Origin of the sequence: Pseudomonas sp. Xaverov 83 (genome assembly GCF_019352905.1) — a bacterium.
GTDB lineage: Bacteria > Pseudomonadota > Gammaproteobacteria > Pseudomonadales > Pseudomonadaceae > Aquipseudomonas > Aquipseudomonas yamanorum.
The window spans coordinates 79,819-123,671 of record NZ_JAAAFU010000092.1 but is presented as its reverse complement, the minus strand read 5'-3'; the positions used below and the strand labels follow the sequence as shown (position 1 = coordinate 123,671).

Genomic DNA, 43,853 nt, shown 5'->3' with positions numbered 1-43,853 from the left:
GGTCATCGTCAAGATTAAATTCCGAAACCCCTGATTGCTAACGCAATCAGGGGTTTTGTTTTGGGCGGTCAGAAACTTACCGACATGCTCGATATACAGCGGGCCCCCGACAAATTTGCACAGTTATTTCTGAACCAGAACACTAGAATAGGCACCTAACCTTTTTTAGAGTCCGAGCCCTATATGCCCGACCCGGTTGATACCCTCGAGGTGTCAGACTTACCGCTGGACGAACTCGTGGCATGCCATGAGTGCGACTTGTTGATGCGCAAGCCGGAGCTTGCCCGCGGTGAAAAGGCCCAATGCCCACGCTGCGGCTACGAGCTGTACGCTCACCGCCACAACGTCGTTGAACGAAGCCTGGCGTTAGTGATTGCCGCACTGCTGTTGTACGTCCCCGCGAACTTTTTACCCATCATGCAGCTCAATCTACTCGGGCAGTCCTCGCAGGACACCGTGTGGACCGGCGTGGTCGGTCTGTTCGACACCGGTATGCAAGGCGTCGCCGTGGTGGTGTTCCTCTGCAGCATGGGCATCCCACTGTTCAAGCTCCTGTGCCAACTGGCGGTATTGCTGAGCATTCGCTGGAACATCGGCCGCAGCTACGGCCTGCTGTTTTATCGCATCTACCACCACCTCAAGGACTGGGGGATGCTCGAGGTCTACCTGATGGGCGTGCTGGTGGCGATCGTAAAACTGGCCGACATGGCCACCATCACCGTTGGGCTTGGCCTGGCCTGCTTCGTAAGTCTGTTAATGGTCCAGATACTGCTGGAGGTGGTGATGTCACCTCACCAGATCTGGGAAGCACTGTCAGGAGAGGATGCTCATGCGGGCGATTGATGCGGGCATTCTGATCTGTACCGAATGCCATGAACTAAACAAACAAGACCCGGACACCGACGAGCAAACCTGCACCCGTTGTGGTGCGCTGGTCCACGCCCGTCGTCCGAACAGCCTGACGCGCACTTGGGCGCTGCTGATCACGGCTGCCATCTTGTACATCCCGGCCAATTTGTTGCCGATCATGACCGTAAGCTCCCTGGGCCAAGGCGATCCGAGCACCATCATGTCCGGCGTGATCCAACTGATGCAGCACGGCATGTTCCCGATCGCCGCTGTAGTGTTCATCGCCAGCATTCTGGTGCCAACCTTCAAGCTGGTGGGCATCGGCTTGTTACTGTTCTCGGTGCAACGTCACCAACCACTTTCCGCGCAACAACGCATTATCATGTACCGCTTTATCGAGTTCATTGGCCGCTGGTCCATGCTGGATATCTTCGTGATTGCCATCCTGGTGGCGGTCGTAAACTTTGGGCGACTTGCCAGTGTCGAGGCCAATCTCGGTGCCGTGGCGTTCGCCAGTGTGGTGATCTTGACGATGCTTGCCGCAGTAACTTTCGATCCCCGACTGATTTGGGATAACACGGAGTCGGACGACGACCATGAGTGATTTGCCTAAGGCTAAAACCCGCCCAGCTTCCAACTGGTCGGCCATTTGGGTGCTGCCCCTGATTGCCCTGATCATCGGCGGCTGGTTGGGATGGCGTGCGTACAACCAGCAAGGTATCGAGATTCAGGTTCGCTTTGAAAGCGGCGAAGGCATCCAGGCCAACAAGACCGAAGTGGTCTACAAAGGCATGTCCGTGGGTAAGGTGAAAACCCTGGCCCTGGATGACGAAGGTAACAATCGCGGGGTGATCGCCACCATCGAGATGAACAAGGACGTGGAGCAATACCTCAAGACCAACACCCGCTTCTGGCTGGTAAAGCCGAGTGTCAGCCTGGCCGGGATCACTGGGCTGGAAACCCTGGTCTCGGGTAACTACATCGCTGCCAGCCCGGGCGATGGCGAGCCGACGCGCAAGTTCAAGGCCCTGTCCGAAGAACCGCCCTTATCCGACGCCAAGCCGGGCCTGCACCTGACGATCAAAGCTGATCGCCTCGGCTCGCTGAACCGCGGCAGCCCGGTGTTCTATAAGCAGATCCAGGTCGGCCAGGTCAAAAGCTACCTGCTCTCCGAAGACCAGACCACCGTTGAAATCAAGGTCTACATCGAGCCGACCTACGCCAGCCTGGTGCGCAAACACACGCGTTTCTGGAACGCCAGCGGCATCAGCATCGACGCCAACCTCTCCGGTGTAAAAGTGCGCAGTGAATCCCTGGCCAGCATCGTTGCCGGCGGTATCGCCTTCGCCACGCCAGAGAACCGCAAGGACAGCCCGCCGACGGACCCGAGCCTGCCGTTCCGCCTGTATGAAGACTTCGATGCAGCAGCCGCAGGCATCAAGGTCAAAGTCAAACTCACCGACTTCGAAGGTCTCCAGGCGGGTCGCACGCCGGTGATGTACAAAGGCATCCAGGTCGGCAGCCTGAAAACCCTGAAGATCGACCCGGACCTTTCCAGTGCCAATGCCGAGCTGACCCTCGACCCACTGGCCGAAGACTACCTCGTTCAGGACACCCAATTCTGGGTGGTCAAACCGTCGATCTCCCTGGCCGGCATCACCGGGCTGGAAGCGTTGGTCAAAGGTAACTACATCGCCATCCGTCCCGGCGACAAGGGCAGCGCGCCACAACGGGAGTACGTCGCGCGGGCCAAGGCGCCGCCACTGGACCTGCGTTCCCCCGGTCTGCACATGGTGCTGTTCACCGACAACCTCGGCTCCCTGGATGTCGGCAGCCCGATCCTCTACAAACAGGTCAAGGTCGGTTCCGTACAGAGCTACCAGTTCTCCCGCAAGAACAAGCAACTGGTGATCGGCGTCCATATCGAGAAAGAATACGAAGGCCTGGTCAATGGCTCCACCCGATTCTGGAATGCCAGCGGCGTGACCCTGACCGGCGGACTTACCGGCGGCATCCAGGTGAAAAGTGAATCCCTGGCCAGCCTGATGGCGGGCGGTATCGCCTTCGAAACCCCGGAGCCGAATGTACCGCTGAAAAAGCGCATCCCGCGTTTCCGTCTGTTCCCGGACCGCGAAGCCGCCAACCAGCACGGTACGCTGGTGACCATCAAGGTCGACCGCGCCGACGGCCTGCGCCCGGGTACGCCGGTGCGCTTCAAGGGCCTGGACGTAGGCAAGATCGAAAGTGTCGACCTGAGTGCCGACATGCAATCGGTGTTGCTCAGCGCGCGCATCACCCAAGTGGCAGATCGCATCGCCCGGGCCGGCAGTCAGTTCTGGGTGGTCAAGCCTGAACTCGGGCTGATGAAAACGTCGAACCTGGAAACCCTGGTCACCGGTCAGTACATCGAAGTGCAGCCAGCGGTAAAAAACGCCGGCCCGCAAAAGAGCTTCGTTGCCCTCGACCAACCGCCTGAGGCCGTCCATCAGGACGCGGGCCTGAGCCTGGTGCTCAGTGCGGCGCGCCGCGGTTCGCTCAAAGAAGGTGTGCCGGTGACCTACCGCGAAGTCACGGTAGGCAAGGTCACAGGGTACGAGTTGGGTCAGACCGCCGACCGCGTGCTGATCCACATTCTGATCGAGCCAAAGTACGCGCCGCTGGTGCGCAGTGGCAGCCGGTTCTGGAACACCAGCGGCTTCGGTCTCGACTTCGGCCTGTTCAAGGGCGCGACGGTACGCACCGAATCCCTGGAAACCCTGGTCGCCGGCGGCATCGCCTTTGCCACGCCAGACGGCGAACGCATGGGTAATGCCGCTCGGCCCCAGCAAACCTTCCCGCTGTTCGACAAGTTCGAAGACGAATGGCTGACCTGGGCCCCTAAAATCCCACTCGGTAAATAGACCGAGGCGCGGCCTTCGCGAGCAAGCCCGCTCCCATATTTGACCCAGTTCCCCCTGAAGGAACCCGATTGAATGTGGGAGCGGGCTTGCTCGCGAAGAGGCCCTCAAGAACACCAAAAAAAGGCCGCGATCCAAAAGATCGCGGCCTTTTTGCATTTCAGCGCGGCTGATTAAACCTCATCCAACTCCGGCTCATCCGCCTGCACATTCACCGTCGCCTTCACCACATCGTGACGGCGGATGTACTTCCAGTCCGCTTCATCAATGTAGATCCCGTTCGGCCCGCTGCCGCCTTCCAGGTCAATCGCCACCTGGGCGGAAACCTGTGGCTTCACACTGGCCAAAATCGGTACGAAGCCCAGCTGCAAGCTGGTTTCCAGCAACGCCGCCTGGTTCTTCTCATCGATATCCGCGGCCTCATCGAGGTAGTACGGCAAGCGCACACGACCTGCCTGATCGCGGTCCATCAAGTGCAGCAACAAGTACATGTTGGTCAGCGCCTTGATGGTCATGGTGGTGCCGTTGGAGGCGGCGCCATCAATGTCGGTGTGAATGATCGGCTGGCCGTTGACCTTGGTGATCTCGAACGCCAATTCGAACAAGTCCTTGAGGCCCAACTGGTTATGGTTGGCCGCAACCAGGCGCGCCAGGTATTCCTTGGCTTCCTCGTTCTTGTTGTCCTGCTCGGCGCTCTGGCTCAGGTCGAAGACCGACAGGGTTTCACCCTCTTCATACTGACCGGCACTGTGGATGATCTGGTCGATATGCTTGAGGGCTTCCTTGTTCGGCGCGAGCACGATGCGGAAGCTCTGCAGGTTGGACACCTGACGCTTGTTGATCTCGCGGTTGAACAACGCCAACTGGTGCTCAAGGCTGTCGTAGTCGCTGCGGATATTGCGCAAGGTGCGTGCGATATCGGTGACCGCCGCACGCCGCGCCTTGCCCAGCGTCAGGGCTTCATCCGTACGGTGCGCGTAAGCGTTGATCAGCAAGTGCAGGCGGCGCTCCATATCGTCTTCACTGTCGAACTTGGCCACGCCCTTGAGGCGCACCTGTGCATACAGCGCGTCGATCTGGCCGTCAGCGCGCAGCAAACCTTGCCAACTGTCCTGATAGTCATTGAGCAGCGGCAGCAGGTTTTCCATGGAGTCGTCCACCGGGTCCATGAACGGCGTACCAAACGGCAAGTCCGCCGGCAGCAGCTGACGACGACGCAACGCGTCATCCAGCGTGCGCTGCTTGGCTTCCATATCACCAATCTGGCGGCCTACCAATTGCAGCTTGGCCGACAGTTGCTGGACGCGTTCGGTAAACGCATCGCTGGAACGCTTCAATTCGTCCTGGGCCGCCTCCATCTGCGCCAGGCTTTCCAGCTTCTCGCCTTCTTCTGCGCTCAGGGTTTGCGAGCGGCGGAAATCTTCCAGCGCCTTCTGTGCGTCCAATACCTGTTGGTACAAGGCTTCAGTCTGGGTCTTGCTTGCCGCGCGGTCAGCCGCCACGGCTTGCTGGGTTTTCAGTTGCTTGAGTTCTTTTTCCAGGCGTTCTTTCTGGTCGCGCAACGCAGCGCGGTCAGCCAAGGCCTGCAATGCCGGCGGCTCGATATGCGAGATATCGATGGCCAATCCCGGCACTTCAAAACGCTCACCCTTGAAGCCATCGAGGATCTGCTCCAGGGATTTCACCCACAGGCCGTCTTCATCCAGGGTGATGCCATGCTCACCCAGCGGCAAGCTGAACAGCGAACTGTTGAACAAGCGCATCAGACGCTCGACATCCTGCTGCGAGAATTCTTCCCGCAGCTTGGCGTAGCTGTTGTTGTCGGCGTGATCGAGTTGTTGCTTCACCGACTTCAGGCGTTTTTCCAGGTCCCGCAGACGCTCGTCCAGATCCTCGGCACTGAACTGACGCGACTGCGCCAAGGCCCCGGCCAATTCATCGTGAGCATCCTTGGCGGCCAGCAGTTGTTGCTCCAGCACCTTGACGTCATCCACCAGGGCGAAGCGATGCTTGAGCACCGACAGCTCACCGAGCCAGCGCTGAATGCCGCTGATTTCCCGCTCCAGGCGCATCAACTCCTGAGTGCCGCCGCGCTGGTCGTTCTGCAGTGCGTCTTGCTCGTTGCGGTAATGCTCGGCCTGAATCGTCAGCTCTTCCTTGCGCGCACTGGCGTAGTCCGACCAAGTGCCCAACAACGAATCCAGCAGCGGCGACAGGCGATGCAGTTTGCCCCGCAGGATTTCCCGCTGTTTCACGCCATTGGACAGCGCTTCCACCAGCGGCCCGGCGGCTACCAATGAGTTGTAGTCCTGCTCCATGCGTCGTACATCACGGAAGGCTTCTTCACACGCCGCGATGTAATCGACACTGCCGGAACGCAGGCTGTGTTCGAAGGCATCGAGGAACAGCTGTTTCAACTTGGCCGCGGTAATTTCCCGCATGTGCAGCAAGTTGATAAACAACGCACGGAAGGTCTTCAGGCTCTGCTCGCTGGTGGAGCGCAGCGGAATCAGGGTCAGGTCCAGCGGGATCGACGTGTGGCCGCCCACCAGCAAACGTCGCAGTTCATCCGGCTTGAGTTCATAGGCTTTCAGGCCTTCACGCTCAAGGTTGGTAAACAGCTCTTTCTGGCGCAGGCAGGTGTCGTTCTTCTGGTAGTGCGCCAGGTCCAGCTTGCCGGCGTAGGCAAAGAACTGGTGACCGAAACCACCGCCCGGGCCGCGACCAACCACGCCGATCACGTGCGGGCCGTGGGGCAGGGCCACTTCCACCAGGATGTAGCTGGTGTCGGTAGCAAAGTAGAAACGCCGGGATTGCTCCAGGGTGTACTTGCCGAAACTCATGTCCGACATGCGCGCCAGAATCGGGAACTGCAACGCGTTGATCGAAGCCGATTTGCCGAGGTTGTTTGCGCCGTACACCGACAGCGGTTCTTCCAGCGGGAACAAACCCAGGCTGTAACCGGCAGTGTTCAAAAGGGCGAAGCGGCGAATGCCGTAGCGTTCCTTGCTCATGCATCGGTCTCCTGTTCTTCGGCAATGGCACGGGCCAGGGCGTCTTCTTCGCTTTCGTCCGCGAAGTCACTCAAGTCCAGCGGGTCATCGGTCTTCAGCAGTTTTTCATCGCTGTCTTCGTCGATGATCACCGGGGCAGGCAGCGGCAATACGCTGTGGATACTCGCGGCGAGGTCACGGTCTTGCTGCACCGAGAGACACACATCGAGGAAGCGGTGCATCGGCGGCAGGAAGCGGTAGATACCGTTCTCTTCACCGGCAAAACCCAACTGGGTCATGCGGCGCATGATTTTTTCTTCCAGCTCCTCAACGGTTGTCACTTCGGCCTGGATAAACAGGTCGCGGTACTTTTCCAGCAACGACGGCAGCTCATCACGGCCCAGGCTGCCACCGTCAAGCACAGCGATCGGGTCGCGGCCCTGGTCGGCCAGGTGTTCGACGATGATGAAGGTGAACAACGCCAGACGCTGGGCGGTCTTGTTGACCTGCGCGGCAGCCACGGCCGAGTCCGGCACGAAGTAGTAGAAACCCCGGGTGTCGCACACCAGCTCAAAGCCCAGGGCCTTGAACAGCGTGCGGTACTGGTCCTGGAAGTTCGACAGTTGGGCGTACAGCTCCGGGTCGCGGCGGCTGACGTGGTAACCCTTGAACAGCTCGCGAAAGATCGGCGCCAGCTGGGACAGTTCGGATAGATCAAGATGCATGAGGGGTGCTCGCAGAATTCCCGGCCGTATCAATACTGGCTGGAAGCAGGGCGAATGAGCGCAGGCTGACCTGGTGCTCGTGAGTGTGGTAATCCCGTCGTTCCAGACGTTCGCGCTTGAAGCGTTTCTCCCGCGACAGGCGTGAGAACCAGTACAGCAACTCGTCGGTTGCGCCGTCCGGTTCCTGCTCCAGCAGCCAAGTCATCAGGTCCGGCATCGGCAGCGCGTCTTCGCAGCGCTCGAGCATCTCCTTGACCGTGCGCGGCGCGCGAGGGGCTTCGCCCTTGTGGGATTTGTGCGCCTTGGGGAAACGCGCCGGCTTCGGTTCGAAGTTGGCCAGGGCGTACACATAGGCTTCGACTTGGCTGGCACTGCCGAGAAAGGTGCTTTGCGGCCGGGTGAACATCGGCATCGCCGCTTGCGGCACCGCGTCCAGGCCCTTGCGGCGAATCGCCGACAAGGCCAGCGCCGCGCCACGGGTCACGGCGTTGTGCCGGCGAGCTTCTTCACGCAACGGCAGCAGCAGTTCCCGGGCGTGACGCAAGGTCAACTGGGCGCTGGTCTGCATTTCGAGGATGCGCGCATGGGTGCGCAGCAGCATGTCGTCGTCCACCAGGTGGCCGAGGCGCTGCTGTTCGGTGAGCATGCGCAACAGCACGTTCTCGACCTTGCGCACGCCTTGTTCGAAGGCGCCGTCGGCGTTCACCAACTGAATCATCGGTTCGACGTATTCGTCCCAGGTCGCCAGTACTTCGGCGTAACGCTGGCGCAACGGGATCTGCCGGTCGCTGGTCTTGGCGCGGTCGGCTACGGCCGCGAGGGCCTGTTCGTCGTTGGCGAGTTTTTTCAGCACGTCCCGCACGCGCATGTCCAGCAGGCGCAGTTGGCGCGCCAGGTCATGGCCGTCACGGATGTCGAAGGCGTCCTGGATATAACCCGCCAGGCGCTCAAGGTGGCGCAGGTAGGCTTCGATCTCCAGGCACAGGCCTAGCCGGTGCTCCTTGCGAAGATACGCCAGGAAGTCGTGGATCTGTGCGTTGAGCTCGAAACGGTTCGGGCTCTTGGCGACAGGCACCAGGATATCCAGGCGAATCCACACGTCCAGCAGGCTGGTGATGTCCTGTGGCGTGCTGTCCAGTTGTTGGGCAGCCAGTTGGGCGCGCAGTTCGCTGAGGCTCAGGGTGCCTTGGTCGAAGTGTTCGCACAGTGGCTCAAGCAGGGCCCAGTGTTCGGCGAGGGCGCGCAAGACGCGCTTGGGTTCGATCATCGGAATGGCCGGCTGGTTAGCGATTAAAAGCAGCGATTGTACTGCATCGGGGGTGGGATTTATCCACAGCCGGTCGTGAGGCGCTCACCGGAACGATCAACTGCGGGCGATCTTCGTCGAAGGGCGGTAGAATCCCCGTTCTTTAGTTATCCACAAGTGGCCGACCTTTGCTTATCGAGTCCCGACGTCGCGCTTACTTGACCGCCATGCAGGTGGTCAACTGGCTGCCGCGCACTGAATTACCGTTCGCCGCCCCCTCGCGGCCCGAGCTGCTGGAGGCCCCGGAGCCGTTCGAGGCTTTCGGGCCTTCGGGTGAGGAGGCGGCTGCGCCGGTGCCGCTGGTCAAGCCTGTGGCTGAAACCCCGGTGGTTCGGCCAAAGGTCGAAGTCCCCCGGCCGTCGCCGGTGGCCAAGCCGGTCGTCGCCGAAGAGGCGCCTGCCGTGGTCAAGGCTCCAGTCGTGCCGCCGCCGCGCTTTGCCCTGCAACTGCTGCGGGCCGGGCGATGCCTGTTGCTGGTGGAGTTGCCGACAGGCGAGCGCTTCCAGACCCGCGACCCGGCCTATCTGCTGCTCAAGGACATGTTGCGCGCCGCCGGTCTGCCCGACAGTCCGCAAATCGTCGGCGAGCCGGTGCGCTGGCCGCTGCTGGCCCGGGGCACCATGGACCAGGGCCCGGAAGCCGCGCGAGATTTTGTGCAAGGTTTTGTCTCGGCACGGCTGGAGGACGAACCCTGCGTATGCCTGTGGCTGATCGGCCTGCCCGCCGTGCGTTTTGCCGGCGAAGCCAACGCCGAGGCCTGGTACCGCGAACTGCAGGTCGAAGGCCTGGGCTCTGTCTGGGCCCTGCCGGGCCTGGAACTATTAATGGAAGAGCCACAGCGTAAGGCTGATGTCTGGCAAGCCATGCGCCGGCTGATGGCGCGCTGGAAAAGTACCGATGAGTGAAGCTTTATCTTTCCGCCCGATGACCGAGGCGGACCTCGACGCTGTACTGAAGATCGAATACGCAGCGTTCAGCCACCCCTGGACCCGCGGGATTTTTCTCGATGGGCTGGGCAAGTACCAGATCTGGCTGATGTTCGAAGGTGAGCAGCAGGTGGGCCACGGGGTCGTGCAGATCATCCTCGATGAAGCGCATTTGCTGAACATCACCGTCAAGCCGGAAAACCAGGGCCGTGGCCTGGGTTTAAGCCTGCTGGAGCACCTGATGTCCCGGGCCTACGAGGCCAAGGCGCGGGAATGTTTCCTGGAAGTGCGCGACAGCAACACCGGCGCGTTCCGGCTGTATGAACGTTACGGTTTCAACGAGATCGGCCGCCGGCGGGACTATTACCCCGCTGTTGGTGGTCGCGAAGATGCGGTCGTGATGGCCTGCACCCTGGTCGACTAAACGCAGGGCCCAATGTGGGAGCGGGCTTGCTCGCGAATACGGTGGTCCAGTCGCCAGATGTATTGACTGAAACACCGCCTTCGCGAGCAAGCCCGCTCCCACATTCAGTTCGGCAGCGTGTCAGCGGTTGCCGTCTACTGGATCGATATCGGCCAGTTCGGCCTCATCCAGGCCATTGCCGCCGCCAATCTCGTCTTCGTCGACGATGCTCAGGTCCCAATCGGCCTGTCCATCTTCACCTTCTTCCCGCGCATCCCGCGCACCATCCTCGCGGATCAGCGTTTCCGGGCTCATGTCATCATCGGTTGATTCATGATCAGCGGTGGAAGCCCCGGTCATCCCGGCCTCGCGTACCCGTTCGTCGGGCATCAGATGCTCGCGTTCGCGAAGTGGAATCTCGTCGCCGATCTCCGCCGTCGGTTCTTCCTCGTCAAAATCCAGTTCCCGCATGGAGCCCATGCGGTCTTCGTTGTCATCAATCGGCTCCGGTTGGGTGGCGCCGAACGGACGTCGTGAATCAGTCATGGCGATTCCTCATACTGTGGGGCTTATAGTGTGTGGACAGGCATGGCTCCCCAAGATTCAAGTAATTACCGGCCGGCTATCTTTAATTATCGGCGTGACCCGGATGGGCGGTCGTCTGTCAAAGCTGCGCATCATTCCTGAGGCTTTCCCTGATGAACGAACTACAAGACCTGCTTGATAACAACGAACGCTGGGCAGATGCGATCAAACAGGAAGATCCCGAATTCTTCGCCAAGCTCGCCCGCCAGCAAACCCCGGAATACCTGTGGATCGGCTGTTCCGACGCCCGCGTACCGGCCAACGAGATCGTCGGCATGCTGCCGGGCGACCTGTTTGTGCATCGCAACGTGGCTAACGTGGTGCTGCACACCGACCTCAATTGCCTGTCGGTGATCCAGTACGCGGTTGACGTGCTCAAGGTCAAACACATCCTGGTGACCGGCCACTATGGCTGCGGCGGTGTACGCGCCTCGATGCAGGATAACCAGTTGGGCCTGATCGACGGCTGGCTGCGCACCATCCGTGACCTGTACTACGAAAATCGCGACGTGCTGGCCCAGTTGCCCACGGAAGAGGAACGCGTCGATCGCCTGTGCGAGCTGAACGTGATCCAGCAAGTGGCCAACGTCGGCCATACCAGCATTGTGCAAAACGCCTGGCACCGCGGGCAGAGCCTGTCGGTTCACGGCTGCATCTACGGGATCAAGGATGGCCGCTGGAAAAGCCTGAACACCACCATCAGTGGCTTCGAGCAATTGCCGCCGCAATACCGCCTGCGCCCGCTGGGAGCGGTCTAAGGGCTTTTGCGTTTGCGCCACTGCTCCATGAACTGTTGACCCTCGGCATTCAACGGCTCCTTCATGCCGGTGATCCAGCCCCGACAGTTGAGCTCGCCGCACTGGCAGCGAAACTGTCGGAACAGCACGTCCTCGGTGTGGGCGTAATCCATGGTCAGCAGGGCGCCGGCGGGCACCGGCTGAACGGACCAGAGTTCCAGGTACGTCATGTCGAGAAATACGTTCGGGTTGCACGAGTGCGAAAGCAAGCCGCTGAACCACGGGTCGTACAGGTGGATACGCGAGGACATCTGCACCGTATGCAAGCGCCGCTCACTCAGTGCGTAGCCGGACACCTTGGCGATGCGCAGGCGGCTATCAAAGGCGACGCGCGTCTTGATCCCTTCGCCTGAACCCTCCCGGGTACGCACCACTTCATAGTCGCAAGCGCGGGGGTAGCCGTGTTCGGTGAGCACAGTGGCAAAGGGGTAAAGACAGCCACTCACAGCGGTTTTAGCCTGATCCATGGCTTGAGTTTTCATGACTCTCCAGGAGGGGGCTGCATCGACCTGCCGGTGGTGTCTGGACTGCCAGTCTTGCAACGGATGGGCGTCGCTCAAGACTCGCCGAAGTGAATGCCAATTTCTACTGTCAAATCTGACAGTAGAAATTGGCTATTTTTTCTGTAGGAAAACTCCCCCCCTATGCAGTTTGCGTCAAAGCGCCGGTGCATCAACCGCCGGTGCCGGCACTGCGCTTTTCAATTGCCTTAGCTGAGTCTTGATTGCGGGCTGGGCGCACTTGGCGTTCGCTTGTTCGGGCGTCAGTTCGCGGATCGAGGTGTAGAACAGTTCGCAGGTCTGCTCCTTGCGTGTTACCTGCCAGGTGTTCATACAGCCTTTGAGCTGCACATTCGGATCGCTGGCGGGCTTCTGACCCATCGAGGCCTGCCAGCAGGCGGCGCTCAAGTCCTGGCCCATCACCTTCAAGCCGGCCTCGTCGGCCTTTTGCTCGTCACCGTCATACGTGTCGGGGTTGGCGGCATACCAGATGTAACTCGGGTGGTTGGCCCCCAGCACGGCGACCTTGCTGCCATCGGTGGGGCTGATCTGCGCCAGGCCCAACACACCCACGGTTTGCCCGTATTGCTGCTTGATCCAGCTGCGCACTGGCGCCCCAAAAGCCACCATCGGCAATGCGCCGCCCGCTTGCAGGCTCAGCTCCTTGACCATGCGTGTCTGGTAGTCGGTGAAGTAACCGTACACACCTTCCAGGTCCTTGCCCGCCGTGGCGGGTGCGGCGATCGGCGCGATGTCGATGATGGTCTGGTATTCCGGCGTCTGGGTCGCCGGGATGCCGTTGGTCGTGAGCAAGGTCGCCCAGCGGTCGGTGGTGGCCGACTCCAGGTAGTCCTGGAAGTGGGTCAGGGAGTAATCCGGCGGGAAGTGCAGCAGCTCGATGCTCTTGCGGTTTTCCAGGGCCATGCCCAGCGGCAGGAACAGGTACCAGTTGAACTGCCACTTGCCATCGCCATTGAGCTTGCTGGCGCCCTGGTAAGCCAGGTCGGCGGTGTCGAGCAAGGTGGTCAGCGGCTGGCCATAACCGTCCGGCACGCCGCTGAAGGTGGCAAGCACCTGGTCATGCTCGGTTTTTACACTGACTTTGCCCCGGCTGTAACCGTCTCGTTGCAGGCTTTGGTTCAGGTAGTGCTCGACGGTCTGCTCCAGCGTCCAGGGACGAAAGCAGATGACGCTGCAATTGTTCGGGTACGCGAACAACTGGGTGACCCGTTGCGGGGTACCCAGCGGTACGGTGATGTCAGCCTGTACGACCGCACTCAAGGTCAGTGCGGCCAGGGTGAAGGACAACCTGGAGAGTTTAAACATGGATGGTTCCCTGTCAGCGAAAGCCCGTCTGCGCGGGGTGAATGCCCACCCTCACACAGTAGCGGTTGACCGGGGAAAGCGCGTAGAAAAACTGCGCGCTTGTCGCTTTTGAGCAAGTGCGTCTACACCTTGAAGTGCAACGCATTGGTCAGGTCACCCATGGGTTTCTGGCCACGGGCGACCATCGACTCGTCCCGCAGCTTGATGCCGTCGAGTTTCTCCAGTTGGAACACCCGGGTGATCAGGCGCAGGATCGACGCCGTGTCATACACCGTATGGTCCACCGTGCCCTTGCGTGCGAATGGAGAAATGACCAGCGCCGGAATACGTGTGCCCGGGCCCCAGCGGTCGCCTTTCGGTGGTGCAACGTGGTCCCACCAGCCGCCGTTCTCGTCGACCGTGATGATCACCACCATGTTTTTCCACTGCGGGCTTTCCTGCAGCATCTTCAAGGTGCGGGTGATATGCCGGTCGCCCGAAGCCACGTCGGCGTAACCGGCGTGCATGTTCAGGTTGCCCTGGGGCTTGTAGAAACTCACCGCCGGCAGCGTGCCGGCCTGGGCGTCGGCCATGAAGTGGTTGGTGCTCGGGTCGTCGCCCAGCCCGCCATCGCGCAGACGTTTCTTGCGCTCTACCGGGTTTTCCGGGCCTTGTTGCTTGAAGTAGTTGAACGGCTGGTGGTGGTACTGAAAACTCGGGATCTTCGGAATCGCTGCCGAATCCTTGTGCTCATCAATCGTCGCCTGCCAGGCGCCGCCATACCAGGCCCAGTCGACGTTCTTCTTCGACAGCTTGTCGCCGATATGCTCGTGGGACTGTGGCACCAATACGCTGGGCAGGTCCGGCTTGGCGTAGTCCGGGCGTTCCGGGTCGCGGATCCAGGTGGGCCAGTAGGGCGGCGCCATGGTGTTCACCGCATAGCCATCCGGGGTCAATGCGCTCGGACCGAATTGCGGTGGGCCGGTCATGGCGCTGGCCGGGGATTTGTCCAGCGGCTTGAGGCGCGTGTCGGTCGGGTCGTCGCTCTGCAACGTGGCGATCTGCGACTTGGCCACTGAATTGGCGGCGTCCGGGTAGAACGGCACCTGGGCGCTGATCAGGTACTGGTGGTTGAGGTACGACCCGCCAAAGGCGCCCTGGAAGAAGTTGTCGCACAGCACAAACTCCCTGGCCACGTCCCACAGGCGCAGGGAATAGCGGGTTTGCGGGTAATGGCCGAAGGTCAGCGCACCCGAGTCGGCCCAGGCGACAAAACGGTCGTTCTTGCCGCCGTTGATCTGCATCTGGTTTTGATAGAACACGTGCCACAGGTCACGGGTGATCAAGGCCAGCGGCAGGTCTTCACCGTCCGGGCCTTTTAACGCGAAGGGGGCGTTGGGCAAGTGTTGCTGATATTGAGTGGCGCTGGGGTAGATCACCCCGTCGATGGTCTGCGGACCCAATTGGGTCACGCCGCCCCACACCTCAGGCAAGGTATCCAGCAGGCTGCCGTCGCGGTCGCGTTGCTGGTAGTCGGGGGGCTTGAGCGCGGAGAGCGGGCTTTCCACGCCGGGGAAATCGGCAAACAGATTGTTGAAGCTGCGGTTCTCGCCGTAGATTACCACCACGTTTTTCACGTTGTCGTGCAGGGCCTTGCCCAGTTCGGCAGGCGTCAGTTCGCGGTCGACCGGCGGGCCCGGCTGCTCAGCTGTGCCGCCGCAGGCGCTCAGGGTGGCCCCGGCGCCGAGTACAGCGACCCCACCCAAAAAGCGCCGACGGCTGGAGTCGGGGAGGGTGTCGGAGGCGTTTTGGGAGGCATTCTGGTCTTCTGTTTCGTCAGTCATCCGAGGCTTCTCACTGCTGTTTTTGGTTTATTTTATTTCTGGATGTTTCATTGAAATGGCGTGAAATATGGCAAAGCTTAAACGCTTCAGTCTATAAGGCGAGGCCTTAGGGCGTAAGGGAACTGTTTGTGACTGACGGGTTTTGTAACGCGACCGCGCTGCGACGCACTGATTTGCCCCTTGATCGGCGAGGTGCCGATCAAGGGGCAAGAGGCGTTGCCGGGCCTGGGTGAGAAGCTTAAGCAGGCAATATGACAGAAGCGTTTACGGCATCACCGGCGGCAAATATTTAAGCGTCGTGCCCAACGCCCACAGCAAAAACAACACCAGCGGCGTATGCACCAGCAACTGCACAAACGAAAAGCCGATCAAGTCCCGCGCCTTCAGCCCCAGCACGCCCAGCAGCGGCAGCATATAGAACGGGTTGATCAGGTTCGGCAGCGCTTCGGCGGCGTTGTAGATCTGCACCGCCCAGCCCAGGTGATATTCCAGGTCATTGGCGACCTGCATCACGTACGGCGCCTCGATGATCCACTTGCCGCCGCCCGACGGAATGAAGAAGCCCAGCACCGCCGAGTACACGCCCATCAACAGCGCGTAGGTGTCGTGGGACGCGATCGAGGTGAAGAAAGTCGAGATATGGTGCGCCAGGGTCGCGCCGTCACTGCCTTTCACCACGGTCATCAACGCCGCAATCGAGCCATACAACGGGAACTGGATCAGCACCCCGGTGGTGGTCGGCACCGCACGGGCCACCGCATCCAGGAAGCTGCGCGGGCGCCAGTGCAGCAACGCACCCACCATCAGGAACAGGAAGTTATAGGTGTTGAGCCCCGAGATCGCGCTGATCGCCGGCTTGGTCGAAAACTCATGGAACAGCCACCCGGCCGCCAACAACGCCAGCAGGATAGTCAGCAACGGGCTGTGTTCCAGCCATTCGCCCGGGCGGGTTGGCGGTTGCGGCTTGGGCAGGTTGAAGGCCGGGTCGACCCCGCAAGCCTTCGCGTCACGGGCGGAGTTCGGCCCGGGCGCGGTGGCGTAGGCGATGATCAGCGAGACCACGATCAGTGCCAGCAACAGCACGCCGGATTGCCACAGAAAGATCGTCTCCGTGAACGGAATCATCCCGGTGATCGACAGAATCGACGGCGGCAAACTGGCCGGGTTGGCCTGCAACTGCGCCGCGGACGACGACAGCCCCAGCGCCCAAACGGCACCGAGACCGAGGTAGGCCGCAGCACCGGCCGCGCGATAGTCCATGCGCAAATCCGTACGACGGGCCAGTGCACGCACCAGCAAACCGCCGAACACCAGGGACAGGCCCCAGTTGAGCAACGAGGCGACCATCGAAATCAGCGCCACCCACGCCACGGCAGAGCGGCCGTTCTTCGGGATGCGCGCCAGGCGGTCGATCAGTTTCACGGCGGGTGGGGAGCTGGCGACCACGTAGCCGCCAATCACCACAAAGGCCATTTGCATGGTGAACGGGATCAAACTCCAGAAACCGTCACCAAAGGCCTTGGCGGCCTCGGTCGGCGCGGCGCCCATGCTCAGGGTCGCCACGGCGACAATAATCACGGCGAGGGCGGCAAACACCCAGGAGTCCGGAAACCAGCGCTCGGCGAAGTTTGAACAACGCAGGGCAAATCGGGCGTAGCGGCTGTCTTCGATAGCATCGGCCACGTTCAGTACCTCTATTTGTATTTATTATGGGGGGGCGGCAGTTTTGCTGCATGTTCCTCTACGGCTATTCATTTGGGAATGTAGTTATCTTCATTGATCAATGAGTAAAGCAAATATATCCAGCGTGATTGCCTTCACTCGGGCCAGCTCATAACCTGCATTCCATTTTGTTTGCCTGCCGAGCTTTTCCATGACTGCCACCTCTTATCCACAGGCGCAGCGTTTCTCCCGCTCCGACTACAAAACCCTGGGCCTGGCCGCCCTAGGCGGGGCCCTGGAAATCTACGACTTCATCATCTTCGTATTTTTCGCGCTGACCCTCAGCCAGCTGTTCTTCCCGCCGGAAATGCCCGAGTGGCTTCGTCTGCTGCAAAGCTTCGGCATCTTCGTCACGGGCTACCTCGCGCGCCCGCTGGGCGGGATCCTGATGGCGCACTTCGCCGATCACCTGGGGCGCAAACGGGTGTTCAGCCTGAGCATCCTGATGATGGCGCTGCCGTGCCTGCTGATCGGGATCATGCCCACCTACGCACAAATCGGTTATTTCGCGCCCTTGATCCTGCTGGCGCTGCGCATCCTCCAAGGCGCGGCGGTGGGCGGGGAGGTACCCAGTGCCTGGGTATTTGTCGCCGAGCACGCGCCGGACAACCACCGTGGTTATGCCCTGGGCTTCCTGCAAGCCGGGCTGACTTTCGGCTACCTGCTCGGCGCGCTGACCGCGACACTCCTGGCGCAAGTCTTCACCCCGGCAGAAATCCTCGACTACGCCTGGCGCTTCCCGTTCCTGCTGGGCGGCGTATTCGGCGTGATCGGTGTCTGGCTGCGGCGCTGGCTCAGTGAAACCCCGGTATTCCTGCAGATGCAGGCCCGCCGCCAGGCCGGCGCCGAACTCCCGTTGCGCACCGTGCTGCGGGAGCACCGCAGCGCGCTGCTGCCGGCGATGATCCTCACCTGCGTACTCACCTCGGCGGTCGTCGTGCTGGTGGTCATCACCCCGACCATGATGCAGAAAACCTTCGGCATGAGCCCCAGCCACACCTTCGCCCTGAGCGCGCTGGGCATCGTGTTCCTGAACATCGGTTGTGTGCTGGCCGGCCTGCTGGTGGACCGTATCGGCGCCTGGCGTGCGGTGTTGGTCTATAGCCTGCTGCTGCCGGTGGGGATTGCCGTGCTCTATGCCAGCCTGATTGCCGGCGGCGTATGGCTGGGCGCGGCGTATGCGATTGCCGGATTGAGTTGCGGGGTGGTGGGCGCGGTGCCGTCGGTGATGGTCAGCCTGTTCCCGGCGCAGGTGCGGGTGTCGGGGATTTCCTTCACCTACAACATTGCGTATGCGCTGTGGGCGAGTACCACACCGCTGATGTTGATCGCATTGATGCCCACCAGCCCGTGGATCTGCGTGGGGTATTGCGTGGTGATGGGCGCGGTGGGCGCAGTGAGTGCGGCGCATTTTGGCAAGCGCCAACCCACCTGATCGTTCCCACGCTCTGCGTGGGAACGCCTCCCTGGACGCTCCGCGTCCGCTCTTGTGATGCGGAGCGTCTCGGATGCATTCCCACGCGGAGCGTGGGAACGATCATTACGTCAGGAAGTGCCACATCAGCAATGTGCCGACTAAGCCCACCACCGACACAATGGTCTGCAACACCGACCACACCCAGATCGTCTGCTTCAACTGCAAGCCGAAGTACTCCCGCACCATCCAGAAGCCGGCATCGTTGACGTGGCAGAAGAACACCGAGCCGGCACCAATCGCCAGGGCAACCAGTGAGCTTTGCGTCGCCGCCAACCCCGCCATCATCGGCGCCAGGATGCCCGCCGTTGTCGTGGTGGCGACGGTCGCCGACCCCGTCGCCTGACGCAGCGCCACCGCAATCAACCAGGCCAGCAACAGGTACGGCATATGCGCGCCTTCGGCCACCTTGCTGATGGTCTGGCTCACGCCGGCATCCAGCAGGGTTTGCTTCAACCCGCCGCCCGCGCCGATGGTCAGCAACAGCACCGCGATCGGCGCCAGCGCCTTGCGCAAGGTATTGCCGACATCGGCCCGCGGCATGCCGCTGGCCCAGCCCAGGCAAATCACTGCGGCAATCACCGCCAGGCCCAGCGCGATCAACGGCTCACCGAGGAATTTCAAGGTCAGTGCCACCGGGCTTTCCGGCGACATGGCGACCTTGGCCAAGGTACTGCCGAGCATCAGGATCACCGGCAACAAAATGATCAGCAGCGACACACCAAAGCTCGGCTGACGCGGCGCCTTGGGCGGCGCGCTGAACAGCGCGCCAATGTCGGCCGGCTCATCCACGTGCATGCGTTTGGACAGCCAGTTGCCGTACAGCGGGCCCGCCAGAATCACGGCCGGTACCGCCAGGCAGAAGCCCAGCAACATGGTCAGGCCCAGGTCGGCGTGCAATGCACCCACCGCAATCAGCGGCCCCGGATGCGGCGGCATCAAAGCGTGCAAGGTGGTCATGCCCGCCAGCGCCGGAATCGCGATTTTCAGCAGCGGCTGGTTCGAACGTTTGGCCATCACAAAGATGATCGGCACCATCATCACCAGACCCACTTCGAAGAACAGCGGCAAGCCAATCACCATCGCCACCAGCGCCATCACCCAGGGCAACGACTTGCCCTTGCCCAACCCCAGCAGGGTGGTGGCGATGCGGTCGGCAGCACCGGACTCGGCCATCAACGCGCCGAGCATCGAGCCCAGGGCAATGATGATCCCGGCTTCACCGAGGATCGCCCCGGCGCCTTTGCTGAACGCCTTGGCCACTTCTTCCGGCGGCAAGCCGGCGCCGACACCGGCGATAAACGTACCGATCAGGATCGACAGGAAGGGCGGCAGCTTGGTCGCGCTGATCAGCACAATGATGCTGGCGATGGCCAGTAATACGCAGAGCATGAGGCGGGTGTCGTGAACCATCCACGCGGCAGTCGATAACTCCAAAACGGGACTCCTTATCGAACAGGTTGGCTAATATGTTTCTTTTTGTTTCCTGCTCGAAAAGCATACCTGATACAACGGTTCCAGAGCGCTCATGTTCAATTTTGGTGCGCATGGCGTAACGCCCAACTGACGGCAGGATGACAATTTCGCAACCCATGCCGGTGGTTTTGACCTATAGCTCTATGATCAACCGGACCACGACCCACGAGGACATTTCATGAGTGCAGGATACAGCCACGCCCAAGTACGCGCCGGCCACGAACGGCTGTTATGGATCGCATTGGCACTCACCGGCAGCTTTATGATTGCCGAGGTGATCGGCGCCTTTATCACCGGCAGCCTGGCGCTGTTGTCTGACGCCGCGCACATGATGACCGACGCCTTGGCGCTAGGGATTTCCCTGGTAGCGATCCAGGTCGCCAAGCGCGCCGCCGACCGCAAGCGTACGTTCGGCTATGCGCGGTTTGAGATTCTGGCCGCGGCGTTTAATGCGCTGCTGTTGTTCGGCGTGGCGTTCTACATCCTGTATGAGGCGTATCAACGCTTGCAGGCGCCCGCTGAGATCCAGTCCACCGGCATGCTGGTGATCGCGGTGCTGGGGCTGATCGTCAACCTGATTTCCATGCTATTACTGAGTGCGGCCAGCGGCGAAAGCCTGAATGTGAAGGGCGCTTACCTGGAGGTCTGGAGCGATATGCTCGGCTCCGTCGGCGTGATCATCGCGGCGCTGGTGATCATGTACACCGGCTGGGGCTGGGTGGATTCGGTGGTGGCGGCGGCGATTGGCTTCTGGGTGTTGCCACGTACCTGGACGCTGCTCAAGGAAAGCATGAACGTGCTGCTGCAAGGCGTGCCGGACGGCATCGACATCGACAAGGTGGAACAGGCAATTCGCGGCGTTCCCGGGGTCAAGGACGTGCACGACCTGCACATCTGGGCCCTCACCAGCGGCAAAAATGTGCTGAGCACTCACTTGGTGGCGGATTCGGCGCAAGGCACCGAGCAACAGATCCTCAGCCAGGTGACGGAGTTACTGCATGAGCAATTCGATATTTCCCACGCCACGATCCAGATCGAAGGCGAAGGTTTTCAGCATGACGAGCACGACGAGGTGCACGCCTGACCGTCATTCACGGTCTTCCAGCACATAACCCACGCCGCGCAAGGTATGGATCAACTTGCGCTCGAACGGGTCATCGATCTTCGCGCGCAGACGGCGGATCGACACTTCCACCACATTGGTGTCGCAATCAAAGTTCATGTCCCATACGAACGAGATGATCTGCGTGCGGGACAGCACCACGCCGCTCTGACGCATCAGCAAATGCAGCAGGGCGAACTCCTTGGTGGTCAGGTCAATGCGCTGCAAGCCGCGAAACGCCCGGTGGCGGCCCTGGTCCAGTTCCAGGTCGGCCACCCGCAACACATCCGGCACCGGCGAGTGCACGCTGCGGCGCATCAAGGTCCGCACGCGCGCGAGCAATTCGGGGAATTCAAACGGCTTGACCAGGTAATCATCGGCGCCCAAGTCCAGGCCCTTGATCCGGTCGGCGAGGCGGCCCTGGGCGGTCAGCATCATGATCCGCGTGCTGCTGTTCTGGCGGATGCGTTGCAACACATCCCAGCCATCCATCAACGGCAAATTGACGTCGAGCATCACCAGGTCATAGGCATGCTGGCGAGACAAATGCAGGCCGTCGGCACCGGTGGCGGCACAGTCGACGATATAGCCACTTTCGCTCAACCCCTGATGTAAATAATCGGCGGTTTTAGGTTCGTCTTCGATGACCAGAATACGCATGTCGGGGGTCCCGCTGGGCAGTGGAAAGTTGCCGGGAGCTTAAAGCAAAAGCCCGTGGTAGAGCCGTTGCTAACGGATTTGTAATGTTCTGGCCACTCCTCTGATAAGTACTGAAAGTTACATTGCCCACCTGTTAATTCATGGGCATGGAACTCTGGTTATGCCAACTTTTATAAGCACGTTCATTGGGCCCGCCGTTCTGTTGCTGATGACGGTTCAGGGCGTCAATGCGCAAACCTTGACCCTGGAATCGGCCCTGCAAACCGCCTTCGCCAACAACCCGGATATGGCCGCTGCACAGTGGGAAATCGACATCGCCCAGGGCGGTCGCCAACAGGCCGGTTTGATCCCGAACCCGGTCGCCTCTTGGGATGCCGAAGACACCCGCCGCAACTCGCGCACCACCACCGTCAAACTGAGCCAGACCCTGGAACTGGGTGGCAAGCGCGGCGCCCGGATTGATGTCGCCACCCGCGCCCAGGAAGCCGCGGCACTGACCCTGGAGCAGCGCCGCAACGGGCTGCGGGCGGATGTTATCGACGGTTACTACGGCGCGCTTCGGGCCCAGGAACGCCTCGACCTGGCCCAGCGCTCATTGGCATTGGCCGAGCGCGGCCTGGTGGTTGCCAACGGTCGTGTCACTGCCGGCAAATCGTCGCCAGTGGAAGCCACCCGCGCCCAGGTGCAGCTCTCGGAAATTCGCCTCGAATTCAACCGCGCGCAGATGGGCCTGACCGACGCCTATCGCCGCCTCGCGGCCAGTACCGGCGCGGCCAGTACCGACTTCCAGGCGGTCGCCCCCCAAGCCCAGGCGGCACCTGCTTTACCGCCGACCGCGCAGTTGCTCGGGCGCCTGGAGCAAACCGTCGAACTGCGCCTGGCCGAGCTGCAAATCGTCCAGGGCGAGGCAGCCCTTGGCCTGGAAAAGGCCCAGCGCATTCCCGATCTCGATGTGTCCATCGGCAGCCAATACGACGCCAGCGTGCGTGAGCGGGTCAACGTGGTGGGTGTGTCGATGCCAATCCCGCTATTCAACCGCAACCAGGGCAACGTGCTCGCTGCCAGTCGCCGTGCCGACCAGGCCCGCGACCTGCGCAACGCCGCCGAACTGCGCCTGCGCACCGAAACCCGCCAGGCCCTGGACCTTTGGCAAACCGCGAATACCGAAGTGCGTTCGTTCAACCAACAGATCCTGCCCGCCGCCCAAAGCGCGGTGGACAGCGCCACCCGTGGCTTCGAGATGGGCAAGTTCAACTTCCTCGACGTGCTCGACGCCCAGCGCACCTTGATTGCGGCCCGCACCCAATACCTCGCGGCGACCGCCCAGGCCACTGACGCCTGGGTGCGTATCGAACGGATTTACGGCGACCTCGCCCGGTTTTGAATTTCCAGGAGCATTCCATGAACAACACACAAAGTAAGGCGCTGGCCATCGCGCTGGGGCTGATGCTGGCGTGGCCGGCCACCAGCATGGCGGCTGAGGCGGAAGAAGAAGGCAAGCTCGAACTGACCGAACAGCAGATCCAGGCCGCCGGCATTCAACTCGCTCCGGCGCAATCCCGGCAGATCAGCACCGTGCTTTCACTGCCAGGCGAGGTGCGTTTCGACGAGGACCGCACCTCCCACATCGTCCCGCGTGCTGCTGGCGTAGTGGAGTCGGTGAAGGTCAACCTCGGCCAATCGGTAAAGAAGGGCGAGCTGTTGGCGGTGATCGCCAGCCAGCAGATTTCCGATCAGCGCAGTGAACTGGCGGCCAGCGAACGCCGGGTTGTGCTGGCCCGCACCACCTTTCAGCGCGAGCGCCAGTTATGGCAGGACAAGATCTCCGCCGAACAGGATTACCTGCTGGCGCGCCAGGCGCTGCAAGAGGCCGAAATCGCCCTGAACAATGCCCGGCAAAAGATGAGCGCCCTGAGCGGCAGCGCCGTATTGGTCGGCGGCAATCGCTACGAATTGCGTGCGCCGTTTGATGGTGTGGTGGTGGAAAAACACCTGGGTGTCGGCGAAGTGGTGAGCGAGACCAGCAACGCCTTCACCCTCTCGGACCTGTCCCAGGTGTGGGTCACCTTCGGCGTGTTCCCCAAGGATTTGAACAAAGTCCGAGTCGGCAAACCGGTGAAGGTCACCTCCTCGGAAATGGGCACCGAAGTGCTCGGCACCGTGGCCTATGTCGGCAACTTGCTGGGGGAGCAAACCCGCACGGCCACCGTGCGCGTCACGGTACCGAACCCTGACGCTTCGTGGCGTCCAGGGCTGTTCGTCTCCGTGCAGGTTGCCACCGACACTTACCAGGCCAAGGTCACGGTCCCGCAGGAAGCGATCCAGACCGTCGAAGACAAACCCTCGGTGTTCGTGCGCACCGGCGACGGCTTCATGACCCGGCATATCGAACTGGGCGTCAGCGAAAACGGTTTCGTCGAAGTCCGCCAGGGCCTCGACGCCGGTGCGCAGGTGGCCACCGTCGGCAGCTTCATCCTCAAGTCCGAGTTGGGCAAGGCCTCGGCCGAGCACGCCCATTGACCCTGCGAGTGATTTCCCATGTTTGAGCGCCTTATCCAATTTGCCATCGAGCAGCGCATCATCGTGTTGCTGGCGGTGCTGTTGATGGCCGGTGTCGGCATCGCCAGTTATCAGAAATTGCCCATCGACGCGGTGCCGGATATCACCAACGTCCAGGTGCAGATCAACTCGGCGGCGGCGGGGTTTTCGCCGCTGGAAACCGAGCAGCGCATCACCTTTCCCATCGAAACCGCGATGGCCGGGCTGCCGGGCTTGCAGCAGACACGCTCGCTGTCGCGCTCGGGCTTGTCCCAGGTCACGGTGATTTTCAAGGATGGCACTGATCTGTTCTTCGCCCGCCAATTGGTCAACGAACGCTTGCAGGTGGCGCGCGAGCAATTGCCCGATGGCATCGAAACCATGATGGGGCCGGTTTCCACCGGGCTCGGGGAAATTTTCCTGTGGACCGTGGAGGCGAAAGACGGCGCGCGCAAGGAGGACGGCTCCGCCTACACGCCGACCGACCTGCGGGTGATCCAGGACTGGATCATCAAGCCGCAACTGCGCAACGTGCCGGGCGTGGCCGAGATCAATACCATCGGCGGCTTTGCCAAGGAATACCAGATCGCCCCGGACCCCAAGCGCCTGGCGGCTTACAACCTGACCTTGGGCGACCTGGTCACGGCGCTGGAGCGCAACAATGCCAACGTCGGCGCCGGGTACATCGAGCGTAGCGGCGAGCAATTGCTGATCCGTGCGCCGGGGCAAGTCGCGTCCATCGACGACATCGCCAACATCGTGATCACCACCTCCGACGGTACGCCGATTCGGGTGCGCAACGTCGCTCAGGTCGACATTGGCCGCGAGCTGCGTACCGGTGCCGCCACGGAAAATGGCCGCGAAGTGGTGCTGGGCACGGTGTTCATGCTGATCGGTGAAAACAGCCGCGCCGTGTCCCAGGCGGTCGCGAAAAAACTCGAAGAGATCAACCGTTCGCTGCCTGAAGGTGTGGTCGCCGTCACCGTCTACGACCGTACCAACCTGGTGGAAAAAGCCATCAGCACCGTGAAGAAAAACCTCTTCGAAGGGGCACTGCTAGTGGTGGCAGTGCTGTTCCTGTTCCTGGGTAATATCCGCGCCGCACTGATCACCGCGATGGTGATTCCCCTGGCGATGTTGTTCACCTTTACCGGGATGTTTACCAACAAGGTCAGCGCCAACCTGATGAGCCTCGGCGCGTTGGATTTCGGGATTATCGTCGATGGAGCGGTGGTGATCGTCGAGAACGCCATCCGCCGCCTGGCCCATGCCCAGCAGCGCTACGGGCGATTGTTGACCCGCAGCGAGCGCCTGCATGAAGTGTTCGCGGCGGCCAAGGAAGCGCGGCGCGCGCTGATCTTCGGGCAACTGATCATCATGGTGGTGTACCTGCCGATCTTCGCCCTCACCGGGGTGGCCGGGAAGATGTTCCACCCGATGGCGTTCACCGTGGTGATCGCGCTGCTGGGGGCGATGATTTTGTCCGTGACCTTCGTACCGGCAGCGATTGCGCTGTTCGTCACCGGTAAGGTCAAGGAAGAAGAAAACCTGGTGATGCGCACCGCACGTCGCGTCTACGCGCCGGTGCTGGATTGGGTGATGGCGCGCCGCCCGTTGGTGTTCGGCCTGGCGGTGCTGACCATCGTGGTGTCGGGGGCGGTGGCCAGTCGCATGGGCAGCGAATTTATCCCCAGCCTGAGCGAGGGCGACTTTGCCCTGCAGGCCATGCGTGTTCCGGGCACCAGCCTCACGCAGTCGGTGCACATGCAGCAGCAACTGGAAAAAACCTTGATGGCCGAGGTGCCGGAAATCGAGCGGGTATTCGCCCGCACCGGCACCGCGGAAATCGCCTCCGACCCGATGCCACCGAACATCTCCGACAGCTACGTGATGCTCAAGCCGAAGGACCAGTGGCCCGACCCGAAGAAGTCCCGCGAGGCGATCATCGCTGACATCCAGCGCGCCAGTGCGATTGTGCCGGGCAGCGTGTATGAACTGTCGCAACCGATCCAGCTGCGCTTCAACGAGCTGATTTCCGGGGTGCGCAGCGACGTGGCGGTGAAGGTGTTTGGTGACGACATGGCGGTGCTCAACAAGACCGCCGGGGAAATCGCCGAGACCTTGCAAACCCTCAAGGGCGCCTCGGAAGTGAAGGTGGAACAGACCTCCGGCTTGCCGGTGCTGACCATCAATATCGACCGCGACAAGGCCGCGCGTTTTGGCCTGAATGTGGGGGATGTGCAAGACACGATTGCCGTCGCCGTGGGTGGGCGGCAGGCCGGGACGATGTACGAAGGCGACCGGCGTTTCGACATGGTGGTGCGTTTGTCCGACGCCCTGCGTACCGATATCGAAGGCCTGTCGCGGTTGCTGATCCCGATTCCGGCGCTGGCGAATAGCGCGGCAGGGCAGTTGGGGTTTATCGCGCTGTCGGAAGTCGCCAGCCTGGACCTGGTGCTCGGCCCCAACCAGATCAGCCGCGAAAACGGCAAGCGCCTGGTGATCGTCAGCGCCAACGTGCGTGGGCGGGATATCGGTTCGTTTGTTGAAGAAGCCGGGACGGCTATCGGCACCCAGGTGAAAATCCCTGCGGGCTACTGGACCAGTTGGGGCGGCCAGTTCGAGCAGTTGAAGGAAGCCTCCGAGCGCCTGCGCATCGTGGTGCCGGTGGCGTTGCTGCTGGTGTTCGGGCTGTTGTTCATGATGTTCAACAACCTCAAGGACGGGCTGCTGGTGTTCACCGGGATTCCCTTCGCATTGACCGGCGGAATCATGGCGCTGTGGCTGCGGGATATTCCGCTGTCGATCTCGGCGGGGGTGGGCTTTATTGCGCTGTCGGGGGTGGCGGTGCTTAACGGACTGGTGATGATTGCGTTCATCCGTAGCCTGCGGGAGGAAGGGCGTTCACTGTCGGCGGCGATCAACGAAGGCGCCCTGACGCGCTTGCGCCCGGTGTTGATGACGGCACTGGTGGCGTCGCTCGGGTTTATCCCCATGGCCCTCGCCACCGGCACCGGCGCTGAAGTGCAGCGCCCGTTGGCGACGGTGGTGATAGGCGGGATCATTTCGTCGACGCTGCTTACCCTGCTGGTATTGCCGGCGCTGTATCACTGGGCGCATCGGCGTGAAGAGCAGGAAGACCGCCTGATGCCTGACCAATAACCTGTGGCGAGGGAGCAAGCTCCCTCGCCACAATGGTTTATTGACAGATAGCGTTGGCATGAAGGGGAAACACCAACCGAAACACAGTGAAATCTCCGGGCTCGCTGCTGACTTCTGCCCGGCCTTGATGCAGGGTCATGATCGACCGCACGATGGCCAGCCCCAGCCCGGTCCCCCCTTCGGAGCGAGCGCGGCTGCTGTCGACGCGGTAGAAGCGTTCGAACAGGTTCGGCAGGTGTTGCGCTTCAATCCCGGGGCCGGGGTTGCCCACCGACAGCGACACTTGCTGCCCGTGGGTTTCCACCCGCACCGAAACCGCGGAGGCGTGGGGTGTATGACGGATGGCATTGGACAGCAAATTGGAAATCGCCCGCTGAATCATCAAGCGGTCGCCATGCACGGACGCATCGCCGTCGAGGCTCAGGGTCAATTGCTTGTCTTCGGCACTCAAGGCAAACAGCTCCATCACCCGGCGCGCTTCATCGGCCAGGGACACCGGCGCAAACGAAACCCGCGCCGTAGGGTGGCTGACCTGTGCCAGGAACAGCATGTCGGAGACGATCCGCGCCAAGCGCTCCATCTCTTCAGTGCTGGATTCCAGCACCGCTTTGTACTCCTGCGGCGGGCGCTCCCGGGACAACGTCACCTGGGCCTTGCCCATCAAGTTGGTCAGCGGCGCGCGCAGCTCATGGGCCAGGTCATCGGAGAACTGCGACAGCTGCTGCACGCCGCCGTCCAGGCGCTGCAACATGAAGTTGATGCCTTGCGCCAACTCGCCCAGCTCCTTGGGCAAGTTATCCACAGCCAGGCGGTGGGTCATGTCCTGCGTGGTGACTTTTGCGGCGACGCGGCTGAACTGCTGCAGCGGCGCCAGCCCGCGTTGCACCACCCACCAGGCGCCGATGCCGATCAGCAGCAACAGCAGCGGCAGGGCGATCACGGTGGAACGCAGGTACGCACTGAGCAGCGCCTGATCGTCCCGGCGATCCAGCGATAACAGGACCCGCACGCGTTCACCGCTGGCCAGGCGCATCAGGCTGGAGGCACTCAGCACTTGATTACCATTGGTGTCATCCCAGTTCAGGTAACCGAGGTTTTGGGACGGGGCGAAGTCGGTCAGCAACGGTTCCTGTGGCTTGGCGCCGACACTGAGCAGCACCACTTCATCGGGCGCGGTGCCAACGATGGTCAGGTAAAAATTATCGTGCCCCATCACCAGGTCCATCAGCGAGTGCGGGCGGGCGCGGATGTCGCGGGTGTCCAGGCCGAGGGCGAGGCTGTGCTGGATCTGTTCCATTTTGCTTTCCAGGCCCTTGCGCGCCAGTTTCTCCAGCTCGTGAGTCAGGGCCAGGTACGCCAAGGTCGCGAGCAACACCACCAGGCCGGCGCCCATCAGGCTCACCGTCAGCCCCAGGCGCATCGACAGGCTGCTGGCTTTCATTGGCGAGCCTCCAGCACATAACCCACGCCGCGAATGGTATGGATCAGCTTGACGTCGCTCTGGTCATCGACCTTGGCCCGCAAGCGGCTGATGGAGACTTCCACCACGTTGGTGTCGCAGTCGAAATTCATGTCCCAGACCAGGGAAATAATCTGCGTGCGGGTCAGTACTTCGCCGGACTGACGCATCAGCACATGCAGCAGCGCGAATTCCTTGGTGGTCAGGTCGATACGTCGGTTGCCGCGGTATGCGCGGTGGCGGCGTGGGTCCAGCTCCAGGTCCGACACCTGGAACACTTCCGGCACCGGTATGTGCTCACTGCGACGCAGCAGGGTGCGCACCCGGGCCAGCAACTCGGGAAACTCGAAGGGTTTGACCAGGTAATCATCGGCGCCCATGTCCAGGCCCTTGATCTTGTCGGCCAACCGGCCACGGGCCGTCAGCATCATCACCCGCTGGCTGCTGTCGCGGCGCAATTGCTCAAGCACTTCCCAGCCATCCTTGGCTGGCAGATTGACGTCGAGAATCACCAGTTCATAGGCGTGTTGCGCGGCCAGGTGCAGGCCGTCCACGCCGCTGGCTGCACAGTCGACCACGTAACCGCTTTCGGTCAGGCCCTGCTGCAGGTAGGCGGCGGTTTTTTGCTCGTCCTCAACCACAAGGATACGCATGGGGGATTTACCTTTTATTGATAGAGAGAGACTGTGATTCGGATTTTCCGAAGCCTGAAGGCTGAAGTAGCTACAGGGTCAACCGGGCAGTTTGTGACTGGTTGTTGCGCTGCAAAACCGGCAGGCAAAAAAAACGCCCCATGCGGGGCGTAAAAAATTCATCTCTTTCCAAAGGAGCTACACAAAAGCTTCAGAGATGAATGTGCTCGGTGTGCGCCGTTCAGATCGACTGCTTCTGTGCGTCGGCGGGCGCGGTCTCGGCCACAGACTGTTCGCCGTGGACCTGCTGCTGTTGCTGGCGGAACTCGGCGAGGAACTGCCGGGAACGGTCGGCACCGTCGTCGGCCAATGCGAGGCTGGAAGTGGCGCCGAGAAAACTGATCAATAACAAGTGAGAGGGCTTCATGACTGTTCTCCAAATAAGGCGTGTGCCGTTAGTTGTAGCCAGTATAAGAAGCGCAACTTAACGAGAAGGTGAGGCGCATATTACAGTTCTGACAGGCTTCAAATTGTGAACAGATGTTAGTCAACGGCAAATGAATGTAAGCACCTGCCGTTGTGATCATTTAGAGAATCGCCAACGGATATTCGACAATCAGCCGAACTTCTTCCAAATCCGACTCAAAGGCACTTGAACGAACCGTCGCCTGGCGCAATCGCAGCGACAGGTCTTTCAAGTTGCCGCCCTGCACCACGTACTTGGCCTCGATATCCCGCTCCCAGCGGCGTTGGTCGGTCAACGGATCGCCGGCCGCGTCACGGCGCATGTACACCGCGTTGGCGTTGCTGTAGTCGGCGCCGGTGCCTTTGCCGTAGCGGGTCATGAAGGTCAGCCCGGGAATGCCGAAGGCCTGCATGTCGAGGTTATAGGCGAGCATCCACGAGCGTTCCTTGGGCGAGTTGAAGTCGCTGTACTGGATCGAGTTGTTGAGGAAGATCGAGTCGGACATGCGCAGGTAGTCAAAGTCGTCATCACCGTTGTTGCGCTGGTGGGACAAGGCCAGGCTGTGGGCGCCCACCTTGACTCCGATCCTGGCACTCCAGATGTTGTTATCGAACTCGCCCAGGCGTTTCTTGCCCTCGTCCACCGCCTTGTAATAGTTGAAGTCGCCAAACAGCGAAACCTCATCGTTCAGCGGGTAGCTGGCGGCGCTGCCGAAGTAGTACTGGTCCCAGGCATCCTTCAGGCGGCTGGTGTACAGGCTGACGCTGAGGTGTTTGTTCACCTGGTAGTCACCACCGGCATAGCCGATCCAGGGTGAATCCACCTTGCCCGCATAAAACGTCGCAAAGCCTTTATCCATGCCGCTTTGGGTGGGCTGGCTCATGCCGCTCAGGTGTCCGCCTTGCAGGCTCAGGCCTTCAATGCTGGTGTTTTGTGCGGTGACGCCACGGAAGCTTTCCGGCAACACCCGCGAGTCACCGTAGGCCACCACCGGGGTCAGCGGGAACACATCACCGGCCTTGATCACGGTATCCAGCAGGCGCATTTTTAACGCGCCGCCGAGCTTGCTGTAGCCGTCCTCGGGTTGGTTGTCGCTGTCTACCGGCAGCACGCCGAACGAGCCCTTGCCGCCGCTGCGGCCGGTGCTGGAGTCGAGTTTCAGGCCATACATCGCAAACGCGTCCAGGCCGAAGCCCACCGAGCCCTGAGTGAATCCGGACTCGAACTTGCCGATGAAACCCTGGGCCCAGGCTTCCGAGTAGCCATTGCCGGTGGGGCTCGACTGGCCCTTGCGATCGTCCCGGTTGAAGTAGAAGTTGCGGGCCAGCACGTTCAAGGTGCTGCCTTCGATAAATCCTTCGGATTTGTCTTCCACGGCCATGCCTGAAAGCGGGGTGAGCCCCGCCAGGGCGGCAATCATGGAAAGGGAAAGTGTACGGTTAGTACTCATGTAGCGCTCCTCGGTAGTGGCAGCTATTAGCTTCTTATCGATGGGGCATTCTTGTTTTGGTGGTGCCCGGGCAGATAGTTGCAAACACGAGATAACGACGAGGTGGCGCGCAGATTACAATTTTGGAATTTCAACAGGACATAACGGATAAGTAATCTTTCGGTGAACTTTGCGACAGGCTTGGTTAGTTACTCTTGCTCTGAACTTTCAATCAATGAAATCAGACGAGGACGCCCTCATGAAGACCCTGAAAACCACTGTCGCTGCATTGGCCCTGATCTTTTCCGTCGGCGCGATGGCGGAAGGCGGCGGTGACCGCACCTTCGCCCAGATGATGCAAAACAACGAGCAAGCCATGGCCGCCTATGCCGCGAAAAAAGGCAAGGCGATGCCCGTGGTCCAGGACTATCGCTACGGCATGAAGCTGGACATTGCCAAGGTGGTCAACGTCACGCCGCCGATCCGTTCGTGCAACGCGGTACCGTCGCGCATGACCTATGAAGATTCCACCGGCAAGCTCAACACGCTCCAGTACCAGGTCATGGGCATCTGCCGTAACAACGGCAGTTGAGGGGCCGCAAAAATATAGTTGAGCAACGCACTAAAGCGCTCTTCAGAAAATGCCGGCAGCGCCGATGCAGGTCAGACCCACGTCCTTACTTGCCCACCGGTGCCTCCATGTTCAACACCCGTCTCAAGCAGGAGCTGTCTGCTCTTCGCGAAGAATTGTCCAGCCTGCAGCAAGTGAGAGAGAGCCTGGAAAGCGAAATGATGACCCTGACCCTGGATCCCGAAGGGCGTATCGAGTCGGTCAATGCCATCTTTCTTCAAGAGATGGGTTACCAGGGCAGCCAGCTGGAAGGCCGCTTGATCGAAGACCTGGTGCCGGCGCACGTCAAGCAGGACGAGTTTCAACTGCGCTTCAAAAACGCATTGGTGCGGGGCGAACATTTCGCCGGTACGGTGCGTCTGACGCGGGGCAACGGCAACGAGGCGTGGTTGCGCTCCATCGTTCAACCGGTGCGCAGCAGCGACGGACGTATCAAGCATATTTCGATGTTTTCCAGCGACCTGACCCGCACCATCGAGGCCTCCCGCGAGCACGAAAACCTGATCACCGCGCTGGTGCGCTCCACAGCGGTGATCGAGTTTGACCTCAACGGTAATGTGCTGACGGCCAACGACCGTTTCCTCAACGGCATGGGCTACAGCCTGGCGCAGATCCAGGGCAAACATCACCGGATATTTTGCGAATCGCAGGACGCCAACAGCGTCGAGTACCAGCAGTTCTGGAAACGCCTGAACGCCGGGGAATTCGTCGCCGGCCGCTTCAAACGCGTGGACAGCCACGGACGCGTGGTGTGGCTGGAGGCCTCGTATAACCCGGTGCTCGACGCCAATGAGCGGCTGTACAAAGTGGTCAAGTTCGCCACCGTGATCACCGACCAGGTTAACCAGGAACAGGCCGTGGCCGACGCGGCCAGCATCGCTTACAGCACCTCGCTGCAAACCGACAGCAGCGCCCAGCGTGGCACCACCGTGGTCACCCAGGCGGTGGACGTGATGCGCGACCTGGCCAAGCACATGCAGCAAGCGGGCGACGGCATTGAAGCGCTGAACGCCCAGTCCCAGGTGATCGGCAGCATCGTCAAGACCATCAGCGGCATCGCCGAGCAGACCAACCTGCTGGCGCTCAACGCCGCCATCGAAGCCGCCCGCGCCGGTGAGCAAGGCCGTGGTTTTGCGGTGGTGGCCGATGAGGTTCGGCAACTGGCGTCGCGTACCAGCAAGGCCACCGAGGAGATCGTCGGCGTGGTACGCCAGAACCAGGACATGGCCCGCGATGCAGTGGCGCTGATGACCGATGGCCGCCTGCAGGCCGAACAGGGCCTGGCATTGGCGGCCGAGGCGGGCACGGTGATCGTGGAGATTCAGGACGGTGCCCAGAAGGTGGTCAGCGCCGTTGGGCAATTCGCCAATCAGCTGAGCAGCTAGTCACCGGGGCTCATGCTTGAGGTATCGTAGGTTTTTTTCCGAGCCTTTTGTCCATGAGCCCTAACCATCGCCGTCCCGTCCCACTGTCCAAGGCCTACCGCTTGCTCAACCATGGCCCGACCGTGCTGGTCAGCGCTGCGCACAATGGCCAGCGCAACATCATGGCGGCTGCCTGGGCCATGCCCCTGGATTTCGAACCGCCCAAAGTCGCCGTCGTACTCGACAAGGCCACCTGGACCCGGCACCTGCTGGAAGGCGCCGGCACCTTCGTGCTCAACGTGCCGTGTGCGGCCCAGGCGGATATCGTGCAGACCGTGGGCAACACCACCGGCAGCGAGACGGACAAGTTCGCGGCGTACGGCTTGCAGACCTTCAGCGGCGAACACACCGAAGCACCGATGCTCGAAGGCTGCGTGGCGTGGCTGGAGTGCCGGTTGCTGCCGGAGCCGCATAACCAGCAGACCTATGATCTGTTCCTCGCCGAAGTCGTGGCGGCCGAGGCGGATGAGCGGGTGTTCAGCGACGGTCGCTGGCATTTCGACGGGCACGATGGGCTGCGTACCTTGCACCATGTGGCGGGCGGGCATTTCCTGACGATTGGTGAGCCCATTGATGGGCGGCAGCTTTAAGCCCAGTACCGAATTCTTCCGGTAGAGCCTGGTTTGTGGCGAGGGAGTTTGCTCCCGCTGGAGCGCGAAGCGGTCCCATTGCTTTCCTGCCAATACACTTGGTCGGTAGATATACGACTGCTGTGCAGCTGAGCGGGAGCAAGCTCCCTCTCCACAAAGGTTGTGTTACCACTGGGTTTTGCTGAGCGCCTCGGCAAACGCCATCAACTTCGGTGAGTACTGCCGCGATGGCGGATACACCAGGGATATCGCCCGACTGCGCCCGGCAAAATCCTCCAGCAAGGGCACCAGGCGCCCGGCCGCCAGGTCCTCCCGCACTGCAAAATCCATCACTTGGGCGATGCCAAACCCGCCCAGTGCGCCGTCCACCAGCGCATCGCCAATATCAAAGATCAACCGTCCCTCGACGCTCACGTCCTGCACCTTGCCCTCCAGCATGAACTGCCAGTCCACCAGCCGGCTGGTGCGCAGGTTGCGTACGGTCAGGCAGTTGTGGTCCTTGAGTTCATCGACGGTTTGCGGCGTACCAAAACGCGCGAGATAAACCGGGGAGGCGACGGTGACCCAGCGCAGCGGCGGCAGTGCCCGGGCGATCAGGCGTTGGTCCTGGATATCGCCGGTGCGCAGCAAGGCATCAAAACCTTCGTCGACGATGTCCACCAGGCGATCGGTCATTACCGCTTCGATACGCAGTTCGGGGTATTGCAAAGTCAGTTCGCCGATCACCGGCATCACCACTTTGCGGCCAAACAACGAGGGCGTGCTGATCTTCAGCAAACCCGAGGGTGAGGCGCGGCGGTCGAGCATCTGTCGTTCGGCTTCGGCCAGTTCAGCGAGCAACGGCGCGCTGCGTTCATACAGCATCTGGCCGTCGGGAGTGAGGCTGACGCTGCGGGTGTTGCGTTGCAGCAGGCGCACACCCAGCTGGTTTTCCAGCCGGGAAATGGCCCGGGACAAGCCCGATTGGGTCAGCCCCAGGTCTCCGGCGGCGCGAGTGAAACTGCGGGTTTCGGCGACGCGCACCAGCAGGCGAACAGCGTTCAGATCCATGATTAAAGTCATTACTGAAAGAGAGATAAGGCTATTTATCATCTGTTGGGCATGAAAGACACTGGCGTCTCTCACTTTTTGGCAGGACGCTGTGATGTCTTTATCTCGACCCTCAGGCTGGATGCTGTTGCTGCTGGCGACCGCGCAACTGATCATCGCCCTCGACGCGACCATCGTGTTTGTCGCGCTGCCGCAGATCGGCAGCCACCTGGGTTTTTCTGCCCAGCAATTGCAGTGGGTGGTCAGCGCCTACAGCGTGGCGTTCGGCGGTTTCCTGTTGCTGGGCGGTCGCGCCGCAGACCTGCTGGGCAAGCGGCGCTTGTACATCCTCGGCCAATCTCTGTATGCGCTGTCTTCCCTGGCGGCGGTGCTCGGCGGCAGCGCCTTGTTGCTGGTGCTGGCCCGGGCGGTACAGGGCGTGGGCGGGGCGCTGTTGTTCCCGGCGACGCTGGCGCTGATCAACACCCATTACGCCGAAGGGCCGGCGCGTAATCGTGCATTTGCGGTGTGGAGCGCGGCCTCGGCGGCGGGCCTGGCATTGGGCGCGTTGCTCGGCGGCGTGCTGACCCAGGCCTGGGGCTGGGAGGCGGTATTCTTGGTGAATGTGCCGTTGGCGGGTGCCTGCGCCCTGGCGGCGCGCTACTGGATTCCCGCCGATGGCGAGCGGGCCCGTGGGCGCAACTTTGATATCAGCGGCGCGCTGACCGTGACGGTGGGCGGCACGCTGCTGGTGTTTTCCCTGGTACAAGGCCCTGAGTGGGGTTGGGCGGCGCCGTCGACCCTGGGCTGCATGACCCTGGCGCTGGCGCTGCTCGGGTTGTTTGCCTGGATCGAACACCGGGGCTGTGATCCCCTGATGCCGCTGCGGTTGTTGGGCTATCGCGAGTTGCGTATGGCCATGGTGTTGACGGCGGTGTTCATGAGCAGCTTTGGCGTGCAGTACTACTTTCTGGCGGTGTATTACCAGCAGGTCTATGGCTACAGCGTGTTGCAGGCGGGCTTGGCATTTTTGCCGGCGACCCTGGTGTGCACCGGCGGTATCTGGCTGGCGGAACGTTCGTTGGCACGCCTGGGATTGCGCACCACCTTGGTCAGCGGCCAGTTGGCGGGTGCGGTGGGCATTGCCCTGGTGTGCCTGGCGTTGCCGAAGGGGGCGGGGTTCTGGTCGTTGCTGCCGGGGATTTTCATCCTGAGCATCGGCCAGGGCATGACCTGGACGGCGATGTGGGTGGCCGCTGGCTTGGGCATCCGCCCGGGAGAGCAGGGTGTGGCGGCGGGCATGGCGTCCACCAGCCAGCAGATTGGCGGCGCATTGGGGTTGGCGTTGCTGGTGTCGCTGGCGAATGCCGGCGGGTCGACGGGCGCGGCGCAGGCGAGCGGGATTGAGCTGGCGTTGTGGTGGAGCGCGGCGATTGCCCTGGCGGGGGCGGTGTTGGCGTTAGCGCTTAAAGAGCGAGCTCTAGAGTCGAATGCGATTTCAGCAGCGACATAAATCAACTGTGGGAGCTGGCTTGCCTGCGATGGCGGAGTGTCAGTCAATCATTTATTAGCTGATCCACCGCTATCGCAGGCAAGCCAGCTCCCACAGGTTGATCGCATTTCAAGGCGGGGATTTCAGCGCCCGAGCATCTTCACCCAACGCGACGGCGGCATGCCGAAGGTGCTGCGGAATTGCCGGGTCATGTGGCTCTGGTCGGTAAAGCCGGCGGTCAGTGCGGCATCCACCAGTGATTGGCCCTGGCCCAACAAACTGCGCACCAGGTCCAGGCGGCGCATGGTCAGGTAGCGATAGGGGCTGGTGCCAAACAACAACCGAAAATCCCGCGACAACGCCCAGCGGTCGCGGTTGGCGTACTCCGCCATTTCATCGAGGGTGATCGGCCGGCCCAAGGCGCTGTGGATAAATTCCCGCGCGCGTTCGGCGGCGCGGTAGTCGAAAGTCTTGCGATTGACCGTGATGCCCGAGGCATTGTTCAGCGCCTGGGCCAGGTCAAACATTGCGTCCTGTTCCTGCAACGGATCAATCGGGCAATCCAGGCTTTGCAGCAACACTTCACTGGCGCGGTACAGCCACGGGTCGCTGGACAGCCCGCCGGGAATAAACGGTAACGGCTTGCCACCGAGCACTTGCTGGATCAGCGCCGGCTCCACGTAAATCATCCGGTATTTGAAACCTTCCTCGCTGCCGGCCCAGCCGTCATGCACTTCATCGGGATGGATCACCATGGTCCGCCCCGGCAGACTGTGGGTCATGCCGCCGCGATAGTGAAAACTCTGCACCCCGAACAGGGTACGGCCGATGGCATAGGTGTCGTGGCGATGAGGGTCGAAGCCAAACCCGGCAAAATACGCCTCGATACGCTCCAGGCCACTGGCGTGGGGCGCGCGGTGCAGCCAGTCGAGAGAGGGTTTGATCATGGTGTCAGTCGCAGGTCGGGACGCAAATACGTTACCCCAGTGTGACCGGGCTGTCTGCTGCGGTCTTGAACGATTGTGCCACTGCTGAAATTTCGGGGGGCAGTATCGGTTTTGTGTTCAGGTATCGCTAACCATTAAAAAATGATTGTTTTACGATAATTAATCGTTTATTTTTCCGCCTCAAATTTCTGAGAGGCTTACCCATGAATTCCCAACGTCTTGCCCAGCTCAGCCAGCGCATGGCATTGCTTACCCTGTTGTTGATCGTCGCCATACTGCTGCTCAATACCGCCGCGTGGCTTTACCCGGTGCAAAGCGCTTCGTTCGGGTTTGGTTTCGCCCTGAGTGGTCAACAGATCGAGGGACGGGCGGAGATCGTTGCGACGTTCCCTTGGTGGCAGACACTGGGCGGCGTCCTGCTCTCCAGCATTCCCTTGATTGCGCTGGTGTCCGGTTTGAATCATTTGCGCCAGCTGTTCCAGAACTATGCTCGTGGGGAGTATTTTTCCTGCGCCGCCGCGCAGCACTTGGGTAAAGTAGGCCGGGCCGTGGCACTGTGGGTGTTGCTGGATTTTCTGTGTGAGCCCTTGCTCAGTGTCTGGGTCACGATGAACGAGCCGGTTGGCCAGCGGCTGCTCACCTTGAGTTTTACCCCGCCCAGCATCGTGGCGCTGTTTCTCGCCGGCTGCATCTCGGTGATCGCGCGCATCCTGTGGCAGGCCAGTGAAGTGGATTCTGAAAACCGTACGTTTGTTTGAGAACAGCATGTCTATTGTGATTGAGTTGGACGTTATGCTCGCCCGGCGCAAGGTCAAGTCCAAGGACCTGGCCGCCGCCATTGGTATCACCGAACAAAACCTGTCATTGCTCAAGCAAGGCAAGGTCAAGGGCATACGGCTGGCGACCCTGGATGCAATCTGCAAGTATCTGGAGTGTCAGCCGGGCGACCTGCTGGTGCATGAACCCGAACCTGAGCTGTAAACGGCAAGGATCTTTAATTCCCTGAAGGATGGATCAACCGATGCTTGTCCCAAGCCTGCCGTACGCCGCGCCTCTTCTGTCGCTGGCCTTGCTCTGGACCGTCGCGGTCGTGACGCCAGGCCCGAACTTCTTCAACACGGCGCAATTGGCCGCCAGCTGCTCGCGCCGCCATGGCGTAGTGGCGTCCGCTGGCGTGGCCACCGGCACCGTAATGTGGGGCCTGGCCGGCGGCTTGGGGATCAAGTCATTGTTTACCGCAGCGCCGATGTTGTACCTGGCGTTCAAGATCATCGGTGGCTGCTACCTGATTTACCTGGGGTTGAAACTGTTCCGGCGCTCGGCACCGGCCATGGCCCAGAACCTGTTGCCCGACGAACCTCGGCGCTCGCTGTTTTCCGCTTGGCGCCTGGGTTTATTGGGCAACCTGTCCAACCCCAAAGCGGCGCTGTTCGTCGCGACGATCTTTGCGTCCACCATGCCCCCATCACCGTCGCCGCTGCTGCTGACCCTGGCCGTGATCACCATGGCGACCTTGTCATTCAGTTGGTATTCGTGCGTGGCGCTGGTGTTCTCCAGTGAACGGATGGCCAACGTCTACAGCCGCTCGCGCAAGTGGCTGGACCGATTCGCCGGTGGTTGTTATGTGCTGTTCGGGGCCACGCTGGTAGCGAATCGCTGACGGCTCATGGTAAGAAGCCTTACTTTCAAACGTGAGGCCGATCATGAGCAAGCTGCGGGTAGGGATTATTTTTGGTGGCCGTTCGGCCGAGCATGAAGTGTCGCTGCAATCGGCGCGTAATATCGTCGACGCGCTGGACCGTTCGCGCTTCGAGCCGATCCTGATCGGCATCGACAAGGCCGGCCACTGGCACCTCAACGACACCTCGGGCTTTCTGCTCAACGAAGAAAACCCGGCACTGATCGCCCTCAATCAATCCAATCGTGAACTGGCGGTCGTGCCGGGCAAGGCCAGCCAGCAACTGGTAGAAACCTCGAGCCAGGTCTCATTGGAACACGTCGATGTGATCTTCCCGATCGTCCACGGCACCCTCGGCGAAGACGGCTGCCTGCAAGGCCTGCTGCGCATGGCGGACCTTCCGTTTGTCGGCTCCGACGTGCTGGGCTCGGCGGTGTGCATGGACAAGGACATCAGCAAACGCCTGCTGCGCGATGCCGGGATTGCCGTGACGCCGTTCATTACCCTCAACCGCAGGAATGCGGCGCGTACCACCTTCGACCAAGCGCAACAGAAACTCGGATTGCCGATGTTCGTGAAACCGGCGAACCAGGGTTCGTCCGTGGGGGTGAGCAAGGTGGGCAGCGAGGCTGAATATCACGCTGCTGTAGAGCTGGCACTTGGGTTTGATGAAAAGGTGCTGGTGGAGTCGGCGGTAAAAGGCCGGGAAATTGAATGTGCTGTGCTGGGTAACGAGAACCCCATCGCCAGCGGCTGCGGCGAGATCGTGGTGCGCGACGGGTTCTATTCCTACGACAGCAAATACATCGATGACCAGGCAGCCCAAGTGGTGGTGCCGGCGGACATCAGTGTCGAAGCCAGCGAGCGCATTCGTGCGTTGGCCATCGAAGCGTTTGAAACCCTAGGCTGTGCCGGGCTGGCGCGGGTGGATGTGTTTCTGACGGATGAGGGTGAGGTGCTGATCAACGAAATCAACTCGTTGCCTGGGTTCACCCGCATCAGCATGTACCCGAAGTTGTGGCAGGCGGCTGGCATGAGCTACAGCGAGCTGGTGAGCCGCTTGATCGAGCTGGCGCTGGAGCGGCATGCGGGGCGCAAGGGGTTGAAGATTAGCCGGTAGACCAGTAACGCCATCAGGCGTTACTGAGGACTTCTCGAAAAACGTCTGGCCTGATGGCTGCTATGTGCAGCAAGGAACGTGCTGCGCCGGAAGGAGAACGGCGCCCTTGCTCCCATTCTTGAAGCGTTCGTACAGAGACCCCCAGCAGTTCGGCAAACTTGGGCTGTGACAACCCGGTCTTGCTGCGCGCCTCAGCCGCTTGGGTAATTTCGACGTGATGGACGTGACCATGACGCGCTTCCTTGACGTCGATAACGGCAGCCAGCAATTCCTCGCCGATGTTGCGCTTGGCGTCACGTTCCTTCAGCTGTTTCTCAGTGAGTGGCATGGTTCATCTCCTTGGCGATTTTGTAGAGGACATGCGCGGGAATATTCTCGGTGGCACCTTTGCCATAAATCAGCAAGGCAACTAGTAGTGCGCCGCACGCCAATTGCGTTGTGCAAATGATCCGTACTGAGCTGCTCTTGCCCCGGCCTTCCAAGCTCCAGCGTACTTTTCGGCAACCACCAGAACTTGGAATGACAGTACCTGAATCGGGGTGGTTGGCTAGAAAAGCCATAAAAATACCCCGTTCCTCTTCGGTCCAGTAATCGGGCCATAGCTTGCTGAATAATGGTGACTCGATGATCGTTAACACGCAAAAATTCTACGTCTTTGACGTAGCCTCTGGCAAGAAGGGGCGGGGCCAGAAAATGTCAGCGGATGGAGAGGGATTCAAGAAACGTTGTTTCGCAAAAAATGACAGCCCACAGATTTTCTAAGGCTAATAGCTAAGAGAGCTGTGGGCGTCGTCCCATTACACTGCGCGAGCAACCCACGAGTACAACAACGTCTTCCTCTCCGTACTGTCATGGGTCCTTCTGCGATAACTCGCAAACGCCGGTGAGGTGCAATACGTACACACTTCGCTTACCTCAACCTGCTCACGTTTTATCCCTGCCGCCTCCAGCAAGATCAGCGCATAGCGGCTCAAATCAAACCACGCACTCAAGGCCTGCCTGGGTTCTGGCGGCTGAATCTCCGGTGCCAACAAAGGCCCCGGCTGCTCGAACGTCCACGGCGCATTTCCATCCCGCCACAAATGCCCCTGACTCGCCTGCAACTGCGCCACAAACTCGCCACTCACCTCATAACAACAAGGCTTGATCGAAGGCCCAATCGCAATCCGCAACTGATCCAGCGCCACACCCTCGGCGGTAAACCGTTGCATGGCATTGGCGATGATCCCGCCTTGCAGTCCCTTCCAGCCGCCATGAATCGCCGCGACAAAGTCCCCGTCCTCCGAGGCCATCAGCAGCGGCAGGCAGTCGGCGGTAATCACCGCAATCGGCTGCAGATCCCGGCTGAAAACCCCATCGGCTTCAACCGTATTGGCGGCGAGCTCCGGGCGCCATTCAATGGTCGTGGCGCTGTGCACCTGCTTGCAGATGAACACCTCGTCAGGCCGCAACGGATCGTCAATCGAACAAAATCCATGATCGACGCCCATCAGGGCGCCGAGGTTATTTGCCTTGTGCACGCGCAGCTCTCCAGTGAGTCAACTCAATCCCCCAGCGCTTCGCCTTCACGGCGTGGATCAGCCCCGCCGATCAACGACGCTTTGCCCTGCGCATCGCGCACCCGGACGATCGCCTGGGCGCCGCTGGTCATGTCGATTTCGCTCAGGGCGTGGCCCTTGTCCTTCAGCGCCTGTTTCAACGGTGCGCTGAATAAACCGGTTTCCAGCTCGGTCGCGCCGTTGCGGCTGCCAAAGTTGGGCAGGCCGACGGCCGCTTGCGGGTCGAGGTTCCAGTCGAGCATGGCCACCAGGGATTTGCTCACATATTCGATGATCTGCGAACCGCCCGGCGAGCCAACAGTGGCCACCAGCTCGCCGCTCTGACGATCAAACACCAGGGTCGGTGCCATGGACGAACGCGGGCGCTTGCCCGGCTCGATCCGGTTGGCCACCGGCTGGCCGTTCTCTTCGGGGATGAAGGAGAAGTCGGTCATCTGGTTATTCAGCAAAAAGCCCTGGACCATCACATGGGAACCGAACGCCGCTTCCACCGTAGTGGTCATCGACACCGCGCCACCCACGTCATCCACCGCCACCACTTGCGAGGTGGAAATACGCAACGGCGAGCGATCCGGCGCATAGGCCACTTCAATCCCGGCCGGCTTGCCCGGCTTGGCGACGCCCATGCTGCGCTCACCAATCAACGCAGCGCGGCTGGCCAGGTAATTCGGAGCGATCAGCCCAGCAACCGGCACCGGCACGTAGTCCGAATCGGCCACGTACTGGGCGCGGTCGGCGTAGGCCAGGCGGTCGGCCTCGGCGATCAGGTGCACCGCTTCGGGCACCGGCTCCAGGCCTGCCGGGGAATCGGTTTTCACCGGCTTCAACGGCGCGAGGGCCATGCGCGGGTCGCGGGCTTCCAGGGCCTGCAATGTGCCGAGGATCTGTGCAATAGCAATCCCGCCCGACGACGGTGGCGGCATGCCGCAGACTTTCCAGCGCTTGTAGTCAGTGCACAACGGCGCCCGCTCAACCGCGCTGTAACCCTTGAGGTCGGTCAGCGTCAGGCTGCCGGCGTTGCTGTTGCCCTGCACCTTGCGGGTGATTTCTTCGGCAATCGGGCCGTAGTACAGCGCATCCGGCCCTTCCTTGGCGATGCGTTTGAAGACGTTGGCCAGCGCCGGGTTTTTCAGCAGCGTACCGGTGGCCTTCGGGCTGCCGTCGGCGTTCAGGAAGTACGCGGTCATTTCCGGCGAGCGGGTGATGTAGCGGTCGGCGGCAATCAGGCTGTGCAAGCGCGCAGAAATCGGGAAGCCCTGTTCCGCCAGGCGAATGGCCGGCTCGAACAGCGTCGCCCATTGCAGATGGCCGGTCTTTTTGTGGGCCATCTCCAAGGCGCGCAACACGCCTGGAGTTGCCACGGACCGCCCGCCAATCTGTGCCTCGGGGAAGGCCATCGGCGTACCGTCGGCCTTCAGGAACAACCGCTCGGTAGCGCCCGCCGGTGCGGTTTCGCGACCGTCGTAGGCGTGCACCTGCTTGCCGTCCCACAGCATGATGAACGCACCGCCGCCGATCCCGGACGACTGCGGTTCCACCAGCGTCAGTACGGCCTGCATGGCAATCGCGGCGTCGATGGCCGAGCCGCCCTTGCGCAGGATTTCCCGCCCGGCTTCGGCGGCCAGCGGGTTGGCGGCGGCGGCCATATGGCGCTCGGCGTGGCGGGTGCTCATGTCGGTGCGATAGCCCGAGCCGAGCTCCGGGGCGGGCGGCAGTTCAGGCGCGGTGGCGCTGTGGCAGGCGGCGAGGGTGAGGGCGGCGGTGATCAGCGAGAGGGTGGTGAGGCGTTGGCGGTGGAAAATCGAAAGCACGCGATGACTCCGTTCATTTGAGAATGATCTGTTGTCCGTGGGGAGGGAATGTACCTCAGTGATTTGCGGGAAGGGAGATTGATCTGCATATGGTTGTGCGATACAACTATATCTCTTCATTCGGGCAAGAGGTTTTCCACGTGAACCGTTCCAGGCCAGACCTTATCGATCAGATCCGCTGTGCCTCACGCCTCATGGTGCGAGAGCTGGGTTTCATGCAGCCGAAGTTGGCAGCCAGCCGTTATCCACCGTCGTCTGTGCACACGATTGTTGAAATCGGCGAGCGTGGCGCATTGACGGCGGCTGAACTGGTCACCTTGCT

At 61.2% G+C, this 43,853-nt stretch carries 39 protein-coding genes and 2 pseudogenes; 21 read left to right on the top strand and 20 right to left on the bottom strand.

All coding sequences use genetic code 11. The features are described from left to right. Positions 1–183 precede the first annotated feature (183 nt). The 3 genes from K0H47_RS29375 to K0H47_RS29365 are packed head-to-tail and all read left to right on the top strand — an operon-like array spanning position 184 to position 3,749. Positions 184–843: a paraquat-inducible protein A gene (locus K0H47_RS29375; RefSeq protein WP_093201939.1), complete on the top strand. Its 660-nt coding sequence runs from the start codon at positions 184–186 to the stop codon at positions 841–843. Beyond that, positions 830–1,453, top strand: a complete 624-nt coding sequence (locus tag K0H47_RS29370; protein ID WP_003214366.1) for a paraquat-inducible protein A — start codon at positions 830–832, stop codon at positions 1,451–1,453. Before K0H47_RS29375 ends, K0H47_RS29370 begins: the two co-directional genes overlap by 14 nt. After that, on the top strand, positions 1,446–3,749 hold the full coding sequence (locus K0H47_RS29365; RefSeq protein ID WP_219274033.1) for a PqiB family protein: 2,304 nt from the start codon (positions 1,446–1,448) through the stop codon (positions 3,747–3,749). The genes K0H47_RS29370 and K0H47_RS29365 overlap by 8 nt, the downstream gene beginning before the upstream one ends. Before the next feature lie 170 nt (positions 3,750–3,919). On the opposite strand, the gene mksF is transcribed toward K0H47_RS29365, so the two are convergent. Genes mksF through mksB form a run of 3 tightly spaced genes read right to left on the bottom strand, consistent with a single transcriptional unit; the run spans position 3,920 to position 8,731 of the window. Further along, a complete protein-coding gene (gene mksF, locus K0H47_RS29360) occupies positions 3,920–6,760 on the bottom strand; it encodes an Mks condensin complex protein MksF (protein WP_063033187.1) in 2,841 nt (946 codons plus the stop codon). Continuing rightward, complete coding sequence (mksE, locus tag K0H47_RS29355) at positions 6,757–7,464, bottom strand: Mks condensin complex protein MksE (RefSeq protein ID WP_177026453.1); 708 nt, start codon at positions 7,462–7,464, stop codon at positions 6,757–6,759. The genes mksF and mksE overlap by 4 nt, the downstream gene beginning before the upstream one ends. Beyond that, positions 7,454–8,731 carry an Mks condensin complex protein MksB gene (mksB, locus tag K0H47_RS29350; protein WP_003214377.1) on the bottom strand — a complete coding sequence of 426 codons (1,278 nt, stop codon included), beginning with the start codon at positions 8,729–8,731 and terminating at the stop codon, positions 7,454–7,456. The genes mksE and mksB overlap by 11 nt, the downstream gene beginning before the upstream one ends. Before the next feature lie 206 nt (positions 8,732–8,937). On the opposite strand from mksB, the gene K0H47_RS29345 reads away from it, so the two are divergent. Beyond that, positions 8,938–9,675 (top strand): hypothetical protein, encoded by a 738-nt coding sequence (locus K0H47_RS29345; protein ID WP_063033184.1) that lies wholly within the window; start codon positions 8,938–8,940, stop codon positions 9,673–9,675. Then, positions 9,668–10,120, top strand: coding sequence for a ribosomal protein S18-alanine N-acetyltransferase (rimI, locus tag K0H47_RS29340; protein WP_003214382.1), 453 nt, complete (start codon positions 9,668–9,670; stop codon positions 10,118–10,120). The genes K0H47_RS29345 and rimI overlap by 8 nt, the downstream gene beginning before the upstream one ends. Positions 10,121–10,240: 120 nt before the next feature. On the opposite strand, the gene K0H47_RS29335 is transcribed toward rimI, so the two are convergent. Further along, complete coding sequence (locus K0H47_RS29335; protein WP_219274032.1) at positions 10,241–10,645, bottom strand: serine kinase/phosphatase; 405 nt, start codon at positions 10,643–10,645, stop codon at positions 10,241–10,243. A 152-nt stretch (positions 10,646–10,797) separates the two neighbouring features. Between K0H47_RS29335 and can the strand changes: the two genes are divergently transcribed. After that, complete coding sequence (gene can / locus K0H47_RS29330) at positions 10,798–11,442, top strand: carbonate dehydratase (RefSeq protein ID WP_003214385.1); 645 nt, start codon at positions 10,798–10,800, stop codon at positions 11,440–11,442. Here the strand turns inward: can and K0H47_RS29325 are convergent. The 4 genes from K0H47_RS29325 to K0H47_RS29310 all read right to left on the bottom strand — a co-directional run bounded on the left by K0H47_RS29325 (position 11,439) and on the right by K0H47_RS29310 (position 16,813). Then, positions 11,439–11,963, bottom strand: a complete 525-nt coding sequence (locus K0H47_RS29325) for a hypothetical protein (protein WP_063033182.1) — start codon at positions 11,961–11,963, stop codon at positions 11,439–11,441. The two genes, can and K0H47_RS29325, sit on opposite strands and share 4 nt — an antisense overlap. Before the next feature lie 174 nt (positions 11,964–12,137). Further along, on the bottom strand, positions 12,138–13,307 hold the full coding sequence (locus tag K0H47_RS29320) for a hypothetical protein (RefSeq protein ID WP_219274031.1): 1,170 nt from the start codon (positions 13,305–13,307) through the stop codon (positions 12,138–12,140). A gap of 122 nt (positions 13,308–13,429) precedes the next feature. Then, positions 13,430–15,130: an acid phosphatase gene (acpA, locus tag K0H47_RS29315; protein WP_219274030.1), complete on the bottom strand. Its 1,701-nt coding sequence runs from the start codon at positions 15,128–15,130 to the stop codon at positions 13,430–13,432. 264 nt (positions 15,131–15,394) lie between these two features. Beyond that, positions 15,395–16,813, bottom strand: coding sequence for a TIGR00366 family protein (locus K0H47_RS29310; protein WP_177071915.1), 1,419 nt, complete (start codon positions 16,811–16,813; stop codon positions 15,395–15,397). Positions 16,814–17,003: 190 nt separating this feature from the next. Here K0H47_RS29310 and K0H47_RS29305 point away from each other — a divergent pair, with 190 nt between their 5' ends. Further along, entirely contained in the window at positions 17,004–18,287 is a 1,284-nt protein-coding gene (locus K0H47_RS29305; RefSeq protein WP_063033178.1) for an MFS transporter, read from the top strand. Positions 18,288–18,392: 105 nt separating this feature from the next. On the opposite strand, the gene K0H47_RS29300 is transcribed toward K0H47_RS29305, so the two are convergent. Continuing rightward, on the bottom strand, positions 18,393–19,763 hold the full coding sequence (locus K0H47_RS29300) for a gluconate:H+ symporter (protein ID WP_063033177.1): 1,371 nt from the start codon (positions 19,761–19,763) through the stop codon (positions 18,393–18,395). A 217-nt stretch (positions 19,764–19,980) separates the two neighbouring features. On the opposite strand from K0H47_RS29300, the gene K0H47_RS29295 reads away from it, so the two are divergent. Continuing rightward, the gene (locus K0H47_RS29295; RefSeq protein WP_219274029.1) at positions 19,981–20,886 is read left to right on the top strand and encodes a cation diffusion facilitator family transporter; all 906 of its coding nucleotides are present in this window, start codon (positions 19,981–19,983) and stop codon (positions 20,884–20,886) included. A 3-nt stretch (positions 20,887–20,889) separates the two neighbouring features. Here K0H47_RS29295 and K0H47_RS29290 read toward each other — a convergent pair whose 3' ends face one another. Beyond that, entirely contained in the window at positions 20,890–21,564 is a 675-nt protein-coding gene (locus K0H47_RS29290; RefSeq protein ID WP_008437506.1) for a heavy metal response regulator transcription factor, read from the bottom strand. Between the two features lie 160 nt (positions 21,565–21,724). On the opposite strand from K0H47_RS29290, the gene K0H47_RS29285 reads away from it, so the two are divergent. From K0H47_RS29285 to K0H47_RS29275, 3 genes are read left to right on the top strand one after another with little or no spacing between them, the layout of a single operon-like run. Further along, positions 21,725–22,948, top strand: coding sequence for a TolC family protein (locus tag K0H47_RS29285; protein ID WP_219274028.1), 1,224 nt, complete (start codon positions 21,725–21,727; stop codon positions 22,946–22,948). Positions 22,949–22,965: 17 nt separating this feature from the next. Next, entirely contained in the window at positions 22,966–24,084 is a 1,119-nt protein-coding gene (locus K0H47_RS29280; protein ID WP_219274027.1) for an efflux RND transporter periplasmic adaptor subunit, read from the top strand. Positions 24,085–24,102: 18 nt separating this feature from the next. Next, positions 24,103–27,264, top strand: coding sequence for a CusA/CzcA family heavy metal efflux RND transporter (locus tag K0H47_RS29275; RefSeq protein ID WP_219274026.1), 3,162 nt, complete (start codon positions 24,103–24,105; stop codon positions 27,262–27,264). A 37-nt stretch (positions 27,265–27,301) separates the two neighbouring features. On the opposite strand, the gene K0H47_RS29270 is transcribed toward K0H47_RS29275, so the two are convergent. The 4 genes from K0H47_RS29270 to K0H47_RS29255 form a co-directional block, all read right to left on the bottom strand. Then, the gene (locus K0H47_RS29270; protein WP_219274025.1) at positions 27,302–28,705 is read right to left on the bottom strand and encodes a heavy metal sensor histidine kinase; all 1,404 of its coding nucleotides are present in this window, start codon (positions 28,703–28,705) and stop codon (positions 27,302–27,304) included. Beyond that, positions 28,702–29,376, bottom strand: coding sequence for a heavy metal response regulator transcription factor (locus K0H47_RS29265; protein ID WP_063033171.1), 675 nt, complete (start codon positions 29,374–29,376; stop codon positions 28,702–28,704). Before K0H47_RS29265 ends, K0H47_RS29270 begins: the two co-directional genes overlap by 4 nt. Before the next feature lie 220 nt (positions 29,377–29,596). Next, positions 29,597–29,782, bottom strand: coding sequence for a hypothetical protein (locus tag K0H47_RS29260; protein WP_076014925.1), 186 nt, complete (start codon positions 29,780–29,782; stop codon positions 29,597–29,599). A 160-nt stretch (positions 29,783–29,942) separates the two neighbouring features. Continuing rightward, positions 29,943–31,271, bottom strand: a complete 1,329-nt coding sequence (locus K0H47_RS29255; RefSeq protein WP_219274024.1) for an OprD family porin — start codon at positions 31,269–31,271, stop codon at positions 29,943–29,945. Between the two features lie 238 nt (positions 31,272–31,509). Between K0H47_RS29255 and K0H47_RS29250 the strand changes: the two genes are divergently transcribed. The 4 genes and pseudogenes from K0H47_RS29250 (at position 31,510) to K0H47_RS29240 (ending at position 33,895) form a co-directional block, all read left to right on the top strand. Beyond that, positions 31,510–31,842 carry a DUF2790 domain-containing protein gene (locus K0H47_RS29250; protein WP_063033168.1) on the top strand — a complete coding sequence of 111 codons (333 nt, stop codon included), beginning with the start codon at positions 31,510–31,512 and terminating at the stop codon, positions 31,840–31,842. A gap of 107 nt (positions 31,843–31,949) precedes the next feature. Continuing rightward, positions 31,950–32,726, top strand: a pseudogene (locus tag K0H47_RS31540) (PAS domain-containing protein); the annotation flags it as partial. A 108-nt stretch (positions 32,727–32,834) separates the two neighbouring features. Then, positions 32,835–33,266, top strand: coding sequence for a methyl-accepting chemotaxis protein (locus K0H47_RS31535; RefSeq protein ID WP_373568931.1), 432 nt, complete (start codon positions 32,835–32,837; stop codon positions 33,264–33,266). A 53-nt stretch (positions 33,267–33,319) separates the two neighbouring features. After that, positions 33,320–33,895, top strand: a complete 576-nt coding sequence (locus K0H47_RS29240) for a flavin reductase family protein (protein ID WP_063033166.1) — start codon at positions 33,320–33,322, stop codon at positions 33,893–33,895. A 165-nt stretch (positions 33,896–34,060) separates the two neighbouring features. On the opposite strand, the gene K0H47_RS29235 is transcribed toward K0H47_RS29240, so the two are convergent. Continuing rightward, positions 34,061–34,945: a LysR family transcriptional regulator gene (locus K0H47_RS29235; protein ID WP_219274023.1), complete on the bottom strand. Its 885-nt coding sequence runs from the start codon at positions 34,943–34,945 to the stop codon at positions 34,061–34,063. Between the two features lie 121 nt (positions 34,946–35,066). Between K0H47_RS29235 and K0H47_RS29230 the strand changes: the two genes are divergently transcribed. Then, positions 35,067–36,437 carry an MFS transporter gene (locus K0H47_RS29230; RefSeq protein ID WP_093201871.1) on the top strand — a complete coding sequence of 457 codons (1,371 nt, stop codon included), beginning with the start codon at positions 35,067–35,069 and terminating at the stop codon, positions 36,435–36,437. 122 nt (positions 36,438–36,559) lie between these two features. Here K0H47_RS29230 and K0H47_RS29225 read toward each other — a convergent pair whose 3' ends face one another. After that, positions 36,560–37,363: an AraC family transcriptional regulator gene (locus K0H47_RS29225; protein ID WP_076014932.1), complete on the bottom strand. Its 804-nt coding sequence runs from the start codon at positions 37,361–37,363 to the stop codon at positions 36,560–36,562. Between the two features lie 203 nt (positions 37,364–37,566). Here K0H47_RS29225 and K0H47_RS29220 point away from each other — a divergent pair, with 203 nt between their 5' ends. From K0H47_RS29220 to ddlA, 4 genes are read left to right on the top strand one after another with little or no spacing between them, the layout of a single operon-like run. After that, the gene (locus K0H47_RS29220; protein WP_218264435.1) at positions 37,567–38,121 is read left to right on the top strand and encodes a DUF2975 domain-containing protein; all 555 of its coding nucleotides are present in this window, start codon (positions 37,567–37,569) and stop codon (positions 38,119–38,121) included. Positions 38,122–38,128: 7 nt separating this feature from the next. Further along, positions 38,129–38,344, top strand: coding sequence for a helix-turn-helix transcriptional regulator (locus tag K0H47_RS29215; protein ID WP_010177071.1), 216 nt, complete (start codon positions 38,129–38,131; stop codon positions 38,342–38,344). 40 nt (positions 38,345–38,384) lie between these two features. Beyond that, positions 38,385–39,023, top strand: coding sequence for a LysE family transporter (locus K0H47_RS29210; protein ID WP_218264434.1), 639 nt, complete (start codon positions 38,385–38,387; stop codon positions 39,021–39,023). A 43-nt stretch (positions 39,024–39,066) separates the two neighbouring features. After that, positions 39,067–40,161: a D-alanine--D-alanine ligase gene (gene ddlA, locus K0H47_RS29205; RefSeq protein WP_218264433.1), complete on the top strand. Its 1,095-nt coding sequence runs from the start codon at positions 39,067–39,069 to the stop codon at positions 40,159–40,161. A gap of 13 nt (positions 40,162–40,174) precedes the next feature. On the opposite strand, the gene K0H47_RS29200 is transcribed toward ddlA, so the two are convergent. The 4 genes from K0H47_RS29200 to ggt all read right to left on the bottom strand — a co-directional run bounded on the left by K0H47_RS29200 (position 40,175) and on the right by ggt (position 43,531). After that, on the bottom strand, positions 40,175–40,489 hold the full coding sequence (locus K0H47_RS29200) for a DNA-binding transcriptional regulator (RefSeq protein ID WP_087693783.1): 315 nt from the start codon (positions 40,487–40,489) through the stop codon (positions 40,175–40,177). Continuing rightward, entirely contained in the window at positions 40,476–40,799 is a 324-nt protein-coding gene (locus tag K0H47_RS29195; protein WP_219274022.1) for a transcriptional regulator, read from the bottom strand. The genes K0H47_RS29200 and K0H47_RS29195 overlap by 14 nt, the downstream gene beginning before the upstream one ends. A 159-nt stretch (positions 40,800–40,958) precedes the next feature. Further along, positions 40,959–41,681: a polyphenol oxidase family protein gene (locus K0H47_RS29190; protein WP_087693781.1), complete on the bottom strand. Its 723-nt coding sequence runs from the start codon at positions 41,679–41,681 to the stop codon at positions 40,959–40,961. 23 nt (positions 41,682–41,704) lie between these two features. Further along, positions 41,705–43,531 carry a gamma-glutamyltransferase gene (gene ggt, locus K0H47_RS29185; protein WP_219274021.1) on the bottom strand — a complete coding sequence of 609 codons (1,827 nt, stop codon included), beginning with the start codon at positions 43,529–43,531 and terminating at the stop codon, positions 41,705–41,707. Between the two features lie 194 nt (positions 43,532–43,725). Between ggt and K0H47_RS31250 the strand changes: the two are divergent. After that, positions 43,726–43,853: pseudogene (locus tag K0H47_RS31250) on the top strand (MarR family transcriptional regulator); the annotation flags it as partial.

Excerpts from the sequence above, each read along its gene's own strand:
- K0H47_RS29375 (WP_093201939.1), top strand. The coding sequence starts at position 184 with ATGCCCGACCCGGTTGATACCCTCGAGGTGTCAGACTTACCGCTGGAC.
- K0H47_RS29370 (WP_003214366.1), top strand. The coding sequence starts at position 830 with ATGCGGGCGATTGATGCGGGCATTCTGATCTGTACCGAATGCCATGAA.
- K0H47_RS29365 (WP_219274033.1), top strand. The coding sequence starts at position 1,446 with ATGAGTGATTTGCCTAAGGCTAAAACCCGCCCAGCTTCCAACTGGTCG.
- mksF (WP_063033187.1), bottom strand. The coding sequence starts at position 6,760 with ATGAGCAAGGAACGCTACGGCATTCGCCGCTTCGCCCTTTTGAACACT.
- mksE (WP_177026453.1), bottom strand. The coding sequence starts at position 7,464 with ATGCATCTTGATCTATCCGAACTGTCCCAGCTGGCGCCGATCTTTCGC.
- mksB (WP_003214377.1), bottom strand. The coding sequence starts at position 8,731 with ATGATCGAACCCAAGCGCGTCTTGCGCGCCCTCGCCGAACACTGGGCC.
- K0H47_RS29345 (WP_063033184.1), top strand. The coding sequence starts at position 8,938 with ATGCAGGTGGTCAACTGGCTGCCGCGCACTGAATTACCGTTCGCCGCC.
- rimI (WP_003214382.1), top strand. The coding sequence starts at position 9,668 with ATGAGTGAAGCTTTATCTTTCCGCCCGATGACCGAGGCGGACCTCGAC.
- K0H47_RS29335 (WP_219274032.1), bottom strand. The coding sequence starts at position 10,645 with ATGACTGATTCACGACGTCCGTTCGGCGCCACCCAACCGGAGCCGATT.
- can (WP_003214385.1), top strand. The coding sequence starts at position 10,798 with ATGAACGAACTACAAGACCTGCTTGATAACAACGAACGCTGGGCAGAT.
- K0H47_RS29325 (WP_063033182.1), bottom strand. The coding sequence starts at position 11,963 with ATGAAAACTCAAGCCATGGATCAGGCTAAAACCGCTGTGAGTGGCTGT.
- K0H47_RS29320 (WP_219274031.1), bottom strand. The coding sequence starts at position 13,307 with ATGTTTAAACTCTCCAGGTTGTCCTTCACCCTGGCCGCACTGACCTTG.
- acpA (WP_219274030.1), bottom strand. The coding sequence starts at position 15,130 with ATGACTGACGAAACAGAAGACCAGAATGCCTCCCAAAACGCCTCCGAC.
- K0H47_RS29305 (WP_063033178.1), top strand. The coding sequence starts at position 17,004 with ATGACTGCCACCTCTTATCCACAGGCGCAGCGTTTCTCCCGCTCCGAC.
- K0H47_RS29295 (WP_219274029.1), top strand. The coding sequence starts at position 19,981 with ATGAGTGCAGGATACAGCCACGCCCAAGTACGCGCCGGCCACGAACGG.
- K0H47_RS29290 (WP_008437506.1), bottom strand. The coding sequence starts at position 21,564 with ATGCGTATTCTGGTCATCGAAGACGAACCTAAAACCGCCGATTATTTA.
- K0H47_RS29285 (WP_219274028.1), top strand. The coding sequence starts at position 21,725 with ATGCCAACTTTTATAAGCACGTTCATTGGGCCCGCCGTTCTGTTGCTG.
- K0H47_RS29280 (WP_219274027.1), top strand. The coding sequence starts at position 22,966 with ATGAACAACACACAAAGTAAGGCGCTGGCCATCGCGCTGGGGCTGATG.
- K0H47_RS29275 (WP_219274026.1), top strand. The coding sequence starts at position 24,103 with ATGTTTGAGCGCCTTATCCAATTTGCCATCGAGCAGCGCATCATCGTG.
- K0H47_RS29270 (WP_219274025.1), bottom strand. The coding sequence starts at position 28,705 with ATGAAAGCCAGCAGCCTGTCGATGCGCCTGGGGCTGACGGTGAGCCTG.
- K0H47_RS29265 (WP_063033171.1), bottom strand. The coding sequence starts at position 29,376 with ATGCGTATCCTTGTGGTTGAGGACGAGCAAAAAACCGCCGCCTACCTG.
- K0H47_RS29260 (WP_076014925.1), bottom strand. The coding sequence starts at position 29,782 with ATGAAGCCCTCTCACTTGTTATTGATCAGTTTTCTCGGCGCCACTTCC.
- K0H47_RS29255 (WP_219274024.1), bottom strand. The coding sequence starts at position 31,271 with ATGAGTACTAACCGTACACTTTCCCTTTCCATGATTGCCGCCCTGGCG.
- K0H47_RS29250 (WP_063033168.1), top strand. The coding sequence starts at position 31,510 with ATGAAGACCCTGAAAACCACTGTCGCTGCATTGGCCCTGATCTTTTCC.
- K0H47_RS31535 (WP_373568931.1), top strand. The coding sequence starts at position 32,835 with ATGCGCGACCTGGCCAAGCACATGCAGCAAGCGGGCGACGGCATTGAA.
- K0H47_RS29240 (WP_063033166.1), top strand. The coding sequence starts at position 33,320 with ATGAGCCCTAACCATCGCCGTCCCGTCCCACTGTCCAAGGCCTACCGC.
- K0H47_RS29235 (WP_219274023.1), bottom strand. The coding sequence starts at position 34,945 with ATGGATCTGAACGCTGTTCGCCTGCTGGTGCGCGTCGCCGAAACCCGC.
- K0H47_RS29230 (WP_093201871.1), top strand. The coding sequence starts at position 35,067 with ATGCTGTTGCTGCTGGCGACCGCGCAACTGATCATCGCCCTCGACGCG.
- K0H47_RS29225 (WP_076014932.1), bottom strand. The coding sequence starts at position 37,363 with ATGATCAAACCCTCTCTCGACTGGCTGCACCGCGCGCCCCACGCCAGT.
- K0H47_RS29220 (WP_218264435.1), top strand. The coding sequence starts at position 37,567 with ATGAATTCCCAACGTCTTGCCCAGCTCAGCCAGCGCATGGCATTGCTT.
- K0H47_RS29215 (WP_010177071.1), top strand. The coding sequence starts at position 38,129 with ATGTCTATTGTGATTGAGTTGGACGTTATGCTCGCCCGGCGCAAGGTC.
- K0H47_RS29210 (WP_218264434.1), top strand. The coding sequence starts at position 38,385 with ATGCTTGTCCCAAGCCTGCCGTACGCCGCGCCTCTTCTGTCGCTGGCC.
- ddlA (WP_218264433.1), top strand. The coding sequence starts at position 39,067 with ATGAGCAAGCTGCGGGTAGGGATTATTTTTGGTGGCCGTTCGGCCGAG.
- K0H47_RS29200 (WP_087693783.1), bottom strand. The coding sequence starts at position 40,489 with ATGCCACTCACTGAGAAACAGCTGAAGGAACGTGACGCCAAGCGCAAC.